The sequence below is a fragment of the Clostridium sp. BIOML-A1 genome, assembly GCF_009874105.1.
Lineage (GTDB): Bacteria > Bacillota > Clostridia > Lachnospirales > Lachnospiraceae > Coprococcus.
This window is the reverse complement of sequence record NZ_WWTL01000006.1, coordinates 57,672-115,342: the sequence shown is the minus strand read 5'-3', so window position 1 is coordinate 115,342 and position 57,671 is coordinate 57,672. Positions and strand designations below refer to the sequence as shown.

Here is a 57,671-nt window from a genome sequence, read left to right as displayed (position 1 = left end):
AAGAACGGAAGTTTTAAGGCAGGTTTCTCCGGTTACGAAGTATATGCAGAAGGCAGCACAAATGTATCTTATGTAGTCGACAGTCAGACAGAAGATTATGCAGCAGATTTTACGATTAAGGATACAGGTGCTCAGGACTGGATGATCCAGTTAAAGCAGAACAATATTAGTCTTGAAGAAGGTCAGTGGTACAGACTATCATTAAAGGCAAAATCAGATATGAACCGTAAGCTTATGGTTGCACTTCAGAGAGATGGTTCATCTGATGATGACTGGACACCATATTCAGGATCAAAGACAGTTGATCTTACAGATGAATATCAGTCTATTGTTGTTGAGTTCAAGATGAAGAACAAGAGTGATCCTAGAACAATTTTAAGTATTTCTATGGGTGCTGTAGGCGGTGTTCAGATTAAACAGCAGCATAGAATCTGTATTGATGATATTATTCTTGAGAAAATTGATGCTCCAAAGGTTGATGAGACGGAGTCAGATGTGAATCTGATCAAGAACGCAGATTTCTCAGAGGGAGACAATGGACTTTCAAACTGGGAAGGTGGCATTATGGGTGATGCTGTTGGAACACAGACAGTTGATAAGGGTGTTATCACTTATGAATTATCAGATGTTGGAACTGCTGACTGGAATGTACAGTTGAAGCAGATGGGACTGGCATTGGAAAATGGAAAGACCTATGAAGCAAGTATTACTTTAAAGTCAACCGAAGCAAGAACGGTATTATTGAATTTCATGAGCAACTCTTATAAATGGTATGGTGGAGAAACAATTGTTCTTCCAAAGAATGAAGAGGTTGTAAAAACCATTACATTCACAATGAATGAAGAGACAGATACTGATGCTGGATTCTTCCTCTCTATGGGTAAGATTGCGGATGTTGATACTCCTGCATCTACAATCACAGTATCAAATATCTCTTTAAAAAAGCTTGCTGAATAATTCGCAGGCAGATAAACACATAAGTATTTGCACAAGGCAGGCATCGGTATTGTTACCGGTGCCTGTTTCTGGTACGCAGATAAATTATTGAGATATTATTGCTTGTTAAAGCTGTAAACTTCGGCAATCTCACTGATGGAGACATAGGCTTTATCGTCAAGTTCATGGACAATATTCTTCATCTTTCCAATCTGGAAACGGTTTACAACAATGTAGATCATGGTCTTTTCCTGATCTGAATAGAAGCCCTTTGCATCGATCGTCGTTATACCGCAGGAAAATGTATCCGAGAGTTCCTGACAGATTTCCTGTGGCTTCGTTGTAATGATATAGGCGGCTTTGGAACGGTCAATACCTTCTACGATAAAGTCGATGGTCTTAAGTGCAGCCATATATGTAACGATGGAATAAAGAGGTAAGATCCAACTGTTCAGGATGATGCCGCAGATGATGTAAAGCACTACATTATAAACCATAACAAAGGTTCCGACGGTGATGCCAAGGCGTTTGGCAAATATGATCGCAAGTGTCTCGATACCGTCCATTGCACCGCCAAAACGGATCGCAAGTCCGCTTCCCGCACCGGAGATCAGACCGCCAAAAAGTGCGCATAGAAGCAGATCGGAGCCTGCAAGTGGGGATACAAACCGGACATCGATAGGAAGGATGTCGGTAATCAACCATGCGCCCAGAGAGTAGATTGCAACAACATAGATCGCATAGATGGTGAAGGTAGATCCCTGTTTTTTCCAGCCATATAAGAACAGTGGAATATTTAAAATAATAAGGAAAACAGAAAGTGACAGGTGTTCCGGAGTGATCTGGCTTAGCAGCATGGATGTACCGGAGATGCCACTGTCGTAGAGATTAACAGGACTTAAAAATATCGTAATACCGAAGGCATTGATAAGCCCGGCAATGGTCAGCCCGAGGATATTTTTCCAGTGTAGGGAACGAAAGATGGTTTTTAGTTTATTCATATAAAAGCCTCCTGTTCTGTCATATACATTTTTTACTATGGTCAAATATTACACGAGAAAACTGTTGATTACAAGAGAATCGTGCTTAATTTAATTAAATCTTTACTGGAAGTTTATTGTTTTCTTGCATTCGTATTTGTCAGAGAGTAAGATAGAGTCATATATTATGTGATATTAGAGGAGATAGAATAACATGAAAAATGTTTCGGAAATTATAGAGCAGGGAAATAAGAATGCAGAGCTTCCGGCGTGGTTAAATATGCGGCATGCATGGAGTGCCAGTGATGCAAAGCGGGATGAAGGGCTGGCATATCCGGATAATGTAATTCAGATCAAGAATCTGGATTATAAGAAAGCGATAGACGTAAAAAAATGGAATGAATCTTTCCAGAGAGAAGATAATGAAAGAATCATTTATTATAATGATCCGGACGATGCTTTGAATCTTGATTCTGAACGTTATGCATCAAACAGTTTATTTGATATATATTATCCGGCTGAGCCGGATGCGCAGACAACATATCCGGTGATCGTCAGCGTTCATGGCGGTGGATGGTTTTATGGAGATAAAGAGCTGTATAGTTATTATTGCTGCCATCTGGCATCAAAGGGATTTGCGGTTGTAAATTTTAATTACCGACTGGCACCTCAGAATAAATATCCGGCAGCAATCGAAGATGTGGCATATCTTATCCGATATATTCATGAGAATGCAGGGGTGATTCATCTGGATATGGAAAAGTTTTATATGCTGGGGGATTCAGCAGGAGCGCAGCTTACGGCAAATTATTGCATTATTGCCGGGAATGCAGCGTATCGGAGCAAGCTGGATTTCTTTACATATGACAGACTTCCAAAGGCTGTGTGCCTGAACTGCGGAGCATATGAGATGGACAAACTGGAGGATAATATTTCTGACTGGTATATGAAGAAGGAAGATGGAAGTTATGCAGTATCTGAAGAGCAGAGAAAATTGTTTCTTTCACAGCTTGAGTATCTGACGAAAGATTTTCCACCGGCATATCTGATGTACAGTGTAAATGATAATCTGAGATTTCATACCATTTATTTGGATGGACGAATGGAGACGCTGGGTATCCGGCACGTGATCCGGTCATTTGGAGAGGAACATCCGGATAGCGGACATGTATTTCACATCAATTTGAAAAACCCGGAAGGCGTACAGTGCAATGAGGAAGAATGTGCATGGTTCCGTCAGTATGAATAAGTGCATGGCGATTCATATAGAAAGTATATGTATTTGTAAGACTTGAAAAAATATGAAATGAAATTTGGAGTATAAGAAAATGGCAGAAGGTTGTAATCATAATTGTAGTAGTTGTGGAGAGAGCTGTTCATCAAGAACTGCTCCTCAGAGTTTACTTGAAGTACCACATGAAGGAACAAAGATCAAACATATCATAGCGGTTATCAGTGGAAAAGGCGGTGTTGGAAAATCATCCGTAACAACATCCCTTGCAGTTACCTTGAATCGTCTTGGTTATAAGACGGCGGTTCTGGATGCAGATATTACCGGACCTTCGATTCCGACAGCATTTGGAATAAATGAAGAACCGGAGAGAGGCGACGATTTCCTGTATGCGGTTGAAACAAAGACCGGAATCAAGATGATGTCAATCAATCTGTTGATCGAAGATCAGACGGCACCGGTTATCTGGCGTGGTCCGATCATCGCGGGAGCAGTAAAACAGTTTTATACAGATGTTGTATGGGGAGATATTGATTATATGCTGGTTGATTGTCCGCCCGGAACCGGAGATGTACCGCTTACGGTATTCCAGTCTCTGCCTGTTGATGGCGCAGTTATTGTTACAACACCACAGGATCTGGTGTCTCTTATTGTGGAGAAGGCAGTCCGTATGGCAGACGATATGGGAATCCGTATCTTAGGTCTGGTTGAGAATATGTCTTATTTTAAATGTCCGGATTGCGGCAAAGAGCATAGCATCTTCGGTGAGAGTAAGGTAGAGGAGATACGGGATCGTTTTGGTATCGAGACGGTCGTAAAGCTTCCGATCGACCCTGCACTTGCCGGTCTGATGGATGAAGGTAAGATCGAGGATATGCCGGAATCAAAGCTGAAGGAATTCGCTCAGATGATCGTGGGAAAGATAGGATGAAACTTAGAAAACTACTGGAAAGCTGCCATCTGTGTCCGAGAAAATGTGGGGTGAACCGCATAAATGGACAGACAGGGGCATGTAATGAAACATTATCAATATCAGCCGCAAGGGCAGCACTGCATATGTGGGAGGAGCCATGTATTTCCGGAGAGAACGGATCAGGTGCGGTATTCTTTTCCGGGTGTTCGCTTGGATGTGCATACTGCCAGAATCACGATATATCCGGGGGCTTGAATGGAAAAGAGATCACGATAAAACGCTTATCGGAAATTTTCTTTGAGTTAAAAGAGCAGGGAGCCAATAATATCAATCTGGTTACGCCGGATCATTTTATTCCACAGATCATAGAGGCAATCGATATAGCAAAGGAGCAGGGGTTTGATCTTCCGTTTGTCTATAATTGCAGCGGGTATGAGGAGATCGAAGCCCTGAAGCTGTTGGATGGATACATTGACATTTACCTGCCCGATTTCAAATATATGTCGGCAGATCTGGCGGCAAGATACAGTCACGCACCGGACTATCCGGAGGTGGCGAAGCGGGCACTGGCGGAGATGGTACGACAGGTTGGAGGCGATCAGACGACATTTGACGAGGATGGCATTATGAAGCGTGGTGTTATTGTCCGTCATCTGGAGCTGCCGGGATGTATCGAGGATTCCAAGGCGGTCGTCCGTTACTTATATAAAACATATGGAAATAATATTTACATCAGCATTATGAACCAGTACACTCCGATGGAGGGTATCGGTGAGAGGTTCCCGGAACTGAACCGCAAACTGACAGAGCGGGAATATGATGAACTGGTTGATTATGCGATCTCGATCGGTGTAGAAAATGGTTTCATCCAGGAAGGAGAAACGGCATCAGAGAGTTTTATACCTCCATTTACAAATGAAGGGATATAGAGAAAGCGGGCCTTTTATAAGCCCGCTTTTATGATGTCGTTTTCATCGGAAAAAGTAATACAGTTGTATAAGAATAATACCTGATCGTAGTCTTCGACATTTACCAGATTGCTGATCGACTGATTCGTGTATCGCAGATCGATCATGGTTACAGTATCGTAGTTATTGATCAGAAACTGCATCATTGAATTCGCATAGCTGTCCTTGATCACAAGGATGGAACGCTTTCCGGAATCCGAAGTATTTGAAGCATTTCCTGCATCGGATGCTTTGTTACGGCTGATCGTTGCAACTGCAACATTCTGTCCGGTATAGGACGCGTATTTGTCTTTGACATTCAGATAGTCGTGGAAGAAGATGGAGTCATAGGAATTTTCTTTGTCAAATCCATTCGAGGTCGTCATGGATGGTGTTACACTATTATCTGCCAGAGTGTAGAAATCAATCTCATCTTTTGTAACAGACTGATCCAAAGTCTTTGAGAACAGGGTTCCCTGAAATTCTGTACTGGCGGTTTCCTTTGTAAAATCTTTCAGTTCATAAGGAGTATATCCAAGCTCTGCTCCGGCAGACTGATATGCATAGTAAGCACCAAGGGATGTCCAGTGGTGGTCGGTACGATAATAGATATACTCGCTATCATGTTCTTTTAATGTATTATATATATTGATCGGTGTCACGCCGGACAGCTCGCGATAATAGGATTCGATCATGTCTTTTTCGTCAACTGATACATTTATAACAGCTGCAGGCAGCAGGGAGTCTCCATAGATACCGACAGAGGTTGGACACAGCATGAAGTAGGTTGGAACCTCCGGATGCTTTGCAGCGAAGCTGTTAATAACAGCAAGATTTGTATGGATCTTATCAGCATTGTACGCGGCGCCGATATCATCATAATCTGAAAGCACCTGCATCATCTGATCATCCTTTGTATATACAGTTGAAATCTCTGTTTTTCCCATCAATCGTTCAGAATCATTCATGGCTGAGATCCACTGTTCCCTGCCATAGAACCGGTCAGAGAACCAGGAATCAAAACCGTTCATAAATGTCTCGTCCTTGATGGAGGAAAGACTGACGGTTGGAAATTCCGACAGATAACGATTTTCATTTTCGGAAAAAGGCGCTTTCTCTTTTGGCAGCTTAACAAGTGTCAAAATGGGAAGAGCGATGATGATACATGCAAATATGATAATTCCGATTTTTTTATGCATAAGGGCTCACCTCACAAAATTCTATAAATAGGCGTTTGCAAAACGCCATGCCAATCTCGCCTGACGGCTCGAAAAGGCTATCGCCGTATAGCATCCGAACCTCATATAGATGATTGTGAGCAAGCTCCCAACATCTATATGGGTTGCAGATGCTGCATGGCTCATTTTTTAAAAGTTGAAATACAAAAATGGGTTATAGCTTGCGTTGACAAGGTAGGCGGTGGAAAGCAGCATCAGAATCGCCATCAAAATGACGCTTCCGTAATTGCCGACAGCCGGAACTTTGTCTGCAAGCTTAGTAGCCAGCTTCTTTGGCAGATCCGTAGAACCGATGATCGCAATGATGAATAACAATCCGAAGTTCACAAGGATATATATGGTATAACTGTCGTAGAAGCTACTGCCAAAGCGGAACATCCGTCCCATATAGGAGAATGCCTGTGCGATCGTTGATGTATCAAAGAGTACCCATCCAAGCATGACGAGGACGATCGCATAAACACGTTTTATAATAGAAGGAATCTTTGTAAAGATATCCTGCTTTCCTGCTTTTGTCAGAGCAGTTGTAACCAGCTTTTCTATAATGATCAGAACACCGTACAGAGAACCCCACAGAATGAAGTTCCAGCTTGCACCATGCCAGACACCGGTTAAGAACCAGACAACTGCGGTGTTGAATATCGTACGGGCAAGTCCCTTGCGGCTTCCGCCGAGAGGAAAATATACATAGCTCTTGAACCAGCCGGAGAGGGTCATATGCCATCTGCGCCAGAATTCACTGATACTCTTCGACATATACGGATAATTGAAATTTTCCGGGAAATGGAAACCGAGCATCTTACCCAGACCGATTGCCATATCAGAATACCCGGAAAAATCAAAATAGATCTGTAAGGTATAAGCGGCAATACCAAGCCATGCGGTTGCAACCGGAAGCTCGGATAAGTCCATAGCTTTGACATTTGTCCAGACAACACCGATATTATTTGCGATCAGAACCTTCTTGCCAAGACCGACCGCAAAGCGGAGAACACCTTCCCAGATCAGGTCGATGTCGATCACACGTTCATTCAGCTCGGCAGCCACATCTTCATAACGAACGATCGGACCTGCTACGATCTGTGGGAACAACGTGACAAAGGCTGCAAAGGTGATCGGATTCTTCTGAACAGAGATGTTCTTCCGGTACAGGTCGATCGTATACGACATGGACTGGAAGGTAAAGAAGCTGATACCGATCGGAAGCAGAGAGGTCGGTGAACCATAGTGCGTTCCGAATATGTTATTAATATTTTCTATGATGAAATTGCTATATTTGAAAAAGCCAAGTAAGGACAGATTCATGACCATCGATATGATCAGTGCAAGCTTTCGAAGTGCCTGACGGTCGCCTGCCTTATAAATGACCAGACCTGCAAAATAATCGATCATTGTCGATGCGATCAGTACAAATACATAGATTGGTTCGCCCCATGCGTAGAAGAACAGACCGCTGATCAGGATGAACAGGTTCCGTAACTGCTTCGGGACAATATAATAGATAACCAGTGTAACCGGTAAAAAAATATATAAAAATGTCAAACTGGAAAAAACCATGTGATACCCCAACTAACTTCATTATTATGTCGACTTCTGTCGCCGTAACAATTATAAAGTTAACGTATGGTAGTGTCAATCGGATTAAATATTAAATATTTGTGAGAAACCGGCTAAGAAACGGGAAAATATATAGATTGTGTGCATAGTTACAATATCGGCAGGCATATACAGATATACAGCAGTATTAAGACTACAAATATAGGATTTTAAGGAGATGAGAAAAAATCAGCCCATGTGAAACTATACAATCTATATAAAAGAACTGCCTTACTAAGACATTAGCGAGGATTTCGTAATGAGATGCATATACGAGCAAATGTGGGTGCCTGTCTGAGCCTGAAAGGCGAGTTGGCACAGGAACATTTGCGAATTACGTATATGCAGATCATAGAAACCACAGCGAGTCTAAGTAAGGCAGTTCTTTTATATAGTTACATGGTTTTACATGGGTGTCCTTCTATCGGATAGCGTCCTTCATGCTTGCGACATAGTCTTTGATGTAAGGAACGCAGTCCCTGCCATATTTGGCGCAGAGCTTGACGATGGCAGAGCCGACGATCACACCGTCAGCGTGAGCAGCCATTTCCTTTGCCTGCTCCGGTGTAGAGATTCCGAAGCCGATCGCACACGGAGTATCCGTTACGGCTTTGACCAGCTTGGTCATAGCACCGATATCGGTCGTGATCTTGCTTCTTGTTCCGGTAACACCGAGAGAAGAAACACAGTAGATAAATCCATTTGCTTCCTTTGCGATCATGCTGATACGGTCGTGAGAGGTTGGTGCGATCATGGATACCAGATCCAGATCATACTTCTTACAGATACCGTCGAACTCATCCTTTTCCTCATAAGGGATATCCGGCAGGATCAGTCCGTCAATGCCGATCTCCTTACAAATGCTGATAAATTTTTCAGAGCCGTAAGAGAAGACAACATTTGCATAAGTCATAAATACCATAGGGATGGTGACTGTCTTACGGAGCTTTCTTACAAGGTCAAATACATCATTTGTCGTAACATGGTTTGCAAGTGCACGGATATTTGCACCCTGGATAACAGGTCCTTCTGCGGTTGGATCTGAGAATGGGATACCAAGCTCGATCAGGTCTGCACCTGCTTCTACCATGGCATATACGATCTGTTCTGTTGTTTTAAGATCAGGGTCACCACATGTAACAAATGGGATGAACGCCTTTCCGTTTTTGAATGCATTTTTAATATTACTCATAGAGATCCTCCCCTCTGTATCTGGCGATGGCGGCAACGTCTTTATCGCCTCGTCCTGAAATGTTAATGACCATGATCTGGTCTTTGTCCATCTGTGGTGCAAGCTTTATTGCATAGGCAACCGCATGAGCACTCTCGATCGCCGGGATAACACCCTCGATCTTGGACAGATATTCAAATGCATCAACAGCTTCGTCATCTGTAACAGCGACATATTCTGCTCTGCCGATGTCATGCAGGTATGCATGTTCCGGCCCGATTCCCGGATAGTCAAGACCTGCTGAAATAGAATAAACCGGTGCGATCTGTCCGAATTCATCCTGACAGAAGTAGGACTTCATACCATGGAAGATACCCAGTCTTCCGGTATTGATCGTTGCGGCTGTCTCAAATGTATCAATTCCACGTCCGGCTGCTTCACATCCGATCAGGCGAACGCTCTTATCCGGAATAAAGTTATAGAATGCGCCGATCGCATTGGAACCGCCGCCGACACAGGCGAGAACGGCATCCGGCAGTCTGCCTTCCTTCTCCATAAGCTGTTCCTTGATCTCCTTGCTGATAACAGCCTGAAAATCACGAACCATCTCAGGGAAAGGATAAGGTCCCATAACAGAACCCAGAACATAATGAGTATCATCGATTCTGGAAGTCCATTCACGGAAGGTTTCGGAAACGGCATCCTTTAATGTACCTGTACCGGTTTCTACCGGGTGAACCTTTGCTCCTAATAATTTCATACGGTAGACATTTAAAGCCTGACGGATGGTGTCTTCCTTGCCCATGAAGATTTCACATTCCATACCCATCATGGCAGCAACTGTAGCAGTTGCAACACCGTGCTGACCGGCTCCTGTCTCGGCGATAACTCTTGTCTTACCCATTCGTTTTGCAAGGAGCATCTGACCGATAACATTGTTGATCTTATGTGCTCCGGTATGGTTTAAGTCCTCGCGCTTCAGGTAGATCTTTGCACCGCCGAGATCCTCTGTCATTCTCTTGGCATAGTACAGACGGCTAGGTCTGCCGGCGTATTCATTTAACAGTTCTGTCAGCTCCCGGTTGAATTCCGGGTCATCTTTGTATTTCTTATATGCTTCTTCAAGCTCAAGCATGGCGTTCATCAGTGTTTCCGGTATGTACTGTCCGCCATGGATTCCAAAACGTCCTTTTGACATATATGTTTCCTCCTGTATGTGTTGTTTCTATATTATAAATATCATTAATGCTTTCAAATAAAGTTCGTTGTTCCTGCAGAAACAGGATCCGTTTCTATCCTATAGCTTCACCCCGTAACCATGCAAATGCGGCTTTCTTATCAGGGCTTCGCATAAAGGTTTCTCCGATCAATACTGCATCTGTGCCATTTCCCTTTAAACGGTCGATGTCCTCCGGTGTGCGGATGCCGCTTTCGGATACATAGACGACTGGGTTGCCGTTTATCGAATCCGGAATCAATGTCCGAAGTCTTACACTGTTCATGATGTCAACGATAAAGGTTTTCAGATCACGGTTATTCACACCGATGATATCTGCACCGATCGCGATCGCACGTCTGACTTCCTCTTCATCGTGTGCTTCTACCAGAACGGACAGGCCAAGACTTGTTGCAAGCTCGTAATAGCTTTTGAGCTGTTCGTCGGTAAGGATCGCACAGATCAGAAGGATCGCAGAGGCACCGATCACTTTTGCCTCGTAGATCATATAAGGATCGACGGTGAAATCCTTCCGCAGGATCGGAGTGGATACTGCTTCATGGATCGCTGTCAGATATTCGTTGCTTCCCTGAAAATAAAATGGTTCGGTCAGCACGGATATGGCGGATGCACCGGCGGCTTCATATTCTTTCGCAATCTCGATATATGGGAAATCCGGTGCGATCAGTCCTTTGGAAGGAGAAGCCTTTTTTACTTCGCAGATAAAGGATATTCCCGGCTTTGCCAGATTGTCACGGAAAGGAAAAACGGTATAAGGTTTTGTTCCGTTCTCTGTTTCCTTTTCTACGATTGCAAGAGCTTTTGCCTTCATTTCTTCAAATGAGATCTGCTCTTTGCATCTGGCAATCCGTTCTTTTGTTTTTGCTGCTATTTCATCTAAGATCATATATATTCCTCCATAGCGGTCCGGAGATTAAAGGTTCCGGGTCGGTTATGTGTTTTGCTTTTACAAATAATTAAGCGTTTGTTGCTGCTATAAAGTCTTCCAGCTTCTTCAGACCGCTGCCATTTGCCAGAATATCGGCTGCAAGGGCGAAGCCTTCTTCAAGTGAGATCCGGTTTGTGATATGCAAAGCCGCACCGGCATTTAAGATAACGGCTGTACGCTTGCCATCTGTGATCTTGCCGGATAAGATATCCTTTGTGATCTGTGCATTTTCTTCCGGTGTACCACCGACCAGTTCGGCTTTGTCACAGAGGGTGAAGCCGTATGCGGTTGGGTCTAAGGTATAGGTGTTAAATGTGCCATCGTTGAATTCACATACAGTTGTTGTTGTAACCGCTGAGATTTCATCCAGACCGTCGTTTCCATGAACGACCATACCACGTTTTACACCGAGGTTGCTGAGTACTTTTGCAAGCGAATCAACGAGGGAGGCATCATAGACACCGAGTAACTGAAGATTTGCTTTTGCTGGATTTGCAAGAGGTCCTAAGATATTGAATACTGTAGGAATCTTGATCTCTTTTCTTGGAGCGCCGACAAATCGCATTGCTGTGTGATATTTCTGTGCAAATAAGAAGCAGGTACCAAGATCCTTCAGACAGGCTTCGCTGACTTTACAGTCTGCTGCGATGTTGACGCCAAGGGCTTCCAGGCAGTCGGCTGTTCCGCATTTGCTGGATGCTGCACGGTTGCCATGCTTTGCCACCTTACCACCGCCTGCGGCTGTTACTAATGAGGAAACAGTTGAGATGTTAAAGGTTCCTGCGCAGTCTCCACCGGTTCCTACGATGTCGATCTCCTCATCGACACCCGGTGTAAATTCACCACAGTGTTTTCTCATGATCTCAGCAAATGCTGTGATCTCATCGATCGTTTCACCTTTAATATGAAGTGCTGTTAAGAAGCTTCCGATCTGTGCCTGTGTTGCTTCTCCACTCATAATTTCATCCATAACGGCCGCAGCCATATCCTTATCAAGATCCTTACCATTAACAACTGCTGCGATTGCTTCTATAATCATATTCATTTCCTCCTTTAATGTATGTTCTAATAAACATTTGCGAATCCTATAAAGTATATTCATGATTAAACATTCTGACTTGCCAAAACAGTGGCATTTGAGACCGCCGGTACTCACATTTCGTACTTAGTGAGTGCTTGCACGAGCTTAGAACGAAAGCGCACCCCTGTGGTGTGATGGTGCATTAGCAGCATCTTAGTACCGCTGCAGGGGTAACTGAGACCTTAGCGAGGCTTAAGCCGAGGTTAGTTCGAAGTTACACAGAGTGGAAACGAGCGGAAGCGTTCCCTGGTTGGTAATGGCAAAAATGTTTAATCTAAGTAGTGTATTGCAACCTGCAAATGTCTGGTTATGCCTCTAAAAAGTTTCGTAAGATGATCGTTCCTTTTGGTGTCAGAATCGACTCCGGATGGAACTGGACACCATATATTTCATAATCTTTGTGTTTGACTGCCATGATCTCATCATCATCGGTTCTGGCGATAACGGTAAGAACATCCGGGAAGTTTTCTTCGGAAGCGGCAAGGGAATGATATCTGGCAACCTCGATCCTTTTTTGAAGTCCCTTGAACAGTTTGCAGTTGATGTCGACATTTGCAACGGACATTTTGCCATGCATCAGCTTTTTGGCGTATGTGATCGTTGCACCGTAGGTTTCACAGATTGCCTGATGTCCGAGACAGACACCAAGGATCGGAACCTTGCCGGCAAAATAGGAGATGGCTTCTTCGCAGATACCTGCATCGGAAGGTCTTCCAGGACCCGGTGAAATGATGATCTTATCCGGATTCATTGCTTCAATCTCCTGACAGGTATATTCGTCATTTCGTATCACCTTGATGTCAGGATTGATCTTTCCTACAAGCTGATACAGATTGTAGGAAAAACTGTCATAATTATCGATCAGTAATATCATGCTTCGTCACCTCGTATCTTCTGAGAATTAATCAATGCATCCGTTACGGCTTTTGCTTTGTTGATGCATTCCTGGAATTCGTTTGCCGGTACACTGTCGGCTACAATGCCGGCACCGGAACGGACAAATACTTTATGCCCCTTGCGGTATGCGATTCGGATCGCGATGCAGGTATCCAGATTTCCTGAAAAATCGATATAACCGATCGCGCCGCCGTAAATACCTCGTTTGTTATTTTCAAGCTCGTTGATGATCTCACATGCCCGGATCTTCGGTGCACCGGATAAGGTTCCGGCCGGAAGAACCGCATCGACAGCGGAGATCGCATCCAGATCCTCACGGAGTGTTCCGCGTACGGTAGAGCCGATATGCATAACGTGTGAATAACGCTGGATGGACATATATCGTTCGACTTCGACCGTTCCAAACTGACTGACCTTTCCGAGATCATTTCTTCCGAGATCCACTAACATATTGTGTTCTGCAAGTTCCTTTTCATCTGCCATCAGGCTCTTTTCCAGTTCCAGATCTTCGACCTTTGTCTTTCCTCTTGGTCTTGTGCCTGCCAGAGGAAATGTATGGAGAACGCCATCCTCTACCTTGACCAGAGTTTCAGGGGAAGCCCCGGCAACCTCGATCGTGTCACCGTCAAAGTAGAACATGTAAGGAGATGGGTTTGTGCTTCGGAGCAGCCGGTAGGTATCGAACAGGCTTCCTTCCATTTCGGCTTCCAGTCGGTTGGAAAGCACGACCTGGAAAATATCTCCTTCATATATATAGTGCTTTGCCTTTTCTACCATCCGGCAGTAGGCTTCTTTGTCAAATAATGGTTTGAATTCTGTCTTAAGAACAGGAGCAGGAATATCGGCTTCTGCACCATGGAGAATGAGTTCTTTCATTTCTTTGATATCCTGTAAGGCTTTCTGATATCCTTCTTCGATATTTGCTGTGCTGGCATTTGCGATCAGGATCAGCTTGGATCTTACATTGTCAAATGCGATCACCTTGTCAAATAACATCAGATCGACATCTTGAAATCCTTCCTCGTCTTTCGCATCAAGCACCAGCTTCTTTTCACTGTATTTCAGATAGTCATAAGAGAAATATCCAACCAGTCCGCCGGTGAAAGTAGGGAAGCCTTCGATCTTCGGACTCTTATAATCTTTTAAAACCTCACGGATGAAGATTTCCGGATGGATGCCGGAGGTCTCTTTGATGACTGCTCCGTGCTCATCCTTTAATGTCAGGGTTCCATTCATACAGGTGATATCCAGCTTCGGGCTGTATCCAAGGAAGGTATATCTTCCCCAGAGCTCCTGATTCTCCACGCTTTCAAGAATGTAGCAATGCTCATTTTCCGCTTTCAGTTTCTTTAGCAGATTGATCGGAGTGATGATATCAGAGAGCATCTCATAACAGACAGGAACCATGTGGTATCCCTGTTCGGCGTATTCTTTTGCTTCGCTAAGTGTTGGTCGTATCATATGTTTCACCTCGTTCATAAATAGTAGTTTAATAAGTTATTTGAAATTGTGTCATGTATGGTGAGGTGCGCTTTGCCTAAGCTGCTTTTTATAAAAAGAAAAAGCACCGTCAGAAGATTGCATAAAAAAATCTCATCCAAAAGCAAAACGCTTATAGGACAAGATACAAATACAACACTCCTGCGGTGCCACCTATATTCATCAAAATCTGATGCACTCAACCATATACTAACATATATGTACTTTCTATAACGGGAAGTCTCCGTCGCCCCTACTAAAATCGCTCGTTCGGTTTGCCCTCGCAAGTCCATTCACTTAAGAAATCATCACTGCAATCTCACCACCTGCAGTTCTCTGGACATGTTGTTCATAAGCTACTCTTCTTGCTCATTGGTTTGTTTTATTGCATTCATATTGCACCAGTATGATATATTTGTCAAGAGCTAATTTTAAAATTGTTCGAAAAAAGGTACAATTATTTCGATGGAAAACCTTGTTTATTCGTTAAAAATCACTATAATAAAAGTAAGATGACTCGCTATGCGCAAGTATAGCTTTTAATACTGAAAATATACGGAACGTGTATGTAATGCATGATATATGATTCGTATAAATAATCAATGGAGGACTATAATCGTGGAAGAACGTAAAAATTTTGGCTTCGGTGTATTGATCGATATTTTGAAGAAAAATCCAAAAACAATTGTTTTGACTGAAGGTACTGATCCCCGTATTCTGGAAGCATCTTCAAGACTTCTTGCAAGTAACTTCCTGCATCCGATTCTTGTAGGAGATCCTGATAAGATTTATGAAGTTGCAGAGGAAAGTGGTTTTAATATAAGAGGTTCAGAGATCATCAATCCAAGAGATTTTGATCGTATGGATGAGATGGTTGATCTGTTTTGTGAGCTTAGAAAGAGCAAGGGCGTGACACCGGAACAGGCAAGAGAGATCCTGTATCAGAATAACTATTTTGGTACTATGCTTGTTAAGATGGGAATTGCAGATTCACTTCTTGGCGGTGCTACATATTCAACAGCAGATACAGTAAGACCTGCTTTACAGCTGATCAAGACCAGACCGGGCAACACACTGGTTTCATCCTGTTTCATTCTGGTACGTCCATTTGCAACAGGTGGTAATGAAGTGTTCGCTATGGGTGACTGCGGTATCAACATCAAGCCAAATGAAGATGAGCTGGTTGAGATCGCAGAGGAGACGGTTCGTTGTGCAAGAATCTTCGGTGTAGATCCAAAGGTTGCATTCTTAAGCTATTCAACCTATGGTTCCGGTAAGGGCGAAGATGTGGATAAGATGAGAAATGCAGCAAGAAAGACAAAGGAGCGTAACCCTGATCTTCCGATCTCCGGCGAGATCCAGTTCGATGCAGCCGTATCACCTAGAGTTGCAAAGAAGAAATGTCCACAGTCAGAGGTTGCAGGAAATGCAAATACCTTTATCTTCCCTGATATCAATGCAGGAAATATCGGTTATAAGATCGCACAGAGAATGGGTAACTTCTCAGCATATGGCCCGATCCTGTTAGGACTTAATTCTCCTATCAACGATCTGTCCAGAGGATGTACAGCAGATGAGGTTTATTCTATGGCGATCATCACAGCGGCATTAGCAGATAATAAAGATGCATAAATTGTAGATAGATAAAAGCCGGACACGATCTTTGGTTTAAAGAGATTGTGTCCGGCTTTTGTCTATTGTCTAAAGATGATTATTCTATTTGCAGGAATTCTGCGGCTGTTAATATTTGTGGCTTTTGAAGTCCTGATTCTGCTGATTTTTCAGTGCAAGAAAGTGTGATTTTTCTTGAAATAAATGGGTAAATGGTTTACCATAATATCATGAGTATTTAGTGTGGGATTGTAGCGCTTTTTTAGCGTGAAGGGCGAACAAATGACGCCTGTGAGACAGAAAAATTGGGACAGCATATTTGTAGGTGTCAGAATGGAGATTTGAATGAGTTTCGTGTATTCATTGTTTTTGAAGAGAGCAGGAGAGGAACTTTCACAATTTGATAACAGAATTTCTAACATGCTTCCAGTGGCTGCCGGTCTGGTTTTTTTTGATATGCGAAACTATCGTAATGATAATGGGGAATTTAATGTTTATATAGAGTGGAATGAGGAATTGAATTCCGTTCTGAACGACAGACTGCCTTCGGGTGGTTATTTTATAAAGGCAACAGGAAAACAGGCAAGACAGTTGGAAGAAAAAACAGGTGGAATTCCTGTTTATATGAAGTTGATCGCGCATGAGGGCAGGCTGTATCCGTATCGCACATATGTGATGTGGAATGGCAGGCCTTTTAGTGTGGAATTTAACGGAAATATATTGATTCCGGTTGATTATAAAAAGAAAGCTGAGACTGTGAAAATACAGGGTTCTCAGAATGGCAGTAAAGGAAATCGTATGGATGTATCTGGCAGCCAGATGAGTAGCAGTCAACGAAGTTTATTCGGTACAAGCCAGAGCGGATTGTTAACAGGCAGCAATCGAGAATTCTGGACGAGCAGCAATCGACCTTGGACATATGAGTGGGAATATGAGAATGGCAGCCAGAGAAGTTTATTCGGGGGCAGTCAGAGAAGTTTGTTTGGTACAAGCCAGAATGGATTCTTTTTTGGAAGCCAGAGAGAATTTTTGACAGGTAGTAATCGGGGCTTCTTTTTTGGAAGCCAGAACGGCTTTTTCTTTGGCAGTAACCGAGGCTATCTGACGGGCAGCAATCGAGAATTCTGGACGAGTAGCAATCGACCTTGGATGTATGAGTGGGAATATGAGAATGGCAGTCAGAGAAGTCTGTTTAGTACAAGCCAGCGTGGAATCTACTTTGGAAGTCAGCGAGAATTTTTGACAGGCAGTAATCGGAGTTTCTTTTTTGGAAGCCAACGCAGCCTTTCCTTTGGTAGTAACCGGGGTTATTTGACAGGCAGCCGGTACACGCCGACATTTTATCAGGCAACGGATGGTGGGGCAGATGATTATGATATTCCGCATTGGTATTACATGCCGCCGGAATGGCAGCTTATAAACCGGTCAAAACGACCATTCAGCAGAAAAGGCGGAAACAGCACATTTGGCTATGGGCTGGATTTAATATAGAGCGGAAGCGTCCCTTGGCTGAGAAGGTCAAGAGCCTGCAGCTAATTAATATTTAGCTGGTTTTGAATTATCTTGAAAGGACAACATATGGACGGATTTCATTCCTTATGGTCAAAACCGTATATGGCGGGAAAACAAGCGGAAGAATATTGGATGCAGGACTATGAGGTCCTTACGATGATTCTTTCGGCATTGATGTGGAGAAAATACAATGGGGGAATTCGTTTGTGTGCGGATGCAGAGGCAAGAGCATTTATCGAGAAGCTGGGACTTGCGCACATCTGGAATCTCGGAATCGAGGAAATTACAGTGCCGGAAGCGGTACCGGAAAAGGTGTTCTGGGCAGCCGGCAAATTATATTCATTGAAAAAAATGCAGATGCCTGCGGTCATGGTGGATCTGGATCTGATCATCTGGAAGGATATACGGAATATTATAAAGGATACGGACATCTGTGCAATTCACAGAGAAGGGATATTCCCTGACGTGTATCCGGGAAAAGAGTTTTTCCGGATGAAGCCGGAGTATCGGTTTGACCCGGACTGGAGCTTTGAGGTTCTTCCGGTCAATACCTGTATGTTATATATCGCGGATGAAGCGTTTAAGAATTATTATGTTGACAGTTCGATCACATTTATGGAGAATTGTCTGGAGACGGAGGAGAATCTCTGTCATATGGTATTTGCGGAACAGCGGCTTCTTGCGATGTGTGCAGAGAAGCAGGGAAAGCAGATATCATCTTTTTTTCCCGGTTCGGCACAGATCGAGAACCAGGATATATTCACACATTTATGGGGCTATAAGAACATTCTAAAATTCAATTATAAAGAAAGGGAAGCTTTTAACCGTAAAATGTATGATCGCATCGTCCGGGAATTTCCGGAAGAAGAGACGACACTCAAGCAGCTTCCGATATCAGGACTATAGGGAGAATGGTATGAAACTTTTACGCAAAATACCAAAGGAAATATACATATATATCGCGTGGGGCATACTCGTAGGGGCAGTGAACTTAGGGTCTGCCTGGTTTTTTATGTACAAATGCGGGATAAATGAGATCTATGCCAATTATATGTCGTGGATTCTGTACAATTATGTGTCATTTGCGACAAACCGCAAATCTGTATTCCACACAAAGGCTGCAACGATAAAGGCATATTTTATTGAACTGGGATTATTCTATCTGAGCCGGATATCTACACTTCTGATCGAAACGGGAATTATCTTTGCGCTTGTTACCGGACTGAAATGGAATGCGATGGGAGTGAAGGTATTTACATCTATCCTTGTGATCTTTTTGAATTATTTCATCAGTAAGAAATTCATCTTTTCCATTCAATACGAAAAGAAAAATAGCGGAGAAATGTTGTCGGAAGACGAAGTATGCCGCGAAATCGTGAGATAATTAATAAAAACTTTACAAGATTTATTTCCATATTTTTGTAAAATGTAGTACAATATCGGCGTAACCATGCATTCTGTGCAGTATGTGTGGTTTATACATAAGCTGACAAAGTAAATTTTTATAGAATTTAACAATGCAGGATTTCTTCTATATCTTTCACAGATAATCTGGATGGTATATATATGGAAGAAAATGGAAATCATACTTTATATTAAGGAGAATTATTGAATATGAGTAGAAGAGTAGTGATTACAGGAATGGGAGCGGTTACTCCACTTGGCCTGAATGTGGATGAGTTCTGGAACGGCTTAAAAGAAGGCAGACATGGTTTTGGACCGATTACACAGTTTGATGCATCAGAATATAAGTGCAAGGTTGTAGGTGAAGTAAAAGGATTTGTAGCAAAAGATTATATTGATCCAAAGGCTGCAAGAAGAATGGCAAGATTTTCACAGTTCGCAGTTGCAGCGGCAAAGGAAGCAGTTGCAGATGCAAAGCTTGACATGACAGCAGAAGATCCATACATGGTTGGAACCTGTGTTGGTTCCGGTGTAGGAAGCCTTCAGGAACTTGAAAGTGCATATGAGAAGATCATGACAAAGGGACCGAATCGTGTAAGCCCATTTACAGTACCTATGATGATCAGTAATATCGCAGCAGGTAATATTGCGATCCAGCTTGGCTGCAAGGGAAAGAGTATTGATGTTGTTACAGCATGTGCATCCGGTACAAACAGTATCGGTGAAGCATTCCGTACAATTCAGTATGGAGATGCAGATGTAATGATCGCCGGTGGTACAGAAGCAGCAGTTTCACCGATCGGTATCTCGACATTTGATGCATTAACAGCGTTGTCATCATCTGATAACCCGGACAGATGCTCAATTCCATTTGATAAAGAGAGAGATGGTTTCGTTCTTGGTGAAGGTTCCGGTATCGTTATTCTTGAGGAACTGGAACATGCTAAGAAGCGTGGCGCAAAGATTTATGCCGAGATCAGCGGATACGGATGCTCCAGTGATGCATTCCATATCACAGCACCGGAAGATTCAGGCGAGAGCCCTGCAAGAGCAATGTTAAATGCTGTAAAGGATGCAGGCGTATCACCGGAGGATGTTGCATATATCAATGCACACGGAACCAGTACACATTTAAACGATCTGGTTGAGACCAGAGCGATCAAGAAAGCATTTGGCGATCATGCAAAGGACATCAAGATCAATTCTACAAAGTCTATGACAGGACATCTTCTTGGTGCAGCAGGTGCAATCGAATGTATCGTTACAGCAAAGACGATCGAAGAAGGCTATATCCACAGAACCCGTGGACTTCATGAGAGTGAAGAAGAACTGGATCTTGATTATTGTAAGGAGCCATATGAGCAGGAGGTTGACTGTGCGATCAGCAATTCTCTTGGATTTGGTGGACATAACGCATGTATTCTTTTACAGAAATATAAGGAGCAGTAAAAAGAAATGTTATTTATAAAGAAAAAGGCAAAAGAAGCCGAGATGGAAAAAATGAAGGCTGTCGAAGCAGAGCAGCCAAAACCGGAGACTGTAAAATGTCCGAAATGTGGAGCTGAGCTTGATAAGCAGAGAGTTGTAAAGGCAAAATATATTTGTTATGAATGTGGTTCTTATTTCCGTGTTAAGACAAAGAACCGTATCAAGATGGTAACAGATTCAAAGTCATTTGAACCATGGTTTGAAGATATGCCGATGTCAAATCCGTTAAATACAGCCGGATATGAAGATAAGGTTAAGGCTGCGCAGGAAAAGACAGGATTGAAAGAAGCGGTTACAGTCGGTAAGGCTCTGATCAATGGTGAGCCGGCTATGATCGGTATCTGTGATGCCAGATTTCTGATGAGCAGTATGGGCTATGTTGTTGGTGAGAAGATTGCCAGAGCGGTTGAGCGTGCAACAGAAGAAAAGCTTCCTGTATTCATGTTCTGTTGTTCCGGTGGTGCCAGAATGCAGGAGGGTATCATTTCCCTGATGCAGATGGCAAAAACCTCCGCAGCATTGAAGAAACATTCAGAAGCCGGATTGTTATATGTATCGATCCTTACAGATCCTACAACCGGTGGTGTAACAGCCAGCTTTGCAATGCTTGGCGATATCATCTTAGGTGAGCCTGGTGCTCTGGTTGGCTTTGCAGGCCCTCGTGTTATCAAACAGACGATCGGACAGGATCTTCCGGAAGGCTTCCAGCGTTCTGAGTTCCTGGTAGAGCATGGTATTATCGATGGTATTATCACCAGAGATAAGATGAAGGATACCATGTATCAGTTGATTGTTACGCATAAACAGAGAACCGGTTATGCAAACTTCGATAAGGAAGAAGACGAGAAGTTTGATATCAGCGAGATCTTAAAGGAGAGATTGACTTCTGTTGAGAATAAGACTCCTTGGGAGAAAATTCGTGGTACAAGACAGATGACTCGTCCTTGCGCACTTGATTATATTGATTATATCTGTGAAGATTTCCATGAGATCCATGGAGACAGAACAATGAATGATGATAAAGCGATCGTTGGTGGTATCGGTCATATCGATGGACAGCCTGTAACAGTGATCGCACAGGTAAAGGGTTCCAGCATGACAGAGTGTATGGAGCGTAACTTCGGTATGCCGCTTCCGGATGGATACCGTAAGGCACTTCGTCTGATGAAACAGGCAGAGAAGTTCAACCGTCCTATCATCACATTTGTAAATACACCCGGTGCATTCTGTGGACTGGAAGCAGAGGAACGTGGTATGGGTGAAGCAATCGCAAGAAACCTTTACGAGATGTCAGCCCTTAAAGTTCCTGTACTTTGTATCCTGATCGGTGAAGGCGGCAGTGGTGGAGCACTTGCTATGGCAGTTGGTAATGAAGTATGGATGCTTGAAAATGCAGTATACTCCATTCTTTCACCGGAAGGCTATGCATCAATTCTCTGGAAGGACAGCAACCGTGCAGAGGAGGCAGCAGAGGTTATGCAGCTTACCGCACAGGATCTTTCAAGACTTGGTGTGATCGAGAAGGTTATTCCTGAGTATGGCGGAGCAGATAAAGAATCTGTCCCATATATCGGTAAATTCATTAAGATGAATGCCAAGGAATTCCTGAAGAAATTCGATGGAATGAGCGGCGAAGAAATTGCTGCTGCAAGATATAAGAGATTCCGTGAGATGTAAATAAAATAAAAAACAGGGATGTAACATTGAGGGCATCATAATATTATGTAGCAAGCCTGCCTGAGCGTCGGTACTTAGGTTGCGTCTTTTGCAACCTTATGTACCGCTACGACGAAGGTAGAGCGAAAGCGTCTTGCGGAATAATGATTATGATGCCCTCGATGTTACATCCCTGTTTTTGTAGCCGTCCTTTTTGTACACTTTGATTGATGACATTCAAATATCGTATATGTTATAATTAACATATGTACTGGTTTCAATTATACAAAAGGTTATTTCTGTTGGGGTTATGCAGAGCCTTTTGGTCAGGGAGATTAATACAGTGCGAAGCGGAGGTTTATCATTTAGAAATGGAGGGTAAAGAAATGAGAAAACGAATTGTAAGCAGTTTATTGTTAGGCTGCGCATTATTAACAGGAGGTGTGTCAACTGCTTATACTGTGCATGCAGAAGATTCGCAGACACAGACAGGCACGGCTACAATCATATTGGTTAATAACTGTGATTGGGAAGACAGCTCAGGATTTCAATTTTTGTTGGATGAAGACCATGATACATATGGTGATGTAATACCAGATAGTGGTCCGCTTAGTAGAAATGATGATGTCCCGTCATCTGTGTACGACAGGTTCGAATACAAAATACCTGGAAATGCAGATGGAGCAAGGGATACGCAAAATAGTATCCCATATGGTTCATCAGCCAAAATTACAATTCCGTCAGGAACATATGATTATGTTATTACAAATCCAACACCAGATGATAGAGTTTGGATCGTAGGAAATGGGGGAACAGATAAAGCGCGCATGGATGACTATGTTTTTGAAGCAGGAAAGGTATATACATATACTGTTTCAAAAGTAGGTAGTGGAGATGGAGTATATCTTTCCATACATGAACATAGTTATAGTAACAGTATCTGGAACAGTGATGAAAGCGGTCATTGGCAGGAATGTGACGATACAAATTGTCCGGATAAGGCATCAAGTGTGACTGCCAAGACAGCGCATATATCAAATGATGATGCAGATTGTACGACTGCTGCTACATGTAATGTATGTGGATATACAATTGCGGCAGGCAGATCAGAACATGCATTTGGGAAATGGCAACATGATGATGCTGCTGCAGGAATGCATATCCGGAAATGTGAGACAAATGGCTGTAACGCTTCTGAAACCGCAAAGTGTAGCGGCGGCAAAGCAACTTGTACAGAAAAAGCAAAGTGTGAGGTTTGTGGAGAAAGTTATGGAGATCTGAATCCGAGCAATCATACGGGAACAGAGGAGTGGATTCAGACAGCTGATACACACGAGAAGAAATGGAATTGCTGCAGCCTCGTAAGTGTTGCAAAAGAAAAGCATGAATGGAAAGATGGTGTATGTCAGAAATGCAGCTATAACTGTGAACATAGCGGAGGCACAGCAACCTGTCATGAGAAAGCAGTTTGCACAAGCTGCGGAGCAGAATATGGTGAATATAATTCTGATAATCATGCAGGAGAAACCGAGGTCAGAAAGAAACAGTCAGCAACCTGTACCAAAGATGGCTATACCGGAGATACCTACTGCAAGGGATGCGGGAAAAAGCTTTCATCCGGTTCGGTGGTTAAAGCAAAAGGACATAAAGGCGGTACAGCCACATGTAGTGAAAAAGCAAAGTGTGAAGTATGTGGTGAAGCTTATGGAGAAATAGATTCAGAAAATCATTCAGATTTCAAGCATGTTGATGCTAAGGCTGCTACGAAAAAGTCTGAAGGAAATGTTGAATATTGGTATTGTGATGGTTGCGGAAAGTATTACAGCGATGAAGCCGGAAAGAAAGAGATCAAAGCAGAAGCTGTAATAATACCAAAGTTAAAAGATGAACCGAAGTCTTTACAGACAGGTGATAACAGTGTACCTGTTTTGGCGGTTGTTCTTTTATTTGTTAGTGGTGGAGCTGCCATTGGAGTAATGAGCATTAAAAAAAGGAGAAAAAAATAAAAGACCGGTTAGCTGTAGGATATTTTACAGATAGCATAAAAACAGGGATGTAACGTTGAGGGCATCATAATCATTATTTCGCAAGACGCTTTCGCTCTATCCTCATGTAACGGTACTAAGCTCCCGCTTATCAGCGGATCGCTAAGGACCGACATTCGGATAGGCTTGCTACATAATATTATGATGCCCTTAACGTTACATCCCTGTTTTTTTACAAAACTAGATCAATGATTCATACAGCTTTGTGATATCTTCTACGCTTGTCTCCTTTGGATTGCCCGGACGGCAAGCATCATCATATGCAGACTGAGCAAGGAAAGGAATATCCTCCGGTTTTACGATATCCTTTAAGTCGGCTGGAATTCCAACATCCTGTGATAACTGACGAACAGCATCGATGGCTGCCTTTCTGTATTCTTCCTGTGTCATATCGTCAACACCGGCAACTCCCATAGCACGGGCAATCTCCCGATATTTCTCGCCGGTTGCTTCTGCATTATATTCCATAACAGTAGGAAGGATGATCGCATTTGCAACACCATGTGGTGTATCATACAGAGCTCCCAGAGGGTGAGCCATAGAATGAACGATACCAAGACCTACATTTGAGAATCCCATACCGGCAACATACTGGCCAAGTGCCATATCAGCTCTGCCTTCCGGTGTATTTGCTACAGCACCACGAAGAGAACGGGAAATGATCTCGATTGCCTTTAAGTGGAACATGTCAGATAATTCCCATGCAGCAGCGGTAATGTAACCTTCGATCGCATGTGTCAGGGCATCCATACCGGTTGCAGCAGTCAGACCTTTTGGCATAGAACTCATCATCTCAGGATCAACAAATGCAACGACTGGAATGTCTTTTGGATCCACACATACCATCTTACGGTTCTTCTCTACATCTGTGATAACGTAGTTGATCGTAACCTCGGCAGCAGTTCCGGCTGTTGTAGGTACAGCGAAGATAGGTACGGATTTATTCTTGGTAGGAGCAACGCCCTCAAGACTTCTGATATCAGCAAAATCCGGATTTGCGATCACGATACCAACGCCCTTTGCTGTGTCCATGGATGATCCGCCACCGATCGCAATGATGTAATCAGCTTCGGCAGCCTTAAAAGCAGCAACACCTGACTGAACATTCTCGATGGTTGGGTTTGGTTTAATGTTGGAATAGATCTCATATGCAAGACCTGCATTGTCCAGAACGTCTGTTACTTTCTTAGTAACACCGAACTTAATGAGATCAGGATCAGAGCAGACAAATGCTTTCTTGAAGCCACGGCCGATGGCCTCTGTAGCGATCTCTGCGATCGCGCCTGCTCCATGATAAGATGTTTCGTTTAATACAAATCTGTTAGCCATATAAATAATACCTCCTATTATGTAACTGTGTGCAGATAACTTATATATACTGCACAAATTAATTTATATATTCTTTACAAAACAAGGCAAAAACACCTGTTGAGTACAGTGTAATATACTTTACTGTTGTTGACAATATACAAATAATAAGAAATATTATAGTAATAATTATAAAAAGTATCTAAATTTACCTGCCGGCTGTATCTGCTTTTAATCCTGCGCGCCAGTTCAGATAAGAAATGCCGATGATAATGGCATAACCAATAAAGCTAAGTGCATCCGGTATCTGGCTGAAGAAGATAAAACCAAGGATTGCCGAGGTGATGATCTGCGAGTAATCGAAGATCGATATTTCCTTTGCCGGAGCATGTGAATAAGCGGCCGTGATCGAGAACTGACCGACAGCAGCGGAGGCACCTGCCATTAATAGACAGAACAACTGGAAAAATGACATCGGTTTATAAAATGCGATCACAAATGGCAGCATGACCAGAGTCGAAAATGCGGAGAAAAAGAATACGATCTGTGGATTCTTTGCACCGTGGTTGCTTAGATATCTTACTGCTGCGTAAGCAGCACCTGCACCCATACCGCCGGTAAAACCGATGAGACCCGGAGCAAAATCAGCGAAGTCCAGGGATGGTTTGATAACAAATAAAGCACCGATGAATACCCCGATCAGAGCAGCATATTGTTTCAGACTTGCCTTTTCCTTTAACAGGAAGATCGAGAAGATAACAGCGGCAAACGGTGACAGCTTATTTAAGATCGAAGCATCGGCGATGTTCATGTGATCGACTGCATAGAAGTTACACATGATACCGAGTGTGCCGCAGATCGACCGCATAAACAGCATCGGAATGTGCCGTTTCTCATAATGCAGTCCGAGATCACTTCGGATCAGGACAACAAGCGCGATGAATGCTGCGACCAGGTTACGGAAAAATGCTTTTTCAATCGTAGGAAGATCGCCGGATAATCGTACGAATACGTTCATAAAAGAAAAACCGACACCGGCCAGAATTATATAAAGAATTGCTTTTGTTTTCTCTCGCATATAAAAACACCACTTTCTGTTTGTTAGATATTTGCGGAAATAAACAGTATTTTCGCATTATGCCGGTATGTGAAGACACATTCCATAGCAATGCTCATTATAGCATGTTTTCGTATTTGTCAGCAGCCAAAGTTTTATGAAACACTTTATACTTGCTTTATAAACTATACACAATTTATTCAAAAAACTTGTCTATCATACTTTTAGAAAAAACAAAGTAGATACTATTTATATAGATATTACACAATATAGGATATATCAGTATAGATATCTTCGTTTGGTATAGAACAGACCATGATGTCTGACTACCTTATGAAGCAAACCTGTTCGAACGTCGGTCCTTAACGAATCACCGTAGGTGAGGAGTTTAGTACCGTTACGTGAGAATAGAGCGAGAGCGTTTTGCGTAATAAGGTAGTCAGACATCATGGTTGTCCGGATAGAAAAGGAGATCATACATGAGCAGGGTAATAGGAATAGATTTAGGAACGACAAATAGCTGCGTGGCCGTTCTGGAAGGAGAACAGGCGACGATCATACCGAATGCCGAAGGCAACCGTACCACACCATCGATAGTAGCCATTACGAAAAATGGCGACAGACTGGTGGGGGATGCTGCGAAGAGACAGCTTACGGTAAATGTAGACAGAACCATTGCATCGATCAAGAGAGAAATGGGAACGGCATATAGAAAAAGAATAGATGGAAAAGATTACTCACCACAGGAGATATCGGCGATCATTCTGTCAAAGTTAAGAGCAGATGCAGAAAACTATCTGGGTGAGCCGGTTCATGATGCGGTCATCACGGTTCCGGCGTATTTTGATGACAGCCAGAGACAGGCGACAAAGGATGCAGGAAAGATCGCAGGGTTAAATGTACTTCGAATCATTAACGAGCCGACATCAGCGGCACTTGCCTATGGTCTGGATAACGGACAGGCACAGAAGATTCTGGTATATGACCTTGGTGGCGGAACCTTTGATGTATCCGTGATCGAGATCGGAGATCATGTGATCGAGGTTCTGGCAACTGCAGGTGACAATCATCTTGGTGGTGATGATTTTGACGAGCGTCTGGTGCAGTATGTGATAAAGTCATTTAAGAAAGAAACAAGGATCAATCTGGAGAAAGATATAACCGCGGTACAGCGTATCCGGGAAGCATGCGAAGAGGCAAAGAAGGAATTATCCAGTACGCTGCAGACTCATATCAATCTTCCGTTTATCACGGTCGTAAAGAACGAGCCGAAGCATCTCGATATGCTCATAACCAGAGAGTTGTTCAATGAGCTGACAGATGATCTTGTAAAACGGACAGACGGTCCGGTCAATCAGGCACTTCGGGATGCAGGTATATCAGCCGGAAGTTTAGATAAGGTATTATTGGTTGGTGGGTCAACCAGAATCCCTGCCGTTATGGACGAGGTTAAGAGGATAACCGGAAAAGAGCTTTCGAAGAATCTCAACCCGGATGAGTGCGTTGCGATGGGAGCTGCGATTCAGGGAGGAAAGCTCAGTGGTGGTCTGACCGTTACAAATAAGGTAAATGATATTTTGCTGATGGATGTAACGCCATTGTCTCTGTCAATCGAGACCTTAGGTGGTATTGCAAATGTACTGATCCCAAGAAACTCACCAATTCCGACACGGGTATCTAAGATCTTTACAACGGCCGGAAATTTCCAGCGCGATGTAGAGGTAAAGGTGTATCAGGGCGAACGCAAATATACCAGAGATAATAAGCTACTTGGTAACTTCCGCCTGAGTGGGATCAAGCGAGCACTTGCAGGAGTTCCGCAGATCGAGGTTACATTTGACCTTGATGTAAATGGTATACTAAAGGTATCTGCAAAGGATCTTGGCAGAGGCGTGGAACAGCAGATTGTGATCACATCCAGCACGAATCTTTCAGAGGAAGAGATCCGTCGGGCAAGGGAAGATGCCATGCGGTACGAGAAAGAGACTCAGGGCAACAAGGAAAATATGGATATCTGGAACGAAGCTGAAGCATATGTATATAAAGTAGAAAATCAGTTAGAGGTACAAAGTCAGAATCTGGATAAGGCTCAGATCAAGAAGATTCGGAGAGATTTGGAATACTTAAAGAAACTGGTATGTCGGACGGATGCTGACCGGATCACGGATATAGAAGCGGGCAATATAAAGGATGCTTACAGACAGTTACAGGAATCTGCAATGATCCTTGGATAGGCAGAATATTACGATCGTCGGATCGGAAATATATAGATAGAATACATGATCTGAAGGTGCTGAAATGGCAGCAGATCTGCAGGGTAAAGAAAGAATGGTGCTTATATGAGAGATAAGATTTATAACTTTATGCGAACAAGATATGGGAATGATCAGTTTTCATCATTTCTGACCTGGATGGGCCTGATCCTGATCATCATAGATGTCTGGGCGAAGACAGGAGTTTTGTATTTCCTTGGACTTGCTTCTTTTATCTATGGATATGTGCGCATCTTTTCTAAGAAATATGACAAACGTGCGGCAGAAAATAAGTGGTTTCTAAGCCACACGACAGGCGTTCGAAATGTATTTAAACGGATGAAAAAAAGCAAAGAAGCCGGAAAAGATTATAAGATCTTCACCTGCCCACGTTGTGAGCAGATGATCCGGATTCCACGAGGCAAGGGCAGGATCGAGATAAGATGTCCGAAATGTGGGAATACTTTTATTAAGAAAAGCTGATTGGAGACAGGCGCGTGTTTGGATATATAGTAGTAAACCAGCAGGAAATGAAATTTAAAGAATTTGACGAATACCACAGGTATTACTGCGGGTTGTGCAGGGCGTTAAAAGAAGATCAGGGCGCAAAAGGTCAGTTGTCATTAAGCTACGATATGACATTTCTGGTGCTGCTGCTTACCGGATTGTATGAGCCGTCAGAGGAGCGGGGTACAAAAAGGTGTGTGGTCCATCCGATGACAAAGCATGAATATGCCAGAAATCTGTACTCCGATTATGCAGCGGATATGAACCGTATACTTACATATTACAAATGCATGGATGACTGGACAGATGATAAGAAGCTGTTTCGTAAGCTGTATGCGGAGCTTTTAATACCGAAGAAAGAGTTGGAAAAGGAAGACAGTCGATTATATGATTACAGACAAAAGATTGATACTATTGCAGATCGGCTTGCAAAGATCAGCGAGCTTGAGAAAGAAAACAGTGAAGATCTGGATCGGTTATCAGGATATTTTGGTGAAGTGCTGGCAGAGATATTTGCCGTAAAAGCTGATGCATGGGAAGAAAATCTGAGAAAGATCGGTTATTATCTTGGAAGATTTGTATATATTCTGGACGCTTACGATGATATTGAAAAGGACCGAAAAAAACACAGCTTTAATCCATTGATACACAAGCTTACATGTAGTGAAGAAATGAAGACAGAGGACATTCCGGTGGAGGAATGGCAGAAGCTTGCAGACTGGGTAAAAGAAGTCCTGATGATGCAGGCGGCAGAATGTGCCAGAGAATTTGAGAAGCTTCCGATTATAAAAAATGTGGAAATTCTCAGGAATATCGTGTATTCTGGCATATGGAATAATTATTATAAAGCAACTGCCGAAAGATGCGGTAGCAAAGCAGATAACAGGCAGAATGGAGAATAAATGAAAGATCCTTATGAAGTACTGGGATTGCCGCATGGTGCCAGTAATGATGAAGTAAAAAGTGCATACAGACGATTGAGCAGAAAATATCATCCGGATGCGAATATCAACAATCCAAATAAAGCCGAGGCTGAGGAGAAGTTCAAAGAGATCCAGCAGGCATATAAGGCGATCATGGATGGTGATACCGGTTATGGAGATCCATACGGAGCAGGTGGATATGGCAGCCCATATGGAAATGGTTCATATGGTTCGGGCAGTTACCGAAACAGCAACAGCGGTGGAAGAACTACTTATGATGAGTCAGATCCGTTTGGCGGTTTCTATGGCGGTTTTGACCCGTTTGGCGGGTTCGGCGGATATGCCGGCGGAAGACGGGAGGACTATGATCCGAACGATCAGGATTCCAGATATTTTCAGGCGGCAAGAAATTATCTGCGGTCAGGCAGTTATGAGGAAGCAAGAACAGTATTGAACCAGATCCAGGATCATAATGCAAAATGGCATTATTATTCTGGTGTATGCAATGCCGGACTTGGTAATCAGATCCGGGCGCTTGAGATGCTTCAAAGGGCGATACAGCTAGAGCCGGATAATATGGAATACAAGCGTGCATACGAACAGATCAAGAGCGGATCGAAATGGTATATGGATCAGGGACAGGGTTATGGCATGGATATGTCAGGCCGGGATATGACAAAATGCTGTAATACTTTCTGCACTACCCTGCTTTGTCTCTCCTGTTGTGGTGGAAATATGTGCTGTTTCCCTTGTGGCGGCTATTATTCAGGCGGTTATTAGAAGGAAAATCCCTTATGAAACTGTTCAGATATTGGTATGCCCCATAGGGCAAGAGCGTATAAATAACTATAAAAACAGAAAATAATTGAAAAATCATTGTAAAATTGCAAGATTAATTAGACTTTGGTCTAAAAAATATGTATTTTCCTACAAAAAATTAAGACATGTATTGAGAAATACATGTTTTTTTGTTAAAATGATATAGGTTTCTTCCAAAATTTCTCATGGTAAAACTGGATATTATGATGAATTAGGGTGAAAGAGATATAAAGGATGCGGATAATATCGGCATCTGATTATAGAAAAATCGTCAGGGATGCATTCTGGCGTGCAATTTTCAAGGAGGATACGATAAATGAAAAAGTTGATTGATTTCGACAAAGAGGGCTTCAAAAAAGAGGTTATTACAAATGTAAAGACATTGTACAGAAGACCAATCGAAGAGGCAACTCCACAGCAGGTATTCCAGGCTGTCAGCTACGCTGTTAAGGACGACATAATAGACAGATGGATAGCAACACATAAGGAATATGAGAAGAAGAATGTTAAGACAGTTTACTATCTGTCCATGGAGTTCCTGATGGGTAGAGCCCTGGGAAACAATCTGATCAATCTGACATACTATGATGCAGTAAAAGAAGCCTTAGATGAACTTGGATTTGATTTGAATCTGATCGAGGATCAGGAGCCGGATGCAGCACTTGGTAATGGTGGTTTGGGACGTCTTGCAGCATGTTTCCTGGATTCTCTTGCTACACTTGGTTATCCGGCATACGGATGTGGTATCCGTTATCGTTATGGTATGTTCAAGCAGGCAATCAAAGATGGTTATCAGATCGAGTTGCCGGATGACTGGTTAAAGGATGGCAACCCATTTGAGATCAAGCGTCCGGAGTACGCTGTAGAAGTTAAATTTGGCGGTTATGTAAGAGTTGAGAACAGAGACGGAAGAAATTACTTTATTCAGGATGGTTATCAGACCGTTCGTGCCGTACCATATGATGTTCCGGTTGTCGGTTATGGCAACAATGTTGTAAATACACTTCGTATCTGGGATGCAGAAGCAGATCAGGAGTTCTGTCTTGATTCATTTGACAAGGGTGAATATGAAAAGGCTGTTGAGCAGCAGAACCTTGCTAAGACAATTGTTGAAGTCCTTTATCCAAATGATAATCACTATGCAGGTAAGGAATTAAGACTGAGACAGCAGTACTTCTTCATTTCAGCGTCTGTTCAGAGAGCAATCCTGAAATTCAAAGAGAAAAACAGTGATATTCATAAGCTTCCGGAAAAGATCACGTTCCAGATGAATGATACACATCCAACAGTTGCAGTAGCAGAGTTAATGAGAATCCTTATGGATGAAGAAGGTCTTGAGTGGGATGATGCATGGGATATCACAACCAGAACATGTGCATACACTAACCATACGATCATGGCTGAAGCTCTTGAGAAATGGCCAATCGAATTATTCTCAAGATTACTTCCTCGTATCTATCAGATCGTAGAAGAGATCAACAGAAGATTTGTACTGAAGATCCAGTCTATGTATCCGGGCAACCAGGATAAGGTTAAGAACATGGCTATCCTTTATGATGGTCAGGTTAAGATGGCACATCTTGCTATCGCAGGTTCTTACTCTGTAAATGGTGTTGCAGCACTTCATACAAAGATTCTGGAAGAGAGAGAGCTGAAGGACTTCTATGAGATGAGACCTGAGCAGTTCAATAATAAGACAAATGGTATTACACAGAGACGTTTCCTTCTTCATGGTAATCCGCTTCTTGCAAGCTGGATCACAGATAAGATCGGTGATGAATGGATCGTTAAGCTTTCAAATCTGAAGAAGTTAAAAGTATATGCTACTGATGAGAAGTATCAGCAGGAATTCATGAATATCAAGTACCAGAACAAGATCCGTCTTGCAAATTATATCAAGGAGCATAATGGCGTGGATGTAGATCCTCGTTCTATCTTTGATGTACAGGTTAAGAGACTTCATGAGTACAAGAGACAGCTTCTTAACATTTTACATGTTATGTATCAGTACAACGAGCTGAAGACAAATCCGTCATATGATATGTATCCAACAACATATATCTTTGGTGCAAAGGCTTCCGCCGGTTATAAGAGAGCAAAGCTTATCATCAAGCTGATCAACTCTGTTGCAGATGTTATCAACAATGATGCATCTATCAAGGGTAAGATCAAGGTTGTATTCATCGAGAACTACAGAGTATCCAATGCAGAACTGATCTTCGCAGCAGCAGATGTCAGCGAGCAGATTTCAACAGCTTCCAGAGAAGCATCCGGTACCGGTAACATGAAATTTATGTTAAACGGTGCAGTTACACTTGGAACCATGGATGGTGCAAATGTAGAGATCGTTGAAGAAGTTGGTGAAGAAAATGCAGTTATCTTCGGTTTAAGAGCTGAAGAAGTTATGAAGTATGAGCGTGAAGGTGGATACAATCCAAAGGATATTTACAACAATGATGCAGCAGTAAGAACTGTTCTTACACAGCTTATCAATGGTATGTATTCTTCTGATGACCCGGATCGTTTCAGAGATCTGTATGATTCACTTATCAACGAAGATGTATACTTCATCCTTAAGGATTTTGCTTCTTATGTAGAAGCTCACAGAAAGATCGATACTCTTTACAGAGACGAGAAGAACTGGGCTAAGATGGTTATGTTGAATACAGCATGCTCCGGTAAGTTCTCATCAGACAGAACAATCGAAGAGTATGCAAAAGAGATCTGGAACCTCAAAAAGGTTAAAGTCACATTAGACTAATAATATATGTACGACCCGTGATCGTTATATAGTACATCCATTATTCCGCAAGGCACTTTCGTTCTATCCTCGGTGCAGCGGTACATAAGGTTACAAAAGACGCAACCTAAGTACCGGCACTCGGATAGGCTTGCTGCATAATGATGTACATATATAATGCTCACGGGTCTGTTTATGTATACAAAAAAAGACATATATACATTTATGCCGCAGAACGCTCGCGCTCTATTTTCACGTAGCGGTACTAAGCTCCCACCGTTTGGTGGGTCGCTAAGGACCGACGTGAGTAACTGAGATCTTAACGAGGCTAGCCGAGTTTAGTTCGAAGTTATACAGAGTGAACAGGTCTGCTGCATAAAGTATATAGGGGTCTTGTTCTATAAGTGATATTTTTATGACCGGCGGTAAGTATATAATACACATATTATTTCGCAAGACGCTTTCGCTCTAATCCTCGTGCAGCGGTACATAAGGTTGCAAAGTACGCAACCTAAGTACCGGCCTCGGATAAGGCTTGCTACATAATAGTGTATCTATATACTTACCGCCGGTTTGTTTTATTGTTACTTCAGACAAGAAATGTCTTATTTCTTATAGAACAGACTTAATGTACAAAATGAGGAAGGTTATACTATTATGAAGCAAGCCTTTTCTCGCGTCAGTCCTTAGTGATCCGCCGTAAGGTGGGAACTTAGTACTGTTACGCGAGAATAGAGTGCAAACGATTTGCGTAATAATAGGTATGATCTTCCTCATTAGTATAGAAGATGTTGATTGCTCTATAGGAAATAAGACATTTCCATTTATGATGGGGCTATTTCTTAAGCTTCACTTTTTTTGTGTCGGTGTAGACTTTCTTTTTGGTGGCTTTCTTTATTGTGTTGGAGTAGACCTTTCCGGTACAGGCTTTGTCGGCGTATACACCGAAGGTAACGGAAGAAATCTTGTTTTTGGTTATAAGGATCTTGGCTTTTCTTATGGTGAAGCCGGATCCTTTTTTATTTCCGGTAATTGTGTTGTTTGTAGCGGTAATTTTGTATTTTGTTGTTGCAGGCTGGATATAGATTCCTGCATTTGAACAGCCTGATATTTTATTTTTTTCGATCTTCAAAGTATTTGAGATACTTCCGATCAAGATACCGCTTGTTTTGGCATTTTTGATCGTGTTGGATGATATTGCCTTGCCAATAGATGACTTATTCAGGGTCTGAATTCCGTATTTGGTAGCAGATGATATCTTATTGCCATTAACACTTCCGGTAACCTGAGATTTCAGAGATACAACGATAGCTGAGTCACTACATTTTTCGATCGTGTTTTTATTGATCGATCCTTTTACCTTGGAAGAATTGTAAAGGACAATTCCACGGTTGGATGAGTATTTTGCGGCACCGGCCAGAATCTTATTTCCCGTCATGGAGCCGGTGGTTGATTTTAAACTGATCTTTATACCGGCCAGATTTGTATGTTTACCGTTTTTTCTGGTATCAGTGATCGTGTTATTTGCGATTTTGCCTGTTGTACAGTTATTATAAACAGAGATACCGCCTTCTTCGTTATAAGATGAAATTTTATTTCCGGTGATATTTCCCGAGGTGCAGTTATTGCTGATAAAGATGCCACCTCGTTTGCAGCTTTTGATCTGATTATCCGATATGCCTTCTGTGCATTGGCTTTTATCATATATCTGGATTCCGCGTCCGCCGCATTTGGAAAAAATATTTTTGGAGATCCCCTTTACGGAAGATGACTTCTGTACGAGAATACCGTTTCTGGTCATTCCGGATATATGGTTATTGTTTATGATAATATTTTTGGAATCCATTTCTACCAGAATGCCATCATGATCGTTTTTGGACGGATCTTTGGAAGAAAAATTCTGCCCAATGATTGTATTATCATATGCGCTACATCCGTGAGCATCAAGGAAATGAATGCCATGACCGGTGGTGTGGATTGTGTTGTCGGAAACAGTTACACCACTGATATAGTAGTTTCCGGCAGGAAGAATGAATCCGTCACCGCCCTTTTTTCCACTTTCCTGTTTGTATCCGGAGACTTTGATTCCTTCCGGTGTAATACAGCTAGGAGAATAACGGAGGGAGATATTATTGCCGCTGATAACTGTATTGAGTTTATAGCGGAAGGATGCTTTATATTTATTCTTGCCATCCAGAATTGAGGTGTTGATCGTATTAGCGGCAGCTTTATAGTTTTGAACAAGGATACCGCCACCGCAGTTCTTGATCGTGTTATTTTTAATTTCACAGTTATAATAGTTCAGACCGATAATGCATTCTTCCAGTACGTTATCAAAGGTATTGTTGTTTATCTTAATATTCTCATGGTAAGCGCCGATCAGCATCGTATGGCTTCCGAGACCTCTTGCAACATTTTTAAATGTGCAACCGGTAATCTCGACATTTTTCATCGGAGTGCCGTCTTCGTATATATTCGGGAATACAAACTCACGGCATGGCATATCGAGCTGAAGTGCTTCCTGATTTTCGTGGTTATTGATATCGGTTGCTTTTCCATTGTCCCGGAATGTACAGCCCGTTACATAGAAGCCGTTGATTGCAGCTACTTCCATCTGGTGAAGACAGCCGCCTCCTTTTAAGGTGATTCCGTTTAAATGAACATTGGTTGCATGGGAAAGACGCACGATTGTTGAGTCGTTTGATGGAATGCTGATGAATGTTCCGCCGTTTATGGTTATGTTTTTGAATCCGTTATAGCCGCTACATAATGAACTTGTATTATAGTTGTTCTGTCCTTTGTATGCGCCGTTTGTTCCGGTGGTGATCATGTTGATCGGTGTATCCGCTGTGCATTTGATACTTACACCTGTCAGGTTCAGTGTTGTATTGCTGTAGATATGTAAAGCAATGTCCTGAGTATAACTTCCTGCCGGAACATTGACGGTGATTATGTGTCCGTTGGAATCCGCAAGATCGCGTGCAGCTTTTAATGCGTCATTTAATACTGTTCCAATTTCACTTCCGTTTTTAGCGGAGACCGTAATCGTGTCGCCGGAAACAGAGTATGAATTTGCAAATAGTTCCGGTGAGGTGTCATTTGATGCTGTGCTTTCAGTAGCTGCTAAGTTGGCTGCAAATGTCTGTGTATCTGCTGTATAAGCAACACCGGAAACAAGCAGCAGTCCTGAAGCAAGCAGGATAAGATGTTTTTTCATATATATGTCCCCTTTCAGTTATAAATATGATCCCATTTATCTGAGAATAAAATAGTTCGTCTGGAAATTTCCGAAAATACAGATGTTTTCCACTGTTTTATATGCCCTGATCCGGTAATAAACCGGTTTGTTATTTGGCAGATCGTGTAGGGTATAAGATGTCTGTTTTGCATTCAGGTGGATAACCTGTTTGCTGGAAAAATCTGCATATGTGCTGTATTGTAATTCGTATCCGTCCATTCCCTTTACAGCATCCCATGTGATCGTTGCTTTATTTTTTCCATTATCTGTCGTAGTTTCGACTGTTGATGAAATGACTGTATTCATTTTCTGGGCTTTTTTATCGATGTAGATTTCTTTTTTTGCTATATCACTATATATATTATCATAGATTGACCCTGAAACGGAAGCTGCAGCATGGATTCCGTATTTGAATTTTTCAAATTCATTGGATGCAATCGATACTTTGCATTTGGATAGCCGGATACCACTGATTGAAGCTGAGCCGGATAATATATTTCCTGATATAGTGGTCAGATTCTTTTTTCCTGCGGCAATATTAATAGCAGCGTTCTTATTTTCATTCAGTTCATTGTGGGCAACGGTCAGGTCGTTTTCTATACTCTGGATATTGATGCCATAGTTATTACATTCTGTAATAACATTACCGGCGATGCTGTTCCGGACGGTTGCTTTTTTATCAAGTAAGATACCGTTTGTACCGCTGCCTGAGATATGATTGCTTTCGATATTATCACAGATTATGGAGGAATCGGTAACAGCAATAGCACTTTTTCTGGCAGAGGTGATATCATTACGATTAATCTGACCTGCTATCTTGGAATAGCTTTTAACGGCAATAGAGTATTCGTTTGTATTTGAAATTGTGTTGTTGCTGACTGATTCAGATAATCTGGAATCTGAATCAATCAGAATGCCGTAACCGGAGGAGTATTTAGACTTGGATGCATAGATCCGGTTGCTTTCTATTCCTTTTGAAGTTGATCTGCCGCTTACTACGATGCCCGAGGCAACCTCTTTTTTTCTGTACTCCCCCAGGTCATAAATCTGGTTGGAGTTGATATAACGGACAGTACTCATGTTGCTGATTTTGATGGCGGGATTACCGCTTACCGCTGAGAGTGTATTCCCGATGATATCGGAAGTCGTGCTGTTGTTTTCAACTATCAGACCACCGAAAGAACATTTTTTTATTATATTATTTGTTATATCATTTGCACAGATACTGTGTTCTGTTAATTTGATTCCGGACTTGGAACAGCTTTTAATATTGTTGTTTACTATGCCGGACAGAGAGGAACGATCATATATTACAATACCGTTTCTGGACATATTCTTAATAGAATTTCCTGTTATAGAGATATCGGAGCTTTGTTTATCAACTCGAATTCCATCTCTGTATCTGGCATATGGATCTTTCTTTGAAAATTTTGCGCCTTTGATGGAATTCCCTGCTATCTCACAATTTCTGGCATCGGATATGGTTATGCCATCACCTGCGGTTATGATCGTATTATCCCGGATAGATATAGAGCTGATATAATGATTTTCTTTAGGCAGAGGATAGCCGTCTCCACCAAGAGCATCATCAGATATATCCTTTCCGTATACATAGATTCCGGCTACGATCAGGGTTGTCGGATGGTAGACAATCTGTATGGTATTTCCGCTGATCTCGGTATTCAGGTCGTGGATGGTTGCGCCGGCATACACTTTACTTCCATCCAGTATTGAGGTATTCATGGAACGATCGTAATCTCTTGCATTTTCAACAAGGATACCACCACCGCAGTTTGTGATCGTATTATCCTTGATCTGACAGTTTACATAGTTCAGACAAATGATACATTCCTCCAATACATTTTCAAATGTATTATTACTGATATTAATATTTTCATGATAAGATCCACAAAGCATCGTGTGTGTTCCGACACCGCGGGCAATATTTCGGAAAGTGTTATGTGTAATCTCTACATTTTTCATAGGCGTACCATCCTGATAGACACCGGGATATACCAGATTACTGTATGGCATATCAAGCTGGATGGATTCCTGTTTTTGAAAATTAGTTGTGGAGTCTGCGCTCTTGCCATGATCCAGAAAAGTACAGTTGCGGACATAGAAACCATCGATGGCAGCGACCTCCATCTGATGTACACAACCTCCGCCAATCAGTGTCAAGCCATCCAGAGTGACATTCCTGGCATGAAAGAGCCGGATCATACTGCCGGCATTTTCGGGTGTGCTTTCCCATATTCCACCAAGTACCGTGATATTTTCAAAGGCATCATAGCCGGAACAGCCTTCACTGGAATTGAAATGTTCATAGCCGCGGTATGGGGCATTTGTTCCGCTGATGACCATGTTGATCTTCTTAGTACCCTGATAAGTAAAATGTACATCTGTTACATCAAGGGTTGTGTTGCTATATATGTGCAGGGACTTTGAGAGATAGTAATCTCCCTTTTTTACCTTGACGGTTATGATCTGGCCGGAGCTTTCTGCGAGGTCTCTTGCATTGATCAGAGCTTCACGCAGTTTGTCCGAGATATCACTGCCATTTTTGGCAGATACTTTGATCGTTGTTTCATCAGAGGAACTGTTTTCTGCGGCTGATACGGTTATCCTGGTCTGTGCGGAAAACAGAAGAAAGAACAGAGTCAGGGTAAGTAAAGTAAGTAATATTTTTTTCAATGGATGCGCCTTCTATACAAATTAATTTATTCGATCTATGTGTTCTTTATTTGTTTCGGAAATAATATAATGTGGACGATTTTTTACTTCCAGATAGGTCTTTGCCATATATTTTCCCATAATTCCCATGCAGAGGAATTGTAAGCCTGCAATGAATATAATGATACAGGCGAGAGATGGCCAGCCGGCAACCGGATCACCGAATATTGCTTTTCGGATAATGATAAATATGACCATGATAAATGACAAAATGGTCAGAAAAATACCGAGACCGGAGGCAAAGGACATAGGAGTTTCCGAGAAGTTGATAATACCGTCGATCGCATATTTAACGAGTCCCCAGAAGTTCCATTTGGTTTCTCCCGCGATTCTGTTGACGTTTTCATATTGGATCCATTTGGTCTTAAAGCCGATCCACCCGAAAATACCTTTTGAGAAACGGTTGTATTCACACATAGAAACAATGCTGTCAACCATTTCTTTTCGCATCAAACGGAAATCCCTTGCACCATCTACAATATCGGCATCAGAAATTTTGTTGATAAGCTTGTAGAATTTTCTGGCAAAGAAAGAACGGATCGGTGGTTCACCTATACGAGAGACACGTCTGGTCGCAACACTGTCATAATCTTCGGTTTCCAGACAGTTTAACATTTCGGGAAGCAGAGATGGTGGGTCCTGCATATCGGCATCCATAACAGCGGCATAGTCACCGTCGGAATTACAGAAACCGGCATACATGGCTGCCTCTTTTCCGAAATTTCTGGAAAATGAGATGTATTTATAGTGTGAGTCGGATGCACAGATTTCTTTCATGACAGTCAATGTCTGATCGGATGAACCATCATTGATCAGAAGAACTTCTGTATTATAGTTTGTCAGTTGAACTATGACCTTATTTAACTCTGCCGCAAACAGAGGAAGGGCATCTGCCTCGTTGTAGCAGGGAATGATCAGTGTTAACTTTTTCATGAAATTTCCCCCAAATAACTATTGATATATGATTAATTTTAAGTTACCGGAATGTAGGTGTCAAGCATTCCGGAGATAATACTGACAGAATTAATATTTGAAAACGGAACGATATTAAAGATATATTTTTTGAATACATGATCCTTCTCTCATTCTTTTGGCAGTGGGCTTTTGAAGGTGGCTTTTGAAAGTGACAGGATGGGTTTGCATAGCAAACAGGGGGTGTGTTATAATTAACAATTAGGGAAAATATGCCCATAAAAATGCAAATCGGGAGAAGAAAAAACTTTGAAGGGAATAAAGAATTTTATTGCAAAGCTGCCCGGTATCCGGGGATTTCTTCGTAAATGGAGAAACATGCTTGCTGAAATAAATGCACTTAAGAAAGAAAGTGCGGGTTTGAAAAAACAGATAACTGTACTAAAAAAGAAAAATGCTGATTTTTCCGGTAAGGTGAAACAGTTAAATGCAGAAAAAAAGATAATGAATACGGAGTTGACCAAGGCTGACAGGCAGATGAAGAAGCTGCGAGAGGATGCAGCAAAGGGATGCCTGATGGCAGATTTGGCAAGATTACAGGAACTTCAGTTTGAACGAAAGACTGAGCGGATGTTTTGGAAGGCAGATCCATCTCTGGAACAGAGCGGTGAGTTAAAGCACATGGAGGAAATCCGTTTTCTGGAAGAAAAACGACCGCTTGTGTCGATTATACGACTGGATCAGAATGGAAAATGGAATCAGGATGCGGAAACAACAGAAAGTGAGTATCTGTTATTTGTAAATAAAGATACAGAAATAACAGATGGCTGGCTGGATGAGTTATTAATAGCTATGCGGGAAGCAGACAGACCGGGTGCAATTGGAGCGAAACTGGTTTATCCGGAGATCCCTGCCGGAATGGCGAATGAGGAAAAATCATATATGCTTCAGCATACAGGAATTGGATTTAAGGATGTTATACGGGAAAAAGCACATTTTATCCAACCATATAATATGAAAAATGGCCAGCCGGATTCAGATCTTAATATGGAGCTTCAGGAACGGATAGCAGTTTCGAAAAATGCCATGTTAATAAAGAAAACGGTATTTGATGAGATTGGTGGATTTGATGATCGATATATAGGCGAGTATGCAGATGTGGATCTGTGCCTGCGATTATATCAGGCAGGATATAAGAACTATTATTGTCCAAAAGCATTGGTATATAGTGATGGCGTTGAGGATCGTGTTGAAGATATAAAGGAAAAGAAACGTAGATGTACGCATGACCTGATGGTATTTAAGGGTAAATGGCAGAGATACCTTGCAAAGCAGTTATTCAATGATAAGATCAGTCAGTCACATATGTTCACAGAACAGAAATTGACAATTGCATTTGCCGTGTCGGATGCGAAGACCGGTACAGATGCAGAGGAATATTATCATGCATTATTCTTTGGGGCAGCACTTGAAGCACTTGGCTGTAAAGTGAAGATACTCAGCCGGACTGCGAAGAAGGATTGGTATAACGTAGGGGTTGATACAGATATATTGGTTCTTGTTTGTCCGGATTATGATATCGAAGCAGTGTATAACTGCAAGAATGATCTGATCAGGATATTATGGCAGCAGAAAGATAATACAGTTTGTCTGAAGTTGGAGATGGAAGCCGGACAGGATAAGGTGGCTGATATGGATTGTAGGTTTGATCTGGATTACGATTTGTATGATCTTAGCTGTATGAATGAAAAGACGCCGGCAGAGAAGAAAGAATATCTTGCGGAACAGAAAGCATATGTCATAAAGAATCATATATATGAGGATACTGCGCATGGATTTGTTCAGATGATCAGTGGGTGTTTTGATGTACCTGTCTGTTCGGATGAGATCGATATATGTGGGGCGATGCCGGATGATGAATCAAAAAAATACTGGGGAGACCAGCATTTTGCTGTTGGAATGAAAAAGGAATTTGAAAAGCTTGGGTATAAGGCAAATGTTCTTCCGAGAGACCGTTGGTATGATCAGAGCCGGGCGGGTTATGTGATCGTGCTGAGAGGGAAAAATCCTTATTACAGACCGATGGGAGATAACAGGAAATATATCATGTGGAATATTTCACATCCGGATGATGTGACGATAGACGAATATAATTCCTATGACTATGTATTCTTCGCTTCTCAGAAAATGCATGATGAGCTTGCCTCGAAGCTTCATGTGCCATCGGGAGTTGCACAGCAGTGTGTAGATGACAGTGCGATGGTATATGAAGAAGGACATGATAAGCAATATGAATTGTTGTTTGTAGGAAACTCCCGGCATGTATTCCGGCCGATCTTAAAGGATCTTATTCCAACAGAACATAAGCTGACAGTATATGGAAGACATTGGGAAAAATTTCCGGTTCAGGATTATGTTGTCAGTGATTATATGGATAACAGTAAGGTTGGACAGGCATATCATGATGCAAAGATTCTTCTAAATGATCATTGGGATGATATGAGAGAAAATGGAATTATCTCAAATCGTATCTTTGACGCATTGGCCGTTGGCGCATTCATAATCAGCGACGATATTCCAGAAATACATGAGTTGTTTGGGGATAATGTTGTGACATATCATGGACGAGAGGATCTGAAAGAAAAGATCGATTATTATCTGAAACACGAAGAAGAACGCGATGCAAAGGCGAAAGCCGGACAGAAGATTGCATTGAATGGACATACATTCCGTGATCGTGTTGCGGTTATGGTAAAGGTTATAAGAGAGATGCCGTTATAGACGGAGCACATTTTTACAGAAGAAATAATAAGACCCATATAGTTTATAGCAGAATTGAAATCTGTGTAATAAATCTATATGGGTCTTTATTATATGGTTATATGAAATTTGTTATATGGATTAGCCCATTACTACTTCTACAGCATGAGTCTTGCCATCACCGAATACAGGGAGAACATTGCCTTCAATAGCATTGCCATCTACAGTAACACTCTTGATACCCTTATTTACATGATCCGGATTTGTAACCTTGATATCATATGTAGCACCACGGAACTGACGTGTAGCATTCAGACCATCCCAAGCAGCAGGAATAGATGGATCGATCTTAAGACCATCGAAGTCTGCTGAGATACCTAAGATGTACTGTGAAATAGCTACCATGTTCCAAGCAGCTGTACCTGTAAGCCATGAGTTCTTACCCTGACCAAAGTGGTTGCCCGGCTTTCCGATATCGGAACCGGCATCCTTGCCACCGATCATCTGACCATATACATATGGTTCAGTCTTGTGGATATCAGATGTCTCCTCGGTGAAAGCAGGAGCAATCTCTGAGTAATATTTGAATGCCTGATCGCCGGCGCCTGCGTAAGCAGCAGCACAGATGATCCATGCATTGTTATGTGTGAAGATACCGGCATTCTCTTTGTATCCGCCCGGATATGTTGAGATCTCACCATACTGGATGTAATACTTTGTGAATGCAGGATTGTTAAGTACAAGTCCGTACTGTGTATTCAGACGCTCATCAATAGCAGCAAGTGTCTTCTTGTCGCAGCCCTGATCTTTACCGATGTCTGACATAATAGCGAAGCCCTGTGGCTCGATGAAGATCTGTCCTTCTTTACATTCCTTAGATCCCATCTTCTCACCGTTTGCATCGTATGCTCTTAAGAACCAGTCGCCATCCCAAGCAGATTCCATGATGTTAGCTTTCATCTTATCGATCTCAGCTTGAGCAGCTTCAGCTTCAGCGTCCATTCCGAGGTGCTTAAGAATAGCAACATAGTTAGGACCTGCATATGTAAAGAGTGTAGCAACCATAACTGACTCAGCAACCTTTGAGTATCCGCCTTCAGCAGCGAACTTAGGGTTGGTGTATGTCTGGAAACTTTCACCCGGTGTATCGGAGAAGCATGAAAGGTTGATACAGTCGTTCCAGTCAGCTCTCATTGCAAGTGGAAGTCCGTGTGGTCCAAGGTTGTTTACGATCTTGTAGAAAGAAACCTTTAAGTGGTCAAGCATCGGTTTAGCGATGGACATATCGTTGTCATATGGAACCATCTCATCAAGAATACCCCAGTCGCCTGTCTCCTTGATGTATGCAGATACAGAAAGGATCAGCCATAATGGATCGTCTGAGAAGTCACCACCGATATCTGCATTACCCTTCTTTGTAAGTGGCTGATACTGATGATAGCATCCGCCATCCGGGAACTGTGTAGAAGCGATATCAATAATTCTCTCTCTTGCACGATCAGGGATCTGATGAACAAATCCAAGTATATCCTGGTTGGAATCACGGAATCCCATACCACGGCCGATACCGGACTCGAAGTATGAAGCTGAACGTGAAAGGTTGAATGTAACCATACACTGATACTGATTCCAGATATTAACCATACGATTAACCTTATCATCAGGAGTATTAACATTTAAGATGCTTAAGAGGTTGTTCCAGTGTTCTTTGAGTTCTGCAAGACCTGCTGCAACCTTCTCAGGAGTGTTGTATTTCTCCATCATCTCAAGAGCCTTAACCTTGTTGATCGTCTTGCCATCAGCTTCGAACTTCTGGTCAACAGGCATCTCAACATATCCAAGAATAAATACAAGAGTCTTTGTCTCGCCCGGAGCAAGAGTGATCTTCTTGTAGTGTGAAGCGATTGGTGACCATCCATCTGCGAATGAATCATTTGCTTTGCCGGCTTCAACAGCCTGTGGGTTGTGGAAACCATTGTAAAGTCCGATGAATGAATCTCTGTCTGTATCGTAACCGTCAATCTCGTCATTTACGGTATAGAATGCGAAATGATCACGTCTGTCTCTGTACTCTGTCTTGTGGTAGATTGTAGAACCAACAACCTCTACACGACCTGTACTGAAGTTTCTCTGGAAGTTTGTGCAGTCATCCTGTGCATCCCAGAGACACCACTCTTCAAATGAGAAGAATGAGAAAGTCTTCTCTTCTGAGCTTTCATTTGTAAGAACAACCTGCTGAACTTCTCCGGCATAATTCTGAGGTACGAAGAAAGTAACCTCTGCCTTTAAGTTGTTCTTCTTACCGGTGATCACTGTGTAACCCATACCATGACGGCATTCATATTCGTCAAGCTCTGTCTTAACCGGTGACCAGCCCGGATTCCAGATTGTACCATTCTCGTTAATATAGAAATAACGACCACCCATATCGATAGGTACATTGTTATAACGGTATCTTGTAATTCTACGAAGACGAGCATCTTTGTAGAAGCTGTAACCTCCCGCTGTATTTGAAATCAGTGAGAAGAAATCCTGTGTTCCAAGGTAGTTGATCCAAGGATAAGGAGTTCTAGGAGATGTGATGACATACTCCTTGTTGGCATCATCAAAATAACCAAACTTCATGTAATATATACCTTCCTTTCATGTGTATTAAGATAAGTAGTGTCTGCCGTTATCAGGCAGTATCCGCTGCTTCATGATCTCTCCCTTACAAAGGACATAGCACGCCCTTTATAAAAACAGTCATATGGACATATTATATAATAAAATAGTATATTTGACAACAAAACCCAGGATAAAAGTGGAAAAATAATCATTGTAAAAAGAATCATCATCTGATACACTCAAAATGTGAACAGACATAAAAAGTTCACAAATACTATTTATTATTTTTTACTTTTAGGAGGAGAGATTATGAATTGTCCAAATTGCGGAGCAGAGACAAATGAATCTGTTTGTCCTGTTTGTGGGGCAGCAGTAGGTACAAGTGGTGGTTTTAAACTTGCGGGGAATGACCAGCCACAGCAGCCGGAGGGTGTTACATATGATGCACAGCCACAGCAGGGAATGGGGATGGATCCACAGTATGGTGGACCACAGTATCAGGGAGATCCTATGCAGAACGGTTATGCGGGAAATGCATATGGCACAGATTATCAGCAGCCAACCAAAAAGAAGAAATCCGGCGTAGGAGCAGTTATTGGAATCATTATTGCACTTGTGGTAATTGCAGCGGCAGTAATATTCTTATTTTCCGGTTCAATCGGTGGAGCAAAGAAGAGTAAAAAGCTGGTTGATGATTTCATGACCGGAATCGAAGAAGCGGATACAGCAAAGATTGTATCGCTTGTTGACAAAGAATGCGTTGCGGATAATGATGTAGCAACATTATCCAGCAGCTTCGAGCTTCTGACCTCTATGGGGGTTGAGTATTCTATTGATTACAAGATCACATCAACAGAGAAGGCAAACAGAGCAACTATCAAGAATATGTGCGAAGGTCTGTATGGTGATACATCTGTAGCAAGCAAAGTAAGATGTGCTTATATCTGTGATGTTGATTATACCATGACAATAAACTACCTTGGAGAGACAGAGACAGAGGATGACAAGATGTCACTGATCTGTTACAAGAAGGGCGGAAAATGGTATATCGGCGGAACGGTAGAGAACGAATAAGACCGAGCCTTATATGAAAACATGGCATATGCTATTCCTTACACAGAATACATATGCCGTGTTTTTTAGCTAAGGCCCTGTTTGCATGACGGTCTGACAATAAAAAGAGACATATATCATTCCTTTCGCAGAACACTTTCGTTCTATTTTCACGTAACGGTTCTAAATTCACCGCTTTTGCGGTTCATTAAGTACCGACGTGAAAAGAGGTCTGCTACAGGAATATGTATGTCTTTTTTTACTGTCAAACCTGTGTATGATGATAGATATAAAGTTAATGCTTTATTATAAACTATTTTCTACCGGACAAAGATTCGCTCGGTTACGGTTTTGGATTCGCCGGGAGCCAGTTCGGTGTAGCCGGTTACGGCAGGGTCGCCGGAGAGATTCGGAGCATCAATGTTCCAGCTCATAGGTTCCGGACAGAAGAATTCTTTCATGCCGTGATCATTCCACATGATCCAGTATTTCATAACATCACATACTTCGTAGCAGACACGGACGCCTGTAACTTTATCTGTAACGATGACGCCATAGAATGGTTTGCCGTCTAATTCATTCATCTCCGCGGTATAGAGGTCGTTGTCGATATCCTGAAGAACAGGAACCATGTCACCCTCTTTGTACATCATATCATATCTGGTAAGCGGCAGTGTTTTCTCGGTCGGGATGCAGGTGTCGCTGAGTTCCCATTTGTCACCGATTGGAACTTGTAAACGAACATTTGCGCCGCTTCCGCCATTTGTAAATGGTGCTTTGAATGCAATGTGGTTACATACACCATAAGGCATCTGCACCTTGGAAAGGTTAGTCAGTGTAAAGGAATAATCCAGTCCGTCTGCTGTCAGTGTAAAGACAAATTCAGCCTTGAAGCTGACAGGGAAAGTCTCGAAAAATTCATCATTTTCATCATATACATAAGATGTCTTTGCAACAGCACTTTCACCTTCTACATACATGTCATCAATTGTATGGCAGCGTTTGTGAAGGAAACCGTGAAGATGGTTTCCGAGTGGATCGTTACAAGGAAAATGATACATGGCATCTGAGGTTTTCAGATTTCCATGAGATAATCTGTTTGGAAGATATAAGGTAGGCATGCCATATACTTCGGCAGCAGCTTTTAATTCTGCCGGAGAAAGTGACAGATCATTTCTTAAAATATCAATATCAAGAGCTGTGTTTTCCAGCTTCATTACATTACTTCCGTTAAAAGGTGCGATCAACGCACGAAAATCTCCTGCGATAAGCTCAATACAGGTTTCGCCTTTAAAATCATAGTTTTTTGCGCTAAAGCTCATAGTTGCCTCCCATATAAAGTGATAAATATTTGAATATAAGATACATAAAATGGAAAAAGTCTGCAAGATAATATTATGTATGTGTGAGTGTGAAAACAGACTCATCTCAAAAATCTAATAGAATAGTAACACTTAAGTTAAAAAGTGTCCATAAAAATGAAACAAGATTTGTTAATTTCAACAATGGGAAAAGTCGAAAAACGACTAAAACTGCGAATTATGTAGAAATTTCAAAATCTGTACACTTATGTAAAGTGGTATGTTATAATGTGAACACTGATTAAATCGGGGTAATAACCCTTTCCTTTTATTAGAATGTAAGATCAAAAGAGGAAGCACAGATAATGGACAATGATAAACGATATAACGCAAAGCAGCATAACGCACAGGTCGACAGATGTAAAATTATTGCGGTCGCGGTAATTTTTCTGGCGAGTTCCATTGCGATATTTGCTACAAAATATAGACAGGAAATTATAGATTTCGGCAGGGATGTGAACACGGAAAATGTTGCAACAAAGTCCGATGCAGATCGAACGGAGGAGAAACCGACAACAGAGGATACGGAAGAAGCTACAACAGGAGTAACGACAGAGGCGCCGACAACAGAAGAACCGACAACGGAAACAGTAACGACCGGTGAGGAAGCATCTACTTCGGAAGCAGAAGGCGGAGCAACTTTAAAATATATAAATGATAAAGATCCGGATCTCTCATCAAAGGGAGATGACTGGTATGATAAAAAGCTTTTCAAACCGGCAAATGCAACGGATGATGCTTATTTTGATACCGCAGTTATCATTGGAGATTCCAGGACAGAAGGCTTGAGTTTATATACGGGGATGAGTAATCTGGATGCATTCTGTTCGAAGGGTCTGAATATCGAAAAAGTTATGACGGATTCAATCGTTTCGACAGATAAGGGAATGATAACGACATTAGAAGCTTTAAAGCTTAAGCAGTATGATAATATCTATATATCCTTCGGACTTAATGAGTTGGGGTGGGTTTATGATGATATTTTTATTGAGGACTATAAGACATTTATTGATTCAGTCAGAGAGATCCAACCGGATGCAACGATTTATGTAGAAAATATCCTTCCGGTTTCAAAGAAGCTATCGGATGAGGATGAGATCTATAATAATAAAAATGTCAAGAAATTTAATAAGCTGTTAAAGAGAATGTGTAAGGACTATGGAGATATCATATATCTGGATGTAGCAAGCAGTGTTACGGTAGACGGTGTTCTTCCGGCAGATGCAAGTACGGATGGGAGACATTGTAATCAGGAATATTGTAAGAAATGGCTGGAATACATCAGACAGAATGTATATGTAAGACAGTAGATCCGGAATGGATGATATTGTGATATAGAAAAAACAGAAGAACAGACAAGGAGTGTTATTGAGTAGATGAAGAATAAGATTTTAAAGATGTGTGCAATCCTTGGTATTGCAGGTATGCTTGCAGGATGTGGCACAACGGTAGGTGGAAACGGTGATTCGAAGGAAGCGCTGAATATAAACGTGACAGATATGGCAAATGAATTAAAGAACGGATTGACGTTTGAAGATTCTTTGTCCGAGTTAGATACAAATGTGGCGCTTACTTATTATGGGATTGATGCGGATAAGGTAAAGAACAGTGTAGTTGTTGTATCAACAGGTGCAACTGCAGAGGAGATTGCAGTATTTGAAGCAGCAGATCAGAGCTCTGCGGATGCCGTAAAGTCAGCATGCGAAGACAGAAAGGCAAAGCAGACAACATCCTATGCAGACTATAAGCCGTCAGAGACGAGTCGTCTGGATAAAGCGATTATCAAGGAAGATGGCAATTATGTTGTTTACTGTGTTACAGATGATACGGATAAGGCAAATGAGATCATCGACAAATATTTCAAATAATTATAAAAAGAAGCAGTTGGAGGCTGGTATGTACCGAAGGATTCGGATATATTAGATTTCAACTGCTTCTTTTTTAATATAAATACCCGGATGTGAAGATTGTCGGTTATTGTGATTGAGAATTTGAAATAGCATTAAAAATCTCTATATAGTCCCGGAAATGTTGTTTCTTTTCCTCGTCATCAGATGTCATGATCTCCACTACGGTGTGTGGGATATAAGATGGTATATCGTCAGTTTTCTGCACACCGCGGATCAAGTAATCCAGATCGATATTAAAGATATCACAGAGATCGATCATTTTCTCTAATGAGAGACTGGATTTGCCTCGTTCGATTGCGCTGCAGTGCTTTACAGAAATATCAAGCATTTCAGCGAGCTGGTATTGAGTTAGATTATTTGCGTGTCGTATCTGCACAATACGTTGTCCGATTTTGGCATATAAATTTTCCATAAAACTACCTCCACTATACATTATATTTAGAATAAAAAATCAAATAAACAACCTGTAAGGTGTATTGGCACATAACCTGATAGGTGCATAAAATGCGTATATACACGAATAAACAAAACGGCAAAGGTGTTGACGCTTTTTTTAGGGCTGGTGTATAATTCCTTTGCTTTTATAAGGGAAAATACAAGTGAGACGGACAGGAGAAGACAGATATGGCAACAGAGATAAAACCACCGATAAAATATGATATGGAATGGACTGTATATGGGAAACGAGCCGATTTTTTCGGAATCGGGGAACGTTTTCATATCGATCCGGTAACAGTCAGGGTGATCCGAAACCGGGATGTGATAACGGATGAGGATATCGATACCTATCTGAATGGAAGTCTTGATCGTCTGCATGATCCCGGGTTGATGAAAAATATGGAAAAGGGTTGTAACCTTATGCTTGAGGAGATTCGGAACAAAAAAAGGATACGGATCATTTCTGATTATGATGTGGATGGTGTGAGTTCAAATTATATCTTATATAAAGGCTTGCAGCGTGTGTGGGAGCATGAAAATGGTATATCCGCAGGAGATAAGATAGATTATGATATCCCACACCGGATCTACGATGGATATGGAATCAATATCCGTATGGTAGATGCGGCGGCAGCCGATCAGATTAGTACGATCATTACCTGTGACAATGGGATTGCGGCATTTGATGCGGTGAGAAAAGCGAAAGAATATGGTATGCGAGTGATCGTTACGGATCATCATGATATTCCATATGATACAGATGAAAAAAATATACGGATCTATAAAGTACCGGAAGCGGATGCGGTGATCGATCACAAGCAGCCGGGGTGTGAATATCCGTGCAAGGAGTTGTGCGGCGCTGGGGTGGCATATAAATTTATCCAGCTTCTGTACCGGATGTGCGGGATACCGGAGACGGAATGTGAGGCATTTATTGAGATACTTGGAATTGCAACTGTCTGTGATGTTATGAATCTGGTAGATGAGAACCGCATCATTGTCAGAGAAGCGCTGCGCCGGTTGTCCGATAGCAGCAATTATGGTTTAAAGGCATTGATCACAAACAGTGGCAGAGATGGAAAGAAGCTGTCAGCATTTGATCTGGGATTTATCATTGGACCGTGTATCAATGCGGCGGGCAGACTCGGGGATGCAAAAACCAGTTTGGAGTTCCTGCTCGAAACCGACAGCTATAAGGCAAATGAACGGGCGATTGAGTTATTGAATATCAATAATGCCAGAAAAGATATGACAGAGCAGGGAACGAAGACCGCGATCGAGCTGCTTGAGAAATCGGATCGCCTTCTGATGGGCGCAGTCCCGGAGACGGGGGTTGCGGCATTATCTGATAAAGTGCTTGTTATGTATATTCCGAAGCTTCATGAAAGTCTGGTCGGGATTATCGCAGGCAGGATCAAGGAACGGTATTATCGGCCGGTGCTGTTATTTACGGATGGTGAGAAAGAAGGAATCATTAAGGGATCGGGTCGTTCGATCGAAGGCTATAATATGTATGATGAGATCAATAAATGCAGTGATTATTTCACGAAGTTCGGCGGACATGAGATGGCAGCGGGCTTTTCCATGGAGAAGCGGAATCTTGCCAGACTTCGTGAAAAGATGAATACGAATTGTACATTAGATGAAAAACTGCTTACCCCGAAACTTCGGATCGATGTACCTATGCCGCTTGATTATGTAAGTATACCACTGACGGAAGAACTGGAGCTTCTGGAACCATTTGGAAAAGGAAATGAAAAACCGGTATTTGCCCAGAGTGGTGTGTATGTAAAAAGTGCGAGGATCATGGGGAAAAGACAGAATGTTCTACGGGTTACGTTCCTGATGGAAAACGGTGGCACGATCGAGGGCATAAGTTTTGCCCCGGAAGTGTTTATTTCTAACATAAAACAGTGGTTTGGAGCAAATGAATGTGATAAAATACTAAAAGGAATGCCCGGTCATGTTGTATTAGATATTGCCTATTATCCGGATATCAATGAATTTGCGGGAAGAAGAACGCTGCAGATTCGTTTGCTCGAATATCGAAAGCATGAGGGTTAGAGATTTAACCGGCCTTTTGATATTATGTGGATGGCGGAAAAGGAAAATGTAAATAAATGTAGAATATACATATATATGTAGGAGGAAGATTATGAAAAAGATAGAAGAATATGTTACAAGTATACCGGATTTCCCGGAGCCGGGAATTATTTTCAGAGATATTACCAGTGTGATCGGAGATCCGGATGGATTGAAGCTGGCGATAGATTCATTAGATGGTCTGCTTGAGGGCGTAGATTATGATGTAATAGCCGGGGCGGAGTCCAGGGGATTTATCTTTGGAACACCTCTTGCATATAAGAATGGAAAGGGATTTGCACTGGTAAGAAAAAAGGGCAAGTTGCCTAGAGAGACGATTGAGGCATCCTATGATCTGGAATACGGAAGTGCTACGATAGAGATGCATAAGGATGCGATCAAGCCGGGACAGAAGGTTGTCCTTGTAGATGATCTGATCGCAACCGGCGGAACCATGGAGGCGGCTGCAAGACTGGTAGAAGAACTGGGCGGCGAAGTGGTAAAGATCATATTCTTGATCGAACTTGCAGGCTTGAAGGGCAGAGAGAAGCTTGCCAAGTATGATGTGGCTTCTGTCATCTGCTATGATGGCAAATAAAAATGATCATCTGATTCACAGATGAAATTGGAATAGAAAAATTCGAATTGGGAAAAGTGGTGAAGATCATGGAAAACGTAAAAGATAAAGCAGAAAGCATGGATGAATTAAAAGAGCTTGCGGCAAAGGCGAGTGCAATGGAGAATAAACCGGTGAGGGAAAAAAGAGATATCGACTTGTCTACACCTGCGGATTTTACTCCGCCGGAGGATCTGTATAAGGAACTGATCAAGAAGATTCTGACCTATCATCCATCCACAGATATTTCGATGATTGAGAAGGCATATAAGGTGGCATCCAAGGCGCATGAAGGACAGCTTCGGAAGTCCGGGGAGCCATATATCATGCATCCACTCTGTGTTGCTATTATTCTTGCAGAACTGGAGCTGGATAAGGAAACGATCGTTGCAGGAATCCTTCACGATGTAGTAGAAGATACGGTTATGACCTCGGAGGAGATCGCGGCAGAGTTCTCAGAAGAAGTAGCGTTTCTGGTGGAAGGTGTTACCAAACTGACCCAGTTAAAGATGACAACGGATAAGATCGAGGTACAGGCAGAGAATCTGAGAAAGATGTTCTTATCTATGGCAAAGGATATCCGCGTTATCCTGATCAAGCTGGCAGACAGACTGCATAACTTAAGAACGTTACAGTATCAGTCACCTGCAAAACAGGTGGAAAAAGCACGTGAAACAATGGATATCTATGCACCGATCGCACATCGTCTTGGTATCAGCAAGATCAAGGTAGAACTGGATGACCTGTCTATGAAGTATCTGATGCCGGAGGTATATAAGGATCTGACAGCACAGATCGATGCGAGAATGCATGAACGGGAAGCCTATATCAAACGTATCGTTGCAGATGTAAAGAAGCATATCGATAATGCGCATCTGGATGCGGAGATAGACGGTCGTGTAAAGCATCTGTTCAGTATATATAAGAAGATGAAGAACCAGAACAAGACGCTGGATCAGATCTATGATATCTTCGCAGTTCGAATTAAGGTAGAGACCGTCAGGGACTGCTATTCAGCACTTGGAATCATCCATGAGATGTATAAGCCGATTCCGGGACGTTTTAAAGATTATATCGCAATGCCAAAGTCAAATATGTATCAATCCCTTCATACGACGTTGATCGGACCGGAAGGACAACCATTCGAGATACAGATCCGTACATTTGAGATGCACCGGACGGCTGAATATGGTATTGCTGCACATTGGAAATATAAAGAGAACATAACCGGTACGGTTATGCAGAAGGAAGAGGAAAAGTTGTCATGGCTTCGTCAGATCCTGGAGTGGCAGAGAGACACTTCGGATAATAAGGAGTTCATGAATTTCGTTAAGACAGACCTGGATCTGTTCGCGGAACAGGTATACTGTTTTACGCCTGCAGGTGATGTCAAGAATCTGCCAAGCGGATCTACGCCGATTGATTTTGCTTATGCTATTCATACGGCAGTCGGTAATAAGATGGTGGGTGCGCGGATTAACGGACGGCAGGTTCCGATCGATACCAAGTTAAATAATGGTGACCGGGTAGAGATCATAACATCCCAGAATTCGGCAGGACCGTCAAGAGACTGGTTGAATATCGTAAAGAGTGCACAGGCAAAGACGAAGATCAATCAGTGGTTCAAGCATCAGTTTAAGGATGAGAATATCAGCCGCGGTAAGGAATTGATCCTTGCATATTGTAAATCAAAGGGGCTTGATTATTCCCTGTATTCCAAGCCGGAATATCAGGAACGTGTTTATAAGAAATATAATTTTGCCGATTGGGAAGCTACGATGGCGGCAGTCGGTCATGGTGGAATCAAAGAAGGTCAGGTTGTCAATAAACTGATCGAAGAATATAACAAGGATCATACAGAACAGCCGGATGATAAGGAGATTCTGGAAGCATATGCATTAAAGCGGACACCTCATTCGTCCCACGGACAGGGAGGAATCATCGTAAAGGGTGCAGATGATGTAGCAGTTCGTTTCTCCAAGTGTTGTTCGCCGGTACCGGGTGATGAGATCATCGGATTTATCACCAGAGGACGAGGTATCTCGATCCATCGTACAGATTGTGTAAATGTGCTCTGCATGAGTGAGGAAGACAGAAACAGGATCATTGATGCAGAATGGCAGCAGGATGCGGTTGCAGATAATACTTACCTGACAGAGATCAATATCTATGCAGATGACAGAAGCGGAATCCTTTTTGATATCACGAAGATCTTAAGTGAGGCTAATATCAGTGTTAACAGTATCAACAGCCGGACAAGTAAGCAGGGTAAGGCGACAATCACGATCAGCTTCTCGATCAAATCGGTCGATCAGTTGAACGCGATCATTGCAAAGATTCGAAATGTTGACAGTATTATTGATATAGAGAGAACAGTGGGATAGGAGATCCGAATGGCAGAATTAGAAGTGAAATTATATCAGTTGGGTGATTTGGGAACCAACTGTTATATCGTAAGTAATCAAGAAACAAAGGAAGCAATCGTGGTTGATCCGGCGGATAATGCAGATTTTATTTATAAGAGTCTGACAGATGCGGGACTTACCTGTGTTGGCATCTTCCTGACACACGGACATTATGATCATATCGGGGCGCTGGATGATCTGAGAAAACTGACAGGAGTAAAAGCATATGCTTCCGAGGACGAGAAGCAGGTACTTGAGAGCAGGACAGGAAATCTGTCTGCAATGTTTGGTCATCCACTTGAGACGTCAGCAGATATTTATCTGCAGGATGGACAGGAGGTTGCAGTTCTTGGAACTGTAGTACGATGTATCAGTGTGCCGGGACATACGGTAGGTGGAATGTGTTATTATTTTGCAGAAGGACATCTGCTGTTTACCGGAGATACATTATTTGCCTCATCGGTTGGCAGATCGGATTTTCCAACCGGAAATGAACAGGATCTGTTAGAGGCGATCGAGACGAAGCTACTTGTACTGCCGGAGGAAACAGCCGTGTATCCGGGACACAACGGAACTTCAAGGATTGGCAGAGAAAAGAAGTTCAATCCATTTTTTTCATAAATAACGATAAGGAACTAGATTGACATGATTTGTCTGATTCAGAATGTAGAAGATTATAATAATGACCTGAGAGTAATTCTCATGGCGTTTTATATGGGTGTGAAGATTATTACCCCGGAAAATATAGAGAAGAAGCCTGAACTTGGTGCGGATATTACTGCAACACTTGTGGCAGAATTTGCAGAAGATCAGACAAAAATCTGGATGAAGGACGGCGGTCTGGATGTGGAACCGGATATCGTGATCGATCAGGACTATCATGACAGAAAGGTATTCCGTAATATTCTGAAGCGTGCCATGTACCGGATGCTGTCAGAAAGAACCGGAAGGGTTCTTCCATGGGGAAGTCTGACCGGAGTACGTCCGGTGAAGATTGCAATGGAAGCGGTAGAACGTGGATGTACAGATGAGGAGATACGGAAGCTGTATCAGGAGACTTATGTGGCAAGCCTGGAAAAGGCAGATGCCTGTGTGAAGATTGCCAGACGTGAGAAAGCGATCATTGAGACGATCGACGAGCGGAATGAATACTGCCTGTATATCGGCATACCATTTTGCCCGACGAGATGTCTGTACTGCTCCTTTACCTCTTATCCGATCGGTGTTTATAAGGATAAGGTCGATGCTTATCTGGATACAATGGAAAAGGAAATGGAGTATGTCGCAGCAAGTTATACAGAGAAGAAACTGGTATCCATTTATATCGGTGGCGGTACGCCGTCTTCGATCAGTGCGGAACAGATGGATCGTCTGTGCAGCATGATCGAGAAGCATTTTGATCTGTCGCAGGTTCGGGAATATACGATCGAAGCAGGACGCCCGGACAGTACGACGGCAGATAAGCTGCAGGTGATGAAAGCTCATGGCGTAGGTCGTATCAGTATCAATCCGCAGACGATGAACGGAGAGACACTGAAGCTGATCGGCAGAGCACATACACCGGAGCAGGCAGAAGAAGCATTTAAGAGAGCCAGAGAAG

42 protein-coding genes and 1 other annotated feature (2 of these 43 cut by a window edge) are annotated in these 57,671 nt (G+C 42.3%); of the genes, 25 read left to right on the top strand and 17 right to left on the bottom strand.

Translation table 11 applies throughout. The features are described from left to right. On the top strand, positions 1–957 hold the 3' portion of the coding sequence (locus GT641_RS06525) for a carbohydrate binding domain-containing protein (RefSeq protein WP_161117118.1). Its footprint begins 2,499 nt before the window's first position; only the last 957 of its 3,456 coding nucleotides appear in the window; the start codon falls outside the window, past its left edge; its stop codon occupies positions 955–957. A gap of 95 nt (positions 958–1,052) precedes the next feature. Here GT641_RS06525 and GT641_RS06520 read toward each other — a convergent pair whose 3' ends face one another. Next, positions 1,053–1,937, bottom strand: a complete 885-nt coding sequence (locus tag GT641_RS06520) for a YitT family protein (RefSeq protein WP_161117117.1) — start codon at positions 1,935–1,937, stop codon at positions 1,053–1,055. Positions 1,938–2,130: 193 nt separating this feature from the next. Here GT641_RS06520 and GT641_RS06515 point away from each other — a divergent pair, with 193 nt between their 5' ends. From GT641_RS06515 to GT641_RS06505, 3 genes are all read left to right on the top strand, one after another. Continuing rightward, the gene (locus GT641_RS06515; protein WP_161117116.1) at positions 2,131–3,165 is read left to right on the top strand and encodes an alpha/beta hydrolase; all 1,035 of its coding nucleotides are present in this window, start codon (positions 2,131–2,133) and stop codon (positions 3,163–3,165) included. Between the two features lie 79 nt (positions 3,166–3,244). Continuing rightward, positions 3,245–4,078, top strand: a complete 834-nt coding sequence (locus GT641_RS06510) for an Mrp/NBP35 family ATP-binding protein (protein WP_161117115.1) — start codon at positions 3,245–3,247, stop codon at positions 4,076–4,078. Beyond that, positions 4,075–4,989, top strand: coding sequence for a radical SAM protein (locus GT641_RS06505; protein WP_161117114.1), 915 nt, complete (start codon positions 4,075–4,077; stop codon positions 4,987–4,989). Before GT641_RS06510 ends, GT641_RS06505 begins: the two co-directional genes overlap by 4 nt. Before the next feature lie 14 nt (positions 4,990–5,003). Here the strand turns inward: GT641_RS06505 and GT641_RS06500 are convergent, their stop codons facing one another. From GT641_RS06500 to trpE, 8 genes are all read right to left on the bottom strand, one after another. Further along, the gene (locus GT641_RS06500) at positions 5,004–6,206 is read right to left on the bottom strand and encodes a DHHW family protein (protein WP_161117113.1); all 1,203 of its coding nucleotides are present in this window, start codon (positions 6,204–6,206) and stop codon (positions 5,004–5,006) included. 168 nt (positions 6,207–6,374) lie between these two features. Further along, complete coding sequence (locus GT641_RS06495) at positions 6,375–7,802, bottom strand: MBOAT family protein (RefSeq protein WP_161117112.1); 1,428 nt, start codon at positions 7,800–7,802, stop codon at positions 6,375–6,377. Positions 7,803–8,262: 460 nt separating this feature from the next. Continuing rightward, positions 8,263–9,033, bottom strand: a complete 771-nt coding sequence (gene trpA, locus GT641_RS06490) for a tryptophan synthase subunit alpha (protein WP_161117111.1) — start codon at positions 9,031–9,033, stop codon at positions 8,263–8,265. Then, positions 9,026–10,210 (bottom strand): tryptophan synthase subunit beta, encoded by a 1,185-nt coding sequence (trpB, locus tag GT641_RS06485; protein WP_161117110.1) that lies wholly within the window; start codon positions 10,208–10,210, stop codon positions 9,026–9,028. The genes trpA and trpB overlap by 8 nt, the downstream gene beginning before the upstream one ends. A 94-nt stretch (positions 10,211–10,304) precedes the next feature. Beyond that, positions 10,305–11,135, bottom strand: coding sequence for an indole-3-glycerol phosphate synthase TrpC (gene trpC / locus GT641_RS06480; protein ID WP_161117109.1), 831 nt, complete (start codon positions 11,133–11,135; stop codon positions 10,305–10,307). 70 nt (positions 11,136–11,205) lie between these two features. Beyond that, positions 11,206–12,216 carry an anthranilate phosphoribosyltransferase gene (gene trpD, locus GT641_RS06475; protein ID WP_161117108.1) on the bottom strand — a complete coding sequence of 337 codons (1,011 nt, stop codon included), beginning with the start codon at positions 12,214–12,216 and terminating at the stop codon, positions 11,206–11,208. Between the two features lie 349 nt (positions 12,217–12,565). Further along, entirely contained in the window at positions 12,566–13,132 is a 567-nt protein-coding gene (locus GT641_RS06470) for an aminodeoxychorismate/anthranilate synthase component II (RefSeq protein ID WP_008401724.1), read from the bottom strand. Then, entirely contained in the window at positions 13,129–14,616 is a 1,488-nt protein-coding gene (trpE, locus tag GT641_RS06465) for an anthranilate synthase component I (protein WP_161117107.1), read from the bottom strand. The genes GT641_RS06470 and trpE overlap by 4 nt, the downstream gene beginning before the upstream one ends. 151 nt (positions 14,617–14,767) lie before the next feature. Then, positions 14,768–15,016 (bottom strand) — a binding site (T-box leader). A 200-nt stretch (positions 15,017–15,216) separates the two neighbouring features. Here trpE and pta point away from each other — a divergent pair. The 7 genes from pta to GT641_RS06430 all read left to right on the top strand — a co-directional run bounded on the left by pta (position 15,217) and on the right by GT641_RS06430 (position 24,311). Then, on the top strand, positions 15,217–16,266 hold the full coding sequence (pta, locus tag GT641_RS06460) for a phosphate acetyltransferase (protein ID WP_161117106.1): 1,050 nt from the start codon (positions 15,217–15,219) through the stop codon (positions 16,264–16,266). A gap of 324 nt (positions 16,267–16,590) precedes the next feature. Beyond that, the gene (locus GT641_RS06455) at positions 16,591–17,736 is read left to right on the top strand and encodes a hypothetical protein (RefSeq protein ID WP_161117105.1); all 1,146 of its coding nucleotides are present in this window, start codon (positions 16,591–16,593) and stop codon (positions 17,734–17,736) included. A gap of 72 nt (positions 17,737–17,808) precedes the next feature. Next, a complete protein-coding gene (locus GT641_RS06450; RefSeq protein WP_243143707.1) occupies positions 17,809–18,663 on the top strand; it encodes a DUF6734 family protein in 855 nt (284 codons plus the stop codon). 10 nt (positions 18,664–18,673) lie between these two features. Next, positions 18,674–19,141, top strand: a complete 468-nt coding sequence (locus GT641_RS06445; protein ID WP_161117104.1) for a GtrA family protein — start codon at positions 18,674–18,676, stop codon at positions 19,139–19,141. A gap of 230 nt (positions 19,142–19,371) precedes the next feature. Next, positions 19,372–20,610, top strand: a complete 1,239-nt coding sequence (gene fabF / locus GT641_RS06440) for a beta-ketoacyl-ACP synthase II (RefSeq protein ID WP_008401733.1) — start codon at positions 19,372–19,374, stop codon at positions 20,608–20,610. Positions 20,611–20,616: 6 nt separating this feature from the next. Next, the gene (locus GT641_RS06435) at positions 20,617–22,326 is read left to right on the top strand and encodes an acetyl-CoA carboxylase carboxyltransferase subunit alpha (protein ID WP_161117103.1); all 1,710 of its coding nucleotides are present in this window, start codon (positions 20,617–20,619) and stop codon (positions 22,324–22,326) included. Positions 22,327–22,691: 365 nt separating this feature from the next. After that, the gene (locus GT641_RS06430) at positions 22,692–24,311 is read left to right on the top strand and encodes a DUF2436 domain-containing protein (protein ID WP_161117102.1); all 1,620 of its coding nucleotides are present in this window, start codon (positions 22,692–22,694) and stop codon (positions 24,309–24,311) included. A 219-nt stretch (positions 24,312–24,530) separates the two neighbouring features. Here the strand turns inward: GT641_RS06430 and fucO are convergent, their stop codons facing one another. After that, positions 24,531–25,679 carry a lactaldehyde reductase gene (gene fucO, locus GT641_RS06425; RefSeq protein WP_117807899.1) on the bottom strand — a complete coding sequence of 383 codons (1,149 nt, stop codon included), beginning with the start codon at positions 25,677–25,679 and terminating at the stop codon, positions 24,531–24,533. Positions 25,680–25,866: 187 nt separating this feature from the next. Further along, positions 25,867–26,736 (bottom strand): DMT family transporter, encoded by an 870-nt coding sequence (locus GT641_RS06420; RefSeq protein WP_161117101.1) that lies wholly within the window; start codon positions 26,734–26,736, stop codon positions 25,867–25,869. A gap of 458 nt (positions 26,737–27,194) precedes the next feature. On the opposite strand from GT641_RS06420, the gene dnaK reads away from it, so the two are divergent. The 5 genes from dnaK (at position 27,195) to GT641_RS06395 (ending at position 33,977) form a co-directional block, all read left to right on the top strand. Next, positions 27,195–28,949 (top strand): molecular chaperone DnaK, encoded by a 1,755-nt coding sequence (dnaK, locus tag GT641_RS06415; RefSeq protein ID WP_161117100.1) that lies wholly within the window; start codon positions 27,195–27,197, stop codon positions 28,947–28,949. 105 nt (positions 28,950–29,054) lie between these two features. Further along, positions 29,055–29,450 carry a hypothetical protein gene (locus GT641_RS06410; RefSeq protein WP_021944313.1) on the top strand — a complete coding sequence of 132 codons (396 nt, stop codon included), beginning with the start codon at positions 29,055–29,057 and terminating at the stop codon, positions 29,448–29,450. A gap of 14 nt (positions 29,451–29,464) precedes the next feature. Further along, positions 29,465–30,376, top strand: coding sequence for a DUF5685 family protein (locus GT641_RS06405; RefSeq protein WP_008401740.1), 912 nt, complete (start codon positions 29,465–29,467; stop codon positions 30,374–30,376). After that, a complete protein-coding gene (locus GT641_RS06400) occupies positions 30,377–31,177 on the top strand; it encodes a DnaJ domain-containing protein (RefSeq protein ID WP_161117099.1) in 801 nt (266 codons plus the stop codon). Between the two features lie 355 nt (positions 31,178–31,532). Beyond that, positions 31,533–33,977, top strand: a complete 2,445-nt coding sequence (locus tag GT641_RS06395) for a glycogen/starch/alpha-glucan phosphorylase (protein ID WP_008401742.1) — start codon at positions 31,533–31,535, stop codon at positions 33,975–33,977. Between the two features lie 814 nt (positions 33,978–34,791). On the opposite strand, the gene GT641_RS06390 is transcribed toward GT641_RS06395, so the two are convergent. The 3 genes from GT641_RS06390 to GT641_RS06380 are packed head-to-tail and all read right to left on the bottom strand — an operon-like array spanning position 34,792 to position 40,860. Next, positions 34,792–37,173 carry a right-handed parallel beta-helix repeat-containing protein gene (locus GT641_RS06390; protein ID WP_161117098.1) on the bottom strand — a complete coding sequence of 794 codons (2,382 nt, stop codon included), beginning with the start codon at positions 37,171–37,173 and terminating at the stop codon, positions 34,792–34,794. A gap of 36 nt (positions 37,174–37,209) precedes the next feature. Continuing rightward, complete coding sequence (locus GT641_RS06385) at positions 37,210–39,888, bottom strand: right-handed parallel beta-helix repeat-containing protein (RefSeq protein ID WP_161117097.1); 2,679 nt, start codon at positions 39,886–39,888, stop codon at positions 37,210–37,212. Positions 39,889–39,909: 21 nt separating this feature from the next. Further along, complete coding sequence (locus GT641_RS06380; protein WP_119963289.1) at positions 39,910–40,860, bottom strand: glycosyltransferase family 2 protein; 951 nt, start codon at positions 40,858–40,860, stop codon at positions 39,910–39,912. Between the two features lie 288 nt (positions 40,861–41,148). On the opposite strand from GT641_RS06380, the gene GT641_RS06375 reads away from it, so the two are divergent. After that, positions 41,149–43,620, top strand: coding sequence for a glycosyltransferase (locus GT641_RS06375; RefSeq protein WP_161117096.1), 2,472 nt, complete (start codon positions 41,149–41,151; stop codon positions 43,618–43,620). A gap of 120 nt (positions 43,621–43,740) precedes the next feature. Here GT641_RS06375 and GT641_RS06370 read toward each other — a convergent pair whose 3' ends face one another. Then, positions 43,741–46,224 carry a glycosyl transferase gene (locus GT641_RS06370; RefSeq protein WP_008401748.1) on the bottom strand — a complete coding sequence of 828 codons (2,484 nt, stop codon included), beginning with the start codon at positions 46,222–46,224 and terminating at the stop codon, positions 43,741–43,743. Positions 46,225–46,515: 291 nt separating this feature from the next. Here GT641_RS06370 and GT641_RS06365 point away from each other — a divergent pair, with 291 nt between their 5' ends. Continuing rightward, positions 46,516–47,280 (top strand): hypothetical protein, encoded by a 765-nt coding sequence (locus tag GT641_RS06365; protein ID WP_044945546.1) that lies wholly within the window; start codon positions 46,516–46,518, stop codon positions 47,278–47,280. Positions 47,281–47,579: 299 nt separating this feature from the next. Here GT641_RS06365 and GT641_RS06360 read toward each other — a convergent pair whose 3' ends face one another. After that, positions 47,580–48,581, bottom strand: a complete 1,002-nt coding sequence (locus GT641_RS06360; RefSeq protein WP_119963286.1) for an aldose 1-epimerase — start codon at positions 48,579–48,581, stop codon at positions 47,580–47,582. A gap of 344 nt (positions 48,582–48,925) precedes the next feature. Here GT641_RS06360 and GT641_RS06355 point away from each other — a divergent pair, with 344 nt between their 5' ends. Then, on the top strand, positions 48,926–49,930 hold the full coding sequence (locus GT641_RS06355) for a GDSL-type esterase/lipase family protein (protein ID WP_161117095.1): 1,005 nt from the start codon (positions 48,926–48,928) through the stop codon (positions 49,928–49,930). Between the two features lie 66 nt (positions 49,931–49,996). Next, positions 49,997–50,488, top strand: a complete 492-nt coding sequence (locus GT641_RS06350; RefSeq protein ID WP_008401753.1) for a DUF4358 domain-containing protein — start codon at positions 49,997–49,999, stop codon at positions 50,486–50,488. 106 nt (positions 50,489–50,594) lie between these two features. On the opposite strand, the gene GT641_RS06345 is transcribed toward GT641_RS06350, so the two are convergent. Then, positions 50,595–50,942, bottom strand: a complete 348-nt coding sequence (locus tag GT641_RS06345; protein WP_049941097.1) for a helix-turn-helix transcriptional regulator — start codon at positions 50,940–50,942, stop codon at positions 50,595–50,597. 212 nt (positions 50,943–51,154) lie between these two features. Between GT641_RS06345 and recJ the strand changes: the two genes are divergently transcribed. The 5 genes from recJ to hemZ all read left to right on the top strand — a co-directional run. Beyond that, complete coding sequence (gene recJ / locus GT641_RS06340) at positions 51,155–53,032, top strand: single-stranded-DNA-specific exonuclease RecJ (RefSeq protein ID WP_161117094.1); 1,878 nt, start codon at positions 51,155–51,157, stop codon at positions 53,030–53,032. A gap of 91 nt (positions 53,033–53,123) precedes the next feature. Then, positions 53,124–53,648 carry an adenine phosphoribosyltransferase gene (locus tag GT641_RS06335; RefSeq protein ID WP_008401756.1) on the top strand — a complete coding sequence of 175 codons (525 nt, stop codon included), beginning with the start codon at positions 53,124–53,126 and terminating at the stop codon, positions 53,646–53,648. A gap of 137 nt (positions 53,649–53,785) precedes the next feature. Beyond that, positions 53,786–56,050, top strand: coding sequence for a bifunctional (p)ppGpp synthetase/guanosine-3',5'-bis(diphosphate) 3'-pyrophosphohydrolase (locus GT641_RS06330; RefSeq protein WP_243104441.1), 2,265 nt, complete (start codon positions 53,786–53,788; stop codon positions 56,048–56,050). Between the two features lie 9 nt (positions 56,051–56,059). Continuing rightward, complete coding sequence (locus GT641_RS06325) at positions 56,060–56,692, top strand: MBL fold metallo-hydrolase (protein ID WP_008401758.1); 633 nt, start codon at positions 56,060–56,062, stop codon at positions 56,690–56,692. 24 nt (positions 56,693–56,716) lie between these two features. Then, positions 56,717–57,671, top strand: partial view of a coproporphyrinogen dehydrogenase HemZ gene (gene hemZ / locus GT641_RS06320; protein WP_161117093.1) — the 5' portion only. 539 nt of this gene lie beyond the right edge of the window; only the first 955 of its 1,494 coding nucleotides appear in the window; its start codon is at positions 56,717–56,719; its stop codon lies off the right edge, out of view.

What these genes read in the sequence shown, in the direction of transcription:
- GT641_RS06335 (WP_008401756.1), top strand. Translation starts at nt 53,124, where the DNA reads ATGAAAAAGATAGAAGAATATGTTACAAGTATACCGGATTTCCCGGAG.
- GT641_RS06360 (WP_119963286.1), bottom strand. Translation starts at nt 48,581, where the DNA reads ATGAGCTTTAGCGCAAAAAACTATGATTTTAAAGGCGAAACCTGTATT.
- GT641_RS06520 (WP_161117117.1), bottom strand. Translation starts at nt 1,937, where the DNA reads ATGAATAAACTAAAAACCATCTTTCGTTCCCTACACTGGAAAAATATC.
- dnaK (WP_161117100.1), top strand. Translation starts at nt 27,195, where the DNA reads ATGAGCAGGGTAATAGGAATAGATTTAGGAACGACAAATAGCTGCGTG.
- GT641_RS06445 (WP_161117104.1), top strand. Translation starts at nt 18,674, where the DNA reads ATGAAACTTTTACGCAAAATACCAAAGGAAATATACATATATATCGCG.
- GT641_RS06330 (WP_243104441.1), top strand. Translation starts at nt 53,786, where the DNA reads ATGGAGAATAAACCGGTGAGGGAAAAAAGAGATATCGACTTGTCTACA.
- GT641_RS06410 (WP_021944313.1), top strand. Translation starts at nt 29,055, where the DNA reads ATGAGAGATAAGATTTATAACTTTATGCGAACAAGATATGGGAATGAT.
- GT641_RS06420 (WP_161117101.1), bottom strand. Translation starts at nt 26,736, where the DNA reads ATGCGAGAGAAAACAAAAGCAATTCTTTATATAATTCTGGCCGGTGTC.
- GT641_RS06500 (WP_161117113.1), bottom strand. Translation starts at nt 6,206, where the DNA reads ATGCATAAAAAAATCGGAATTATCATATTTGCATGTATCATCATCGCT.
- GT641_RS06470 (WP_008401724.1), bottom strand. Translation starts at nt 13,132, where the DNA reads ATGATATTACTGATCGATAATTATGACAGTTTTTCCTACAATCTGTAT.
- GT641_RS06370 (WP_008401748.1), bottom strand. Translation starts at nt 46,224, where the DNA reads ATGAAGTTTGGTTATTTTGATGATGCCAACAAGGAGTATGTCATCACA.
- trpC (WP_161117109.1), bottom strand. Translation starts at nt 11,135, where the DNA reads ATGATCTTAGATGAAATAGCAGCAAAAACAAAAGAACGGATTGCCAGA.
- GT641_RS06400 (WP_161117099.1), top strand. Translation starts at nt 30,377, where the DNA reads ATGAAAGATCCTTATGAAGTACTGGGATTGCCGCATGGTGCCAGTAAT.
- GT641_RS06515 (WP_161117116.1), top strand. Translation starts at nt 2,131, where the DNA reads ATGAAAAATGTTTCGGAAATTATAGAGCAGGGAAATAAGAATGCAGAG.
- fucO (WP_117807899.1), bottom strand. Translation starts at nt 25,679, where the DNA reads ATGGCTAACAGATTTGTATTAAACGAAACATCTTATCATGGAGCAGGC.
- GT641_RS06390 (WP_161117098.1), bottom strand. Translation starts at nt 37,173, where the DNA reads ATGAAAAAACATCTTATCCTGCTTGCTTCAGGACTGCTGCTTGTTTCC.
- trpA (WP_161117111.1), bottom strand. Translation starts at nt 9,033, where the DNA reads ATGAGTAATATTAAAAATGCATTCAAAAACGGAAAGGCGTTCATCCCA.
- GT641_RS06435 (WP_161117103.1), top strand. Translation starts at nt 20,617, where the DNA reads ATGTTATTTATAAAGAAAAAGGCAAAAGAAGCCGAGATGGAAAAAATG.
- GT641_RS06355 (WP_161117095.1), top strand. Translation starts at nt 48,926, where the DNA reads ATGGACAATGATAAACGATATAACGCAAAGCAGCATAACGCACAGGTC.
- GT641_RS06455 (WP_161117105.1), top strand. Translation starts at nt 16,591, where the DNA reads ATGAGTTTCGTGTATTCATTGTTTTTGAAGAGAGCAGGAGAGGAACTT.
- GT641_RS06345 (WP_049941097.1), bottom strand. Translation starts at nt 50,942, where the DNA reads ATGGAAAATTTATATGCCAAAATCGGACAACGTATTGTGCAGATACGA.
- GT641_RS06395 (WP_008401742.1), top strand. Translation starts at nt 31,533, where the DNA reads ATGAAAAAGTTGATTGATTTCGACAAAGAGGGCTTCAAAAAAGAGGTT.
- trpD (WP_161117108.1), bottom strand. Translation starts at nt 12,216, where the DNA reads ATGATTATAGAAGCAATCGCAGCAGTTGTTAATGGTAAGGATCTTGAT.
- GT641_RS06495 (WP_161117112.1), bottom strand. Translation starts at nt 7,802, where the DNA reads ATGGTTTTTTCCAGTTTGACATTTTTATATATTTTTTTACCGGTTACA.
- GT641_RS06380 (WP_119963289.1), bottom strand. Translation starts at nt 40,860, where the DNA reads ATGAAAAAGTTAACACTGATCATTCCCTGCTACAACGAGGCAGATGCC.
- trpE (WP_161117107.1), bottom strand. Translation starts at nt 14,616, where the DNA reads ATGATACGACCAACACTTAGCGAAGCAAAAGAATACGCCGAACAGGGA.
- fabF (WP_008401733.1), top strand. Translation starts at nt 19,372, where the DNA reads ATGAGTAGAAGAGTAGTGATTACAGGAATGGGAGCGGTTACTCCACTT.
- GT641_RS06365 (WP_044945546.1), top strand. Translation starts at nt 46,516, where the DNA reads ATGAATTGTCCAAATTGCGGAGCAGAGACAAATGAATCTGTTTGTCCT.
- recJ (WP_161117094.1), top strand. Translation starts at nt 51,155, where the DNA reads ATGGCAACAGAGATAAAACCACCGATAAAATATGATATGGAATGGACT.
- pta (WP_161117106.1), top strand. Translation starts at nt 15,217, where the DNA reads ATGATTCGTATAAATAATCAATGGAGGACTATAATCGTGGAAGAACGT.
- GT641_RS06430 (WP_161117102.1), top strand. Translation starts at nt 22,692, where the DNA reads ATGAGAAAACGAATTGTAAGCAGTTTATTGTTAGGCTGCGCATTATTA.
- GT641_RS06350 (WP_008401753.1), top strand. Translation starts at nt 49,997, where the DNA reads ATGAAGAATAAGATTTTAAAGATGTGTGCAATCCTTGGTATTGCAGGT.
- GT641_RS06510 (WP_161117115.1), top strand. Translation starts at nt 3,245, where the DNA reads ATGGCAGAAGGTTGTAATCATAATTGTAGTAGTTGTGGAGAGAGCTGT.
- GT641_RS06325 (WP_008401758.1), top strand. Translation starts at nt 56,060, where the DNA reads ATGGCAGAATTAGAAGTGAAATTATATCAGTTGGGTGATTTGGGAACC.
- trpB (WP_161117110.1), bottom strand. Translation starts at nt 10,210, where the DNA reads ATGTCAAAAGGACGTTTTGGAATCCATGGCGGACAGTACATACCGGAA.
- GT641_RS06505 (WP_161117114.1), top strand. Translation starts at nt 4,075, where the DNA reads ATGAAACTTAGAAAACTACTGGAAAGCTGCCATCTGTGTCCGAGAAAA.